We start from the raw sequence: 56,843 nt of genomic DNA, 5'->3' as shown, positions 1-56,843 counted from the left end.
GGCGACGGTCTCGAGCGCCTCGGTCACGCTGTGGCCGATCACCTGCTGGGTGAGCACCGACGTGGCCGCCTGGCTGATCGAGCAGCCCTGCCCGTCGTACGAGACGTCGGCGACGCGCTCGCCGTCGTCGGAGAGCGCGACCCGCAGGGTGACCTCATCGCCGCAGACGGGGTTGACGTGATGCACCTGCGCGGCGAACGGCTCCCGCAACCCGCGGTGCTGCGGATGCTTGTAGTGATCGAGGATCACGTCCTGATACATCTGTTCCAGGCGCAACGTCAGTCTCTCCCGAAGAAATCCAGCGCGCGCCGCACGCCGGCCACCAGTCGCTCCACCTCGTCGGGGGTGTTGTACACCGCGAACGACGCCCGCGCGGTGGCCGCCAGCCCGAACCTGCGGTGCAGCGGCAACGCGCAGTGATGCCCGACGCGCACCGCGACGCCGTCGTCGTCGAGCACCTGCCCGACGTCGTGCGCGTGCACGCCCTCGACCACGAACGAGACCGGCGAGCCGCGATTCTCCATCGACGTCGGGCCGAGGATGCGCACGCCTCCGATGCCGGACAGTCCCTCGAGGGCGGCCGCGGTCAGCTCGCGTTCGTGGGCGCGGACGGCGTCCATGCCGAGCGCGCCGAGGTAGCGCACAGCCGCCCCGAGCCCGACCACCTGCGAGGTCATCGGCGTGCCGGCCTCGAACCGCTGCGGCGGCGCCGCGTAGGTGGCGGCCTCCATGGTGACCGTCTCGATCATCGACCCGCCGGTGAGGAACGGCGGCAGCTCAGACAGGTGCGGGCGGCGACCGTAGAGCACGCCGATCCCGTTGGGGCCCAGCATCTTGTGCCCGGAGAACGCCGCGAAGTCCACACCCAGCGCGTGGAAGTCGACCGGCTCGTGCGGCACCGACTGGCAGGCGTCCAGCACGGTCAGCGCGCCCACCGTCCCGGCCCGCGAGACCAGCTCGTCCACCGGCGCGAGCGCGCCGGTGACGTTCGAATGATGGCTGAAGGCAACGACTTTCACGCGCTCGTCGAGTTGCAGCGAGTCGAGGTCGATGCGCCCGTCGTCGGTCACGCCGTACCATCTGAGCGTGGCGCCGGTCCGCCGGGCGAGCTCCTGCCACGGGATCAGGTTGGCGTGGTGTTCGAGCTCGGTGGTGACGATTACATCGCCGGGCCCGACGGCGCGCTCGAACCGGTTGTCGCCCAGCGCGTATGCCACCAGGTTGAGCGCCTCCGTGGCGTTCTTGGTAAAGACCAACTCGTCGGTGTCGGCACCGACGAACGCCGCGAGGTCGGCGCGGCCCTGCTCGTAGGCGTCGCTCGCCTCCTCCATCAGCTGGTGCGCACCGCGGTGCACCGCGCCGTTGGAGGTGACCAGGAACTCCCGCTCGGCGTCGAGCACCTGCCACGGCCGCTGCGACGTCGCGCCGGAATCCAGGTATGCCAACTGCTTCCCGCCGCGCATGGTGCGCTTGAGAATGGGAAAGTCAGCGCGGATGGCGTCGACGTCGACTGGTGTCGCGCTCATTGCCTACGCCCCCGCGGCGGCTTGCGTGAAGCGCTCGTAGCCGTTCTCTTCCAGCACGTCGGCCAGTTCCGGGCCGCCGGACTCGATGATGCGGCCACCGACGAACACGTGCACGAACTGCGGGCGGATGTAGCGCAGGATGCGGGTGTAGTGCGTGATCAGCAGGATGCCGCCGTGCTCGGTTTCGGCGTAACGGTTGACGCCCTCGCTGACCACGCGCAGCGCGTCCACGTCCAGGCCGGAGTCGGTCTCGTCGAGGATCGCGATCTTCGGCTTCAGCAGGTCCAGCTGCAGGATCTCGTGGCGCTTCTTCTCCCCGCCCGAAAAGCCCTCGTTGACACTGCGTTCGGCGAACGCCGGGTCGATGCCGAGGTCGGACATCGCCGCCTTGACCTCCTTGACCCACAGCCGCAGTTTCGGGGGCTCACCGCGGACGGCGGTGGCGGCGCTGCGCAGGAAGTTCGACATCGACACTCCCGGCACCTCGACCGGGTACTGCATGGCGAGGAACAGGCCGGCGCGGGCGCGCTCGTCGACGCTCATGTCCAGGACGTTCTGCCCGTCCAGCGTGATCGAGCCCGACGTCACCCGGTACTTCGGATGTCCGGCGATGGCGTAGGACAACGTCGACTTGCCGGACCCGTTGGGGCCCATCACCGCGTGGGTCTCGCCGGAATTGATCGTCAGGTTGACGCCGTTGAGGATGGGGATTTCGCGCCCGCCCTCGGGGGCGTTCACGTCCTCGACGCTGACGTGCAGGTCTTTAATTTCCAGGGTCGTCATGACGCTGTTGCTCTCGATTCTGTCTTCGCCAACTCGTTTTCGATGGCCGCGGTGAGGCGTTCCCGGATGTCCGGCACCGCGATCTTGGAGATGATCTCACCGAAGAAGCCGCGCACCACCAGCCGGCGGGCCTGGTCTTCGGGAATGCCGCGGGAACGCAGGTAGAACAATTGCTCGTCGTCGAAACGTCCCGTGGCGCTGGCGTGCCCGGCCCCGGCGATCTCGCCGGTCTCGATCTCGAGGTTGGGCACCGAGTCGGCCCGCGCGCCGTCGGTCAGCACGAGGTTGCGGTTGACCTCGAAGGTGTCGGTACCGGTGGCGGCGGCGCGGATCAGCACGTCGCCCACCCAGACGGTGTGCGCGTCGGGGGCATGCGATGCCGGATCCCCTTGCAGCGCACCCTTGTAGAGCACGTTGGACCGGCAGTTCGGTTGCGCGTGGTCGACCAGCAGCCGTGACTCGAGGTGCTGGCCGGCGTCGGCGAAGTACAGCCCCAACAGCTCGGCATCCCCACCCGGGGCGGCGAAGCGCACGGTGGCCGACATCCGCACTATTTCACCGCCCAGCGTCACGGTGACGTGGCGCAGCACCGCGTCCTTGCCGAGCTTGGCGTGCTGGGCCGACAGGTGGACCATGTCGTCGGCCCAGTCCGCGATCCACACGACGGTGAGCCGGGCGGCGTCGCCGACGACGAATTCGAGGTTGTCGGCGTACGTTCCGCTGCCGCGGTGGTCGATGACGACGACGACCTCGCCGAGCTCCTCGACCCGGATCTGCAGGTGGCCGTAGGCCACCGCACCCTCGCCGGGCCCCGCCACGGTGATGCCGACCGGCTCGACGACCCGCGTGTCACGGCCGACGGTGACCACGGTCGCGGAGTTGAACGACGAAAACGCTTGCGCCGCAACACGGTCGGTCGGAACGCCGGCCTCTCCCAGCCGCTCGTCGCCACGCCGCACCGTCTCGACCCGCACGCCCTCCCGTTCGGCGACCTCGATGCGCGCGCTGCCGGTGGCGTGTGCGGAACCGTCGTGCAGGCCGCGCAGCCGCCGCAGCGGGGTGAACCGCCAGATCTCGTCGCGGCCGCTGGGGACCTCGAAGGCATCCACGTCGAACGACGCGAACAACTCCCCCTTGTTCAGGGCTGCCGCAGCCGTCATCCGACCGAGCCCTCCATCTGCAGCTCGATCAGCCGGTTGAGCTCCAGGGCGTACTCCATGGGCAGCTCCTTGGCGATCGGCTCGACGAAGCCGCGGACCACCATGGCCATCGCCTCCTCCTCGGTGAGCCCGCGGCTCATCAGGTAGAACAGCTGGTTCTCGCTGACCTTGGACACCGTGGCCTCGTGGCCCATGGTGACGTCGTCCTCGCGGATGTCGACGTACGGATAGGTATCGCTGCGGCTGATCGAGTCCACCAGCAGCGCATCGCATTTCACGCTGGAACGCGACCCGTGCGCACCCTTGTTCACCTGCACGAGGCCGCGGTAGGAGGTGCGGCCGCCGCCGCGGGCCACCGACTTCGAGACGATGTTGCTCGACGTGTTCGGCGCCAGGTGCAGCATCTTGGCGCCGGCGTCCTGGTGCTGGCCCTCGCCCGCGAACGCCACCGACAGCACCTCGCCCTTGGCGTGCTCGCCGGTCATCCAGACGGCGGGGTATTTCATGGTGACCTTGGAGCCGATGTTGCCGTCGACCCACTCCATGGTGGCGCCGGCCTCGGCGCGGGCCCGCTTGGTCACCAGGTTGTAGACGTTGTTCGACCAGTTCTGGATGGTCGTGTAACGACAACGGCCGCCGGGCTTGACGATGATCTCCACCACGGCCGAGTGCAGCGAGTCCGACGTGTAGATGGGCGCGGTGCAGCCCTCGACGTAGTGGACGTACGCGTTTTCGTCGACGACGATCAGCGTCCGCTCGAACTGGCCCATGTTCTCGGTGTTGATCCGGAAGTAAGCCTGCAGCGGGATGTCGACGCGCACGCCAGGCGGAACGTAGATGAACGAGCCGCCGCTCCACACCGCGGTGTTGAGCGCGGAGAACTTGTTGTCCCCGGCCGGGATCACGGTGCCGAAGTACTGCCGGAACAGCTCCTCGTGCTCGCGCAGGCCCGTGTCGGTGTCGACGAAGATGACGCCCTGGGACTCCAGGTCCTCGCGGATCTGGTGGTACACCACCTCGGACTCGTACTGGGCCGCGACGCCCGCCACCAGGCGCTGCTTCTCGGCCTCGGGGATCCCCAGCCGGTCGTAGGTGTTGCGGATGTCCTCCGGCAGGTCGTCCCACGACGCCGCCTGCTTCTCGGTCGAGCGCACGAAGTACTTGATGTTGTCGAAGTCGATGCCGGACAGGTCCGAGCCCCAGTTCGGCATCGGCTTGCGGTCGAAGATCCGCAGCGCCTTCAGCCGGGTGTGCAGCATCCACTCGGGCTCGTTCTTCTTGGCGGAGATGTCGCGGACCACCGCCTCGGACAGCCCGCGCAGCGCGCTGGCGCCCGCGATGTCGGAGTCCGCCCAGCCGTAGCCGTAGCGGCCCAGCGAGGCGATCGCCTGCTCCTGCGTCAACGGCTCGGTGGCCTCGATCGCGACTTTGTCGACCTCCAGGGTCATAACGACGCTCCTTCGTTGCTTGTGCTGTCTCGACGCGGGCTGGGCGCCGTGCTCGGTGTCTGGGTCAGGGGAACGTGGGTGGTGCACGCGCAGTTGCCGTTGACGATCGTCGCCAGCCGCTGCACGTGGGTGCCGAGGACCTCGGCCATCGCCTGCTTCTCGGCGTCACACAGCTCCGGGAACTCCTCGGCGACGTGCGACACCGGGCAGTGATGCTGGCAGATCTGCACGCCGTGAATCGGCCCGCCCACCCGCGCGGTGGTCGCCACGTACCCGGCCTCGGTCAACGCGGCGGCGATCCGCTCCGCAGCCTCCTCGATGTCCGCCTCGGCCGCGCCGTCGGCGGGCGCGACGTCGGCGAGGATGGCGTCGATGCGCTGCCGCGCGAACGTCTGCACCGCCGCCTCGCCGCCGATGGCCCGCAGCTGCCGCATGGCCGCCGCCGCCAGGTCGTCGTAGGCGTGGTCGAGCTTCGCCCGGCCGGCCGACGTCAGCCGGTAACGCTTCGCCGGCCGCCCGCGCCCCACCTGTTGCCACGCCGCGGCGGGGGCGGATTCGGCGTCGCCGGCCTCGATCAGCGCGTCCAGGTGGCGCCGGACACCCGCGGCCGACAGGCCCAGCCGGTCACCGATCTCGCCAGCGGTGATCGATCCGGACTCCACCAGCAGCCGCACGATCGCCCGACGGGTCTGCTTGTCGGGGACCGGGCCGGCGGCCAGCGCCGATGCCGCGGGGATTTTCACAACACCAGTGTGACGCAATTCCGGGGATCGGTCTAGCGAGGGTCCCCTCTGTCGCGGTTGCGCTGGTCACACCCGGACCCGGTCGTGTGCCTGCCGCTACGCTGCTCTGATGGCAGCCCGCCACCACTCGCTGAGCTCGTCGATCGCCAGCCTGCACGGCGACGAGCAGGCGGTCGGCTCGCCGCTGAACGCTACCGAGCTCACCGCGCTGCGCCGCACCCGCCTGTTCGGCGCCACCGGCACGGTGCTGATGGGGATCGGCGCGCTGGGGGCCGGGGCCCGGCCCGTCGTGCAGGACCCCACGTTCGGGGTGCGGCTGCTGAACCTGCCCTCCCGGATCCAGACCGTGTCGCTGACGATGACGACCACCGGCGCGGTCATGATGGCGCTCGGCTGGCTGATGCTCGGGCGGTTCGCGCTCGGCAGCAGGCGGATGTCGCGCGGCGATCTCGACCGCACGCTGCTGCTGTGGGTGCTGCCGCTGCTGATTGCACCGCCGATGTACAGCAAGGACGTCTACTCCTACCTGGCGCAGAGCCAGATCTCGCTCGAGGGGCTCGACCCGTACCGGGTGGGCCCGGCGTCCGGGCTCGGCCTGTCGCACGTGTTCACGCTGTCCGTGCCGACGCTCTGGCGGGAGACGCCGGCGCCGTATGGCCCGCTCTTCCTGTGGATCGGGCGGGGCATCTCGGCGCTGACAGGCGAAAACATCGTCGCCGCGGTGCTATGTCACCGGCTGGTGGAGCTCGCCGGCGTGGGGCTGATCGTATGGGCCACCCCGCGGCTGGCGCGGCGCTGCGGCGTCGCCGAGGTCAGCGCGTTGTGGCTGGGCGCGGCCAATCCGCTGCTGATCATGCACCTGGTGGCCGGTGTGCACAACGAGGCACTGATGCTCGGCCTCATGCTGGCCGGGGCCGAGTACGCGCTGCGCGGGATCGACTCGCCGAAGCTTCTGCCGGCCTCCTGGCGGCCCGGACCCGACTGGGAACCGCTGGGCCTGCTGCTGGCCGGCGCCGTACTGATCATCCTGTCGTCGCAGGTGAAGCTGCCGTCGCTGCTGGCACTCGGGTTCGTCACGATGGCGCTGGCCCACCGCTGCGGGGGGAACCTGCGGGCGCTGCTGGCGGCGGGCGGCGCCATGACCGCGCTGTCGCTGGCCGTCATGGCGGTCGTCGGATGGGCGAGCGGGCTCGGTTTCGGCTGGATCTACACCCTGGGCACCGCCAACGTCGTGCGCAGTTGGATGTCGCCGCCGACGCTGCTCGCGCTCGGCACCGGACAGGTGGGCATCCTGCTGGGCCTCGGCGACCACACCACCGCGGTGCTGGGCCTGACGCGTGGCATCGGCGTGCTGATCATCACCGTGATGGTGACGTGGTTGCTGGTGGCCGTCTTCCGCGGCCGGCTGCACCCGATCGGCGGCCTGGGCGTGGCCCTGGGCGTCACCGTGCTGCTCTTCCCCGTGGTGCAGCCCTGGTACCTGCTGTGGGCCATCATCCCGCTGGCCGCCTGGGCGACCCGCCCGGGTTTCCGCGTGGCGGCGATCGTCGTCACCCTCGTCGTCGGCATCTTCGGCCCCACGGCCAACGGCGACCGCTTCGCGCTGTTCCAGATCGTCGACGCGACCCTGGCCAGCACCCTCATCGTGGTGGTGCTCATCGCGCTGACGTACACCCGCCTGCCGTGGCGGCGGCTCCCCGGCGAGGGCCGGGACGCCGATCTCCCGCCCGCCGCCGCTGCGGGATCGCCCGCCGTGGCCGCCGCGACCGCCGAGGCCCCGCGAGCGACGGCCGCGCCGGACGACGCCTACGCTGATTCCACGTGACCTCGAAGATCACCGAAACGGTCGTGCGCCTGCGCGGGGTGAGCAAGCGCTACGGTTCCGGCGCGACCGCCGTCGAGGCCGTCCGCAACCTCGACCTGGAGGTGCACGCGGCCGAGGTCCTTGCCCTGCTCGGGCCCAACGGCGCCGGCAAGACCACCACCGTCGAGATGTGCGAGGGCTTCGCGCGCCCGGACGAGGGCACCATCGAGGTGCTCGGACTGAACCCGGTCACCGACAACGCCCGGCTGCGCGCCCGCATCGGCGTGATGTTGCAGGGCGGCGGCGGCTACCCGGCGGCGCGGGCCGGGGAGATGCTCAACCTGGTGGCGTCCTACGCCGCCGATCCCCTGGATCCGGCATGGCTGCTGGACACCCTGGGCCTGACCGACGCCGCCCGCACGACCTACCGGCGGCTGTCCGGCGGCCAGCAACAGCGGCTAGCGCTGGCGTGCGCGCTGGTCGGCCGCCCGGAGCTGGTGTTCCTCGACGAACCCACCGCCGGCATGGACGCGCACGCGCGGCTGCTGGTGTGGGAGCTCATCGACGCGCTGCGGCGCGACGGGGTGACGGTGCTGCTCACCACCCACCAGCTCAAGGAGGCCGAAGAACTCGCCGACCGGCTGGTCATCATCGACCACGGGGAAACGGTCGCGGCGGGCACGCCGACGGAGCTGATGCGCGCCGGCGCGAAGGATCAGCTGCGGTTCAGCGCGCCGCCGCGGCTCGACCTGTCGCTGCTGTCGTCGGCCCTGCCGGAGGACTACAAGGCGACCGAGGTGACGCCCGGCGAGTACCTGGTCGAGGGCCCGGTCGACCCGCAGGTGCTGGCGACCGTCACCGCGTGGTGCGCCCAGATCGACGTCCTCGCCACCGACATGCGCGTCGAACAACGCAGCCTCGAGGATGTGTTCCTCGACCTCACCGGCAGGAAGTTGCGGCAGTGACCGAATCGAATGTCTTCCCGCCGGGCACCTTCTCCCCCGACCCGCGACCGAACGCGGTGTCGAAGATGCTGGCCGCCCAGTTCGGGCTGGAGCTCAAGCTCCTGCTGCGCAACGGCGAGCAGCTGCTGCTCACCATGTTCATCCCGATCACGCTGCTGGTCGGGCTCACGCTCCTACCGTTCGGCGAGTTCGGCCACAACCGTGCCGCCACATTCGTGCCCGTCATCATGGCGCTGGCGGTGATCTCCACCGCGTTCACCGGGCAGGCGATCGCCGTGGCGTTCGATCGCAGGTATGGGGCGCTGAAACGGCTCGGGGCCACCCCGCTGCCGGTGTGGGGCATCATCGCCGGCAAGTCCCTGGCCGTGATCACGACGGTGTTCCTGCAGTCGATCATCCTGGGCGCCATCGGGTTTGCGCTCGGCTGGCGGCCCGCCCCGGCCGCGCTGGCATTGGGCGCGGCGGTGATCGCGCTGGGCACCGCGGGCTTCGCGGCGCTGGGGCTGTTGCTCGGCGGCACGCTGCGCGCCGAGATCGTGCTGGCCGTCGCCAACCTGATGTGGTTCGTGTTCGCCGGGCTCGGCGCACTGACCGTCGAAACGCGGATGATCCCGGCCTCGGTGAAATGGCTGTCCCGGCTCACCCCGTCCGGGGCGCTGACCGAGGCCCTCTCGCGGGCGATGGCGTTGTCGGTGGACTGGTTCGGCGTCGTGGTGCTGGCGGTGTGGGGCGCGCTGGCGGCGCTGGCCGCGCTGCGGTGGTTCCGGTTCACCTGACGCGCGTGGGAGTTCGCGACACATGAACCGCGCACACGAAACGCCGGCGCGGATGTGCGTCGTTTATGTCTCGCCGACTTGGGCCGACGCCAGGGCTTACTACAGACCGTAGTTTTCGGTGGCCTACGATCGGGCCGTGGGACGAGCGCTGATGCGGTTGGTGGATCTGCTGCCCGACCCCGGCCTGCGCGCCCAGCGGCTGATCGCCGCGCTCGTCATCCTCACCCAGGGCGGCATCGCCGTCACCGGCGCGATCGTCCGCGTCACCGCATCGGGGCTGGGCTGCCCCACCTGGCCGCAGTGCTTCCCCGGCAGCTTCACCCCCGTCGCGCACGCCGAGGTGCCGCGCGTGCACCAGGCGGTCGAGTTCGGCAACCGGGTGTTCAGCATCGGGGTGGTGATCGCCGCGGCGCTGGCGGTGCTGGCCGTGACGCGGGCGCGGCGGCGCAGTGAGGTGCTGCTGTATGCGTGGCTGATGCCGGCGTCGACGGTCGTGCAGGCGGTGATCGGCGGCATCACCGTGCGCACCGGCCTGCTCTGGTGGACGGTGGCCATCCACCTGCTGACGTCGATGGCAATGGTGTGGCTCTCGGTGCTGCTCTACGTCAAGGTCGGCGAGCCTGACGGCGACGGTGCCGGCGCGGTCCGCCCGCTGGTGGCCCGGCCACTGCGCGCGCTGACGGCATTGACCGGCGTGAACCTTGCCGCGGTCCTCGTGACGGGCACGCTGGTGACGGCCGCCGGCCCGCACGCGGGCGACCGCAGCGCCAGCCGGACGGTCCCGCGACTCAGGATCGAGATCGAGACGCTGGTGCACGCGCATTCGTCGCTGCTGGTCGCCTACCTGGCGCTGCTGGTGGGACTGGGCTTCGGGCTGCTGGCCGTGCACGCCGCCCGGCCCATCCTGCTGCGCCTCGGCGTGCTCGTCGCCCTGGTGTGCGCGCAGGCCGCCGTCGGCACCGCGCAGTACTTCACGGGGGTGCCCGCCGCCCTGGTCACGCTCCACGTGGCGGGAGCCGCCGCCTGCACGGCGGCCACCGCCGCGCTATGGGCCTCGATGCGGGAGCGGACCCAGCCCCAGCCGCTCGAGGGCTGACTCGACGGCCAGCGCAAAGCCCCGCTGGGCCCGGTCGCGGGCCGCGGCGTCCAATCGCCGCCAACCCAGCGACGGCGCGACAAGATCGAGGCTCACCAGCCGTCCCCCGCTGACGTCGGCCCGCGCGTAAAGCAGCTCGGCCGCATCGACTCCGGCCCGTTCGGCGGCCGCCGCCGTGGCCGCCGAACCCAGATCCCACAGCTCGAAGTCGGGCTGGACCGGCCCCGTGCCGTCGAACGCGTGCGAGGGGGCGCCGCCGAAGAAGATCAACGCCGTCCGGCTTCCCGGCTCACCTCGCCCCGTCGGCACACCGGCACTCTCGAGGTCGCGCAGGTACCGCTCGTCCAGATTCCACGCGACGACGGCGGGCGGGTTCAGCAGGTTCCGCACGCGAGTGGTCCACGCCAGGAACCCGGCGCAGTCGCGGGCGGCGCGCAGGATCACCAGATCCGCTTCGGTGGTGCGAGGATCGTCCCAGGGCAGCCAGCGGGCGTGCAGGCCATGGCGCCGAAGCGCACCCACCAGTCCGGCGTCGTCCGCGTCGGCGGTCCCCGCCAGCACGATGCGGGGATGGAAGACGTCCGGGCGGGCGAGCTTCATGCCCGGGCATGATATCCACATGCATGCAATCGAAGTCGGTGAAACCGGCGGTCCAGAGGTCCTGAGCTACGTCGACGCCCCCGAACCCGCACCCGGGCCGGGCGAGGTGCTGATCAAGGCCGAGGCGATCGGCGTCAACTACATCGACACCTACTTCCGGTCCGGGCAGTACCCGCGGGAGCTGCCGTTCATCCTCGGCTCGGAACTGTGCGGCACCGTCGCCGCCACGGGCGAGGGCGTCGACGGCTTCCGGGAGGGCGACCGCGTCGTCAGCGCCGCCGCGACCGGCGGATACGCCGAATACGCCAACGCCCCAGCCACTTTGACCGCGCACGTGCCGGAGGATGTGACGTCGGAGGTGGCGGCGTCGGTGCTGCTGAAGGGCCTCACCGCGCACTACCTGCTGAAGTCGGTTTATCCGGTGCAGGCCGGCGACACCGTGCTGGTGCACGCCGGCGCCGGCGGCGTGGGACTGATCCTCACGCAGTGGGCCACGCTGCTGGGCGCCCGGGTGATCACGACGGTCTCCACGCCGGAGAAGGCGCGCGCGTCGCGAAAGGCGGGCGCCGCCGAGGTGCTCGACTACCCGGAGGACGCCGAGGAGTTCGGCAAGCGGATCCGCGAGCTCACCGGCGGCGACGGCGTGGCGGCCGTGTACGACGGCGTCGGCGCCACCACCTTCGACGCCAGCCTGGCCAGCCTCGCCGTCCGCGGCACCCTGGCGCTGTTCGGCGCGGCCAGCGGCCCCGTTCCGCCGTTCGATCCGCAACGCCTCAACGCGGCGGGATCGGTGTACCTGACCCGGCCGTCGCTGGCCTACTTCGTCCGCAGCGGCCAGGAGTTCGGCTGGCGCTCGGAGGAATTGTTCGACGCGATCCGCGGCGGGGACATCACGATCGAGGTCGGCGGCCGGTACCCGCTCGCCGAGGCGGCCCGGGCCCACCGGGACCTGGAGGGCCGTAAGACCACCGGCTCGATCGTGCTGCTGCCTTAGCCGTCGGGAGGTGGGTCGGGCTGCCAGGTGCCCGGCACCATCGGCACCGTCGGCCCGCCCCCGAACGCGTCACCCGAAAGCACGGTCAGGCCGGCCGCCCGCGCGGTGCCCTGGTCGACCGTTCCGGTGAACCCCAGCGGTCCCCCGCCGTGGTCGGAGGCCTCCGACGGGGAGTCGTCGGGGTCCACATCCGCGAATTCATCCGCGAAGCCCCGCATGGGCTCGTCCTGCTGCCGTCTTTTCCGACGCCTCCGCCGTTCCGCCGCCGCGGCGGTGACCGCGACGCTGTCCTGCTCACGCGCCCGCGCCCGCGCGCTCACGGCGGCGGACGTGGTGTGCCCCGTATCGAAGCCGGTGCCCGGGCCGCCGCCGACCGCGTACGGGAAGAACCCCGGGGTGGCGGGCGCCGCCGGTGACGGCGGCGCCGAACCGGCGACGGTGCCCGCCGCGGTCGCCGGTGTCGCCGGGGTGCCGGTGCCGACGGCGCCGGCGAGCGTCGGGGCCGGCGCGATCGCCGGGACCACATGGGACACCGCCGCGACGGGTGCCAGCACCGGCGCGACCGCGGGCACGGATGCCACCGGCAGCGCCGCCAGGGCGGCGACCGCCGCCACGCTGGCCGCCGCGGCGGCGGGCAGCGTCGAGAGCGTGGACAGCAGCGGCGACAGGGCGATCGCGATGGCCGTCAGCGGGTGCAGCGCCAGGTACGCCGCCACCTGGAGCGGCGTGAGGCCGCCGAGGTACTGGAGCAGCAGCACCGGATTGGTCAGCAGCAGCTGGACGAACGAGTGCAGGTCCTGGGCGTAGGACAGGTACCGCGTCACCCAGTAGACGGGCGTCAACGGGTTGGTGTAGCTCAGGTAGGGAATCCCGTTGATGGTGCCGCTGCCCGGGTCCCAGTTCAGCCCGAATGCGGCGAGAATCTGCTGCTGAATGTCCTGCAGCGGATTGGTGGCGGACGCGGCCTGCGCTGCCGACTTCAGGATCTGCGGCGCCGGGGGCGACTTCGGGGTGGCGGCCACCGCCGCGTCCGAAACCGCTTGGTAGGTCGCCATCGAGGTCGCGGCCTGGATCCACATCCGGGCATAGTCCGCCTCGTTGAGGGCCAGCGGAATGGTGTTGACGCCGAAGAAGTTGGTCGCCGTCAGCACCGCGTGGACGGCGTGGTTGGCGGCCAGCTCGGCGAGCGTCGGCATGGCGGCAAGCGCCGCCGCGTACGCCGTGCCCGCCGCCTCGTGTTGGGTTGCCGCGGCGGCGCTGTCGGCCCCGGCCCGGGCCAGCCAGGCCAGGTACGGCAGGTGCGCCGCGACGTACGACGAGGCGCTGGGCCCCTCCCAGGAGCCCGCCTGCACCGACGCCAGCAGGGCGCCGAGTTCGTCGGCGGCCGAGGCGTATTCGGCGCTGAGTGAGCTCCAGGCGCCGGCCGCCGCGAACAACGACGCCGGTCCCGGACCGCTACTCAACAATGCCGAATGCACCTCTGGCGGCGAAGCCATCCAGATGGGTGCGGCCATCGTCAGCCCGGCGCAGATGGATGGCCGACACCCGGTAGGGAGCAACAGGAGCGGCCCGGTCCTTGGGTAACGACATGCAACGTCATGCCAGACAACTCCTTCCCCGCCGCGAATGGCCAGCTATTACAGGGAAGATCCGATCTCAGGACGCGGGATGCCGCAACCGGGCCTTCCCGGGGCGCGGAACCCCCGCCGGAGGCGACGTGAGCCTTGTTGTGTTGCGGTACTTGAGGATTCGGCGGCCAAACGAGAGCCGCCGGGCCCGCGCCGGCTTTTACTCGCGCTAATTCAGAACAGGTGGGGCAGCGCGATGGCCGAGTCGACCGCCAGCGCGCAGAACACCACCGCCAGGTAGTTGTTCGACTGCAGGAACAGGCGCAGCGGCTTGACCGGCTCGCCGGCGCGCACCCCGGCGTACAGCTGGTGGGCCATCGCCAGGAACCACACCCCGGCCACCACCGCGACCGCCGCGTACAGCCAGCCGGTGGCCAGCGCCAGCGCCAGCGTCGCCAGCACGGTCAGCCAGGTGTAGATCAGGATCTGCTTGGTGACCTGCCGTTCGGTCGCCACGGCCGGCAGCATCGGCACGCCCGCCGCCTTGTAGTCGTCCTTGTAGCGCATCGCGAGCGCCCAGGTGTGCGGCGGCGTCCAGAAGAAGATGACCGCGAACATCACCAGCGCCGGCCAACCGATGGTGCCGGTGACGGCCGACCAGCCGATCATCACCGGCATGCAGCCGGCCGCGCCGCCCCACACCACGTTCTGCGACGTGCGGCGCTTGAGGAGCAGCGTGTAGACGAACACGTAGAAGGCGACGGTCGCCATGGCCAGCAGCCCCGACAACAGGTTCGTCGTCCGCCAGAGCCAGAAGAACGACGCCGCCGTCAGCAGCAGGCCGAACACGAGGGCGTTGCGCGTCGGGACGGCCGCGCGCGCCAGCGGCCGGCGCGCGGTCCGCTTCATCACCTTGTCGATGTCGGCGTCGGCCACACAGTTCAGCGTGTTGGCGCCGCCGGCGGCCAGCATCCCGCCGATCAACGTGTTGACGATCAGCAGCGGATGCACGGCGCCGCGCTGCGCGAGCAGCATGGCGGGGATGGCGGTAACGAGCAGCAGTTCGATGACCCGTGGCTTGGTCAGCGCCAGGTAGGCCAGCAGCGTGCCCTGAACACGACCCGGCAGCCGGGTCGGTGATCCGCTCGGCGCGACGCGCCCGCGAACGCTCACGCAATAACTCCTCGGGGTCGCAGCGGGGCGCAGCACTACTACGCACGATGGTAGACCGCGCGCCGACGGCCGCCCGCCCGCAGGGTCCTCAACGACGATTCTTCCGAGAAATCCGAACGGAATGCAAAACGCCGGCAACGAACGCGTTACGTCGGTCATTTTCACAACCGCCCGGCGCGGGTACCCGAAAACCTGCACTGCATTAGCCGGCACTCCCGCACTAGGGTGGGATTCGATCACCTCGATGACCCAAGGAACTGAGTCTGTGACGACACTCGACGAGATCTCCACGCTGACCCAACCGCACCACCCGGACGACTGGACCGAGATCGACTCCGCGGCCGTCGACACCATCCGGGTGCTGGCCGCCGACGCGGTGCAGAAGGTGGGCAACGGCCACCCCGGCACGGCGATGAGCCTGGCGCCGCTGGCCTACACCCTGTTCCAGCGCACGATGCGCCACGATCCCGGCGACACCCACTGGCTGGGCCGCGACCGATTCGTCCTGTCCTGCGGCCACAGCAGCCTGACGCTGTACCTGCAGCTCTACCTCGGCGGCTTCGGCCTGGAGCTGTCCGACATCGAGTCGCTGCGCACCTGGGGATCCAAGACGCCGGGCCACCCGGAGTTCCGGCACACCACGGGCGTCGAGATCACCACCGGCCCGCTCGGCCAGGGTCTGGCCTCGGCCGTGGGAATGGCGATGGCCTCGCGCTACGAGCGCGGCCTTTTCGACCCGGATGCCGCGCCGGGCACCAGCCCGTTCGACCACTTCATCTACGTCATCGCCTCCGACGGCGACATCGAAGAGGGCGTGACCTCCGAGGCATCGTCGCTGGCCGCGGTGCAGCAGTTGGGCAACCTCATCGTGTTCTACGACCACAACGAGATCTCGATCGAGGACGACACCAACATCGCCCTCTGCGAGGACACCGCCGCGCGCTACGAGGCCTACGGCTGGCACGTCCAGCGGGTCGAGGGCGGCGAGAACGTCGTCGGCATCGAGGAGGCGATCGCCAACGCCAAGGCCGTCACCGACCGGCCGTCGTTCATCGAGTTGCGCACCATCATCGGCTACCCCGCGCCCAAGCTGATGAACACCGGCAAGGCGCACGGCGCGGCGCTCGGCGACGAGGAAGTGGCCGCCGTCAAGCGCGAGCTGGGCTTCGACCCGGACAAGAAGTTCGAGGTCCGCGACGACGTCATCGCCCACACCCGCAAGCTGGTGGACCGCGGCAAGGAAGCGCACGAGAAGTGGCAGGCCGACTTCGACGCCTGGGTGCAGCGCGAACCCGACCGCAAGGCATTGCTCGACCGCCTGACCGCAGAGAAGCTGCCCGAGGGCTGGGACGCCGACGTCCCGACCTGGGAGCCCGGCTCCGACGCGGTGGCCACCCGCAAGGCGTCCAACGAGGTGCTCAACGCGGTGGGACCGAAGCTGCCGGAGCTGTGGGGCGGTTCGGCCGACCTGGCCGGCAGCACCAACACCACCATCAAGGGCGCCGACTCCTTCGGCCCGCCGTCGATTTCGACCAAGGAGTACACCGCCCACTGGTACGGCCGCACCCTCCACTTCGGCATCCGCGAACACGCGATGGGCGCGATCCTGTCCGGCATCGTGCTGCACGGGCCGACCCGGGCCTACGGTGCCACCTTCTTGCAGTTCTCCGACTACATGCGCCCCGCCGTGCGGCTCGCCGCGCTGATGGACATCGACACGATCTACGTGTGGACGCACGACTCGATCGGCCTCGGCGAGGACGGCCCCACCCACCAGCCGATCGAGCACCTCGCGGCGCTGCGCGCGATCCCCAGGCTGTCGGTGGTGCGCCCGGCCGACGCCAACGAGACGGCCTACGCCTGGCGCACCGTACTGGCCCGCGGCAACGGCAGCGGCCCGGTTGGCCTGATCCTGACCCGCCAGGGGGTGCCGATCCTCGAGGGCACCAGCTTCGAGGGTGTCGAGCGCGGCGGGTACATCCTGGGCGACGACGGCGGACCGGAGCCCGACGTGGTGCTGATCGCGACCGGCTCGGAGGTACAGCTCGCGGTCGGGGCCCAGAAGTTGTTGGCGGACAAGGACATTGTCGCGCGAGTGGTGTCGATGCCGTGCGTGGAGTGGTTCGAGTCCCAGCCGGAGGAGTACCGCGACAGCGTGCTGCCCCCGTCCGTGTCGGCGAGGGTGGCCGTCGAGGCCGGCGTCGCGCAGAGCTGGCACAAACTGGTCGGTGACACCGGCAGGATCGTCTCGATCGAGCACTACGGAGAGTCCGCGGACTACAAGACCTTGTTCCGCGAGTTCGGCTTCACCGCCGAAGCCGTCGCTGCGGCCGCGGAGCAGGTCGTGGATAACTGAGAAAGGGTGGTTCACATGGCCGGTCAGAACCCTAACCTGGCGGCGCTGAGCGCCGCGGGCGTATCCGTGTGGCTGGATGACCTGTCGCGAGAACGGTTGCGGTCGGGCAATTTACAGGAGCTCATCGACACCAAGAGTGTCGTCGGCGTTACCACCAACCCGTCGATCTTCCAGAAGGCGCTCGCCGACAGCGACACCTACAACGACCAGATCGCCGAGCTGGCCGAGCGGGGCGCCGACGTGGACGCGACCATCCGCACCGTCACCACCGACGACGTCCGCAATGCGTGCGACGTGCTGAGGCCGCAGTGGGAGTCCTCCGACGGCGTCGACGGCCGGGTATCCATCGAGGTCGACCCGCGCCTGGCCGCCGAGACCGAGAAGACCACCGCGCAGGCCATCGAGCTGTGGAAGATCGTCGACCGCCCAAACCTGTTCATCAAGATCCCGGCGACAAAGGCCGGTATTCCGGCGATCACTTCGGTTCTGGCGGAAGGGATTTCGGTCAATGTCACATTGATCTTCTCCGTGGAGCGACACCGCCAGGTGATGGACGCCTACCTCGAGGGCCTGGAGAAGGCGCGTGAGGCCGGGCACGACCTGTCCAAGATCCATTCCGTGGCGTCGTTCTTCGTCTCCCGGGTGGACACCGAGGTGGACAAGCGACTCGAGAAGATCGGCTCCGAGGAGGCACTCGGGCTGCGCGGCCAGGCCGGTGTGGCCAACGCGCGCCTGGCCTACGCGGCCTACCAGGAGGTGTTCGAGGGCGGGAGCCGCTTCGAGGCGCTCAAGGGCGACGGGGCGCGCGTGCAGCGCCCGCTGTGGGCGTCCACCGGCGTCAAGAACCCCGACTACTCCGACACGCTCTACGTGACCGAGCTGGTCGCGCCCAACACGGTCAACACCATGCCCGAGAAGACGATCGACGCCGTCGCCGACCACGGTGAGGTCAAGGGCGACACCGTCACCGGCACCGCCGGCGCGGCCCAGGAGCTCTTCGACAAACTGGACGCGGTCGGCATCGACCTCACCGACGTCTTCAAGGTGCTGGAGAACGAGGGCGTCGACAAGTTCGTGGAGTCCTGGACCGAGCTGTTGGAGGAGACACAGAAGCAGCTGGATTCCGCCGACAAATGAGCCAGGGCAGAACCAAAACCTGGCACAACCCCCTCCGGGACAAGCGCGACAAGCGGCTACCCAGGATCGCGGGCCCGTGCGGCATGGTGATCTTCGGCGTCACCGGCGACCTCGCCCGCAAGAAGGTGATGCCGGCGATCTACGACCTGGCCAACCGGGGGCTGCTGCCGCCGACCTTCTCGCTCGTGGGATTCGCCCGGCGGGACTGGGACACCGAGGATTTCGGCGAGGTCGTCTACCAGGCCGTCAAGGAGCACTGCCGGACGCCGTTCCGGCAGGAGAACTGGGACCGGCTGGTCGAGGGATTCCGGTTCGTGAACGGGTCTTTCGATGACGACGACTCGTTCGGCCGGCTCGCCGAGACCCTGGACAAGCTGGACGCCGAGCGTGGAACCGGCGGCAACCACGCGTTCTACCTGGCGATCCCGCCCAAGTCGTTCCCCGTGGTGTGCGACCAGCTCGCGAAGTCGGGGCTGGCCCGCCCGCAGGGCGACAGGTGGAGCCGGGTGGTCATCGAGAAGCCGTTCGGCCACGACCTGCAGAGCGCGCAGGACCTCAACCGGGCCGTCAACGCCGTCTTCCCCGAGGAGGCCGTCTTCCGGATCGACCACTACCTCGGCAAGGAGACGGTCCGCAACATCCTGGCGCTGCGCTTCGCCAACCAGCTGTTCGACCCGGTCTGGAACGCCCACTACGTCGACCACGTCCAGATCACCATGGCCGAGGACATCGGGCTCGGCGGCCGGGCCGGCTACTACGACGGCATCGGCGCCGCCCGCGACGTCATTCAGAACCATCTGATGCAGCTGCTGGCGCTCACCGCGATGGAGGAGCCGGTCAGCTTCAACCCGCAATCGCTGCAGACCGAGAAGATCAAGGTGCTCTCGGCGACGCAGCTCGCCGAGCCGCTCGACGAGACCACCAGCCGCGGCCAGTACGCCGGCGGGTGGCAGGGCGGCCAGAAGGTGGTCGGCCTGCTCGACGAGGAGGGGTTCGCCAAGGACTCCAAGACCGAGACGTTCGCGGCCATCACGCTCGAGGTCGACACCCGGCGCTGGGCCGGGGTGCCGTTCTATCTGCGCACCGGAAAACGCCTGGGCCGCAGGGTGACCGAGATCGCGCTGGTGTTCAAGCGGGCGCCGCACCTGCCGTTCGACGCCACCATGACCGACGAGCTGGGCGCCAACGCGATGGTCATCCGGGTGCAGCCCGACGAGGGCGTCACCCTGCGGTTCGGCTCCAAGGTGCCGGGCACCGCGATGGAGGTCCGTGACGTCAACATGGACTTCTCCTACGGCTCGGCGTTCGCCGAGGAATCGCCCGAGGCCTACGAGCAGCTGATCCTGGACGTGCTGCTCGGTGAGCCGTCCCTGTTCCCGGTCAACGCGGAAGTCGAATTGGCTTGGCGGATCCTGGATCCCGTCCTCGACAACTGGGCGGCAGACGGCAAGCCCGAGCCGTACGAGGCCGGCACCTGGGGTCCGGAGTCGTCGTTCGAGATGTTGCGCCGCACCGGCCGGGAATGGCGGAGGCCCTAGATGATCGTCGATATGGAGGACACCACCACCACGGCCGTCAACAAGAAGCTCGAGGAGCTTCGGGAGAAGGCCGGTGCCGTCACGATGGGCCGGGTGCTGACCCTGCTCATCGCGCCGGAAAGCGAGGACGTGCTCGAGGATTCGCTCGAGGCGGCCAACAACGCCAGCCACGAACACCCCAGCCGGATCATCGTGACGATGCGGGGCAACCCGTACGCCGACGAGGCGCGCCTGGACGCTCAGCTGCGCGCCGGCGGTGACACCGGAGCCAGCGAGGTGGTGATCCTGAAGCTGTCCGGACTGCTCTCGAATCACGCCGCCAGCGTGGTCATCCCGTTCCTGCTGCCCGACATCCCGGTGGTGGCCTGGTGGCCGGACATCGCCCCCAAGAAGCCCGCGCAGGATCCGTTGGGCAAGTTGGCGATTCGCCGCATCACCGATGCCACCAACGGCATCGACCCGCTGACCGCGATCCGGAGCCGGCTCGACGGTTACACCGCCGGCGACACCGACCTGTGCTGGGCACGCATCACCTACTGGCGGGCGTTGCTCACCTCGGCCGTCGATCAGCAACCCCACGAACCGATCGAGTCGGCGCTGGTCTCGGGCCTGAAGAGCGAACCCGCGCTCGACGTCCTGGCGGGCTGGCTGGCCAGCCGGCTGGACTGCCCGGTCCGCCGCGCCGTCGGCGACCTGAAGGTCGAGCTGGCGCGCCAGAGCGAGACCATCACGCTCAGCCGGCCGCAGGACGGCAGGACGGCCACGCTCAGCCGGACCGCGAAGCCCGACGCGCTGGTTCCCTTGGCGCGCAGGGAAACCGGTGAATGTCTTGCCGAGGATCTGCGGCGACTGGACGCCGACGAGATCTATCTCTCGGCGCTGGAAGGAATTGAGAAGGTGCAGTACGTGTGAGCAGGGTCGTCGAGATATTTCCGGACAGTGAATCCTTGGTGGAGGCGGCGGCCCGTCGGCTCGTCGACACGATCCGGGCGGCCGTCGCGGCCCGTGACCGTGCGCTGATCGTCCTCACCGGCGGCAGCAATGGCATCGGGCTGCTGCGCTCCCTCGCGGGACACGACGTCGACTGGCCGAAGGTGCATCTGTTCTGGGGCGACGAACGCTACGTGCCCGAGGACGACGACGAGCGCAACGAGAAGCAGGCCCGTGAGGCGCTGCTCGACCGGGTCGACATCCCGTCGAGCCAGGTGCACCCGATGCCGGCCAGTGACGGCGAGTTCGGCACCGATCTCGTGGCCGCGGCCCTGGCGTACGAGCAGCTGCTGGCGGCCAACGCCGGGCCGGGTCACCCGGTGCCGAATTTCGACGTCCACCTGCTGGGGATGGGCCCGGAGGGCCACATCAACTCGCTCTTCCCCGATACCCCGGCCGTGCTGGAAACCACCCGGATGGTCGTCGCTGTCGAGGACTCCCCCAAGCCGCCGCCGCGGCGAATCACGTTGACGCTGCCGGCCGTTCAGCGGTCCCGCGAGGTGTGGTTGATGGTATCCGGTTCCGGCAAGGCGGAGGCGGCCGCCGCCGCCATCGGGGGCGCCCCGCCGGTCTCCATCCCCGCGGCCGGCGCCGTCGGGCTCGACACCACACTCTGGCTGCTCGACGAGGAGGCTGCGGCTAAACTTCCCGCCCGCCCGGGGTCATAATTGCGGTCATGGCAGACAGACCCGTGCGCGGCGGTCACGAGCGGAGTCGCATCAAGACCCTCACCCAGGCGGCGCTGAACGCCGACAAGACGGTCGAGCAGGTCGAGGACGTCCTCGACGGTCTGAGCCGGACGATGACCGAGCTGAACAGCTCGCTGTCGGCCCTCAACGCCACGGTCGAGCGCATGGAGAAGGGCCTGGACCACCTGGACGGCACGCTGTCCAGTCTTGATGATCTGGCGAGGCGGCTCGTCGGGCTGATCGAGCCGATGGAGGCGATCGTCCACCGCATCGACGACATGATGAGGATGGGCGAAACGATGATGACGCCGCTGTCGGCCACCGAACACGCGGTGCGCGGCATCCTCGACCGGTTGCGCAACCGCACCGTGCAGTGACGTCCGCCCGGCCCGATACGAGGAGCCCCGTCCGGGTTGGTACGCCTGGCGTACTGGACCGGCGCCGTGATGGTGGTGCCGCTGCTGGCGCCGAGCGTTGCCGGTGCGATGTTCGGCATCAACCACTTTTCGCCCGCCCGCCGATTACCGCTGCGCCGCCGGGTGGTGCGCGGCGCTGATGGCCGGCTGGACGGCGCCGCCGCACTGGCCCGTCACACGGTGGTCGTCGACGGGCCGGGCAACGGCTGACAGTCACATCCGGGTCGAGCGCGCCATCACGAAGCTGTACAGGCCGTAGGTGATGAGCCCCACGCCCGAGGCAATCAACAGCGACGCCCCGAATGGCTGCGCCCCAAGCGTTTTCAGCGCCCCGTCGAGCCCGGTGGCCTTCTTCGGTTCCGACCGGCAGGCAGCGACGACGACGAGCGCCCCCGTGGCGGCGATCACCACACCTTTGGCGACGTAGCCGGCCACGCCGAGCCGTCGCACCAGGTCACTCGACTTGCCCTCGAGGTCGTCGACGAAGCTCCGGCTGGCGCCTTTGTAGATGTGGTAGCCCCCGACCGCGACGATGACCAGGCCGGCGGCGATCAGCGCGGCGGTGCCCGCGGTGGTTTGCATCAGGCGCGCGCTGACGGTCGAGTTCTGCTGGTCGGCCGACCGCCCGGCGCCCCGCGCAAACCCGAAGGCGGAGTACGCGAATGCCAGGTACACCGCTGCCAGGCCGAAGGCTTTCGCCCGGTCCGACGCCGTCCACGTCGCGCCCTCCTTGCCGCGGTCGCTCGACCGGCCGAGCACCGTCTCGACGAGCCGCCAGAGGCTCATCGTCAGCAGGGCGCCGGCGGCGACCCAGAGCATAACCGGCCCGCCGGGCTTCCCCGCCAACGTGGCCAGCGCCCCGGTCTGGTCGGCGGTGCCACCGGCACCGAAGGCGATCCGGATGGCGAGGTAGCCCACGATCAGGTGCAGCAGCCCGTTCACGACGTAACCGGCGCGGGCCATCCGTTCGAAGACGCCGTTCTGGGCCAACTGTGCGGGGCCGACCGACGGCGCGTTGTCCGACATGGCCTACGAATGCCCGTCAGCCGCTGTTGCGTAACGCGCTCGCAAGCCCGTTCATGGTCAGCAGGATGCCCCGCTGCACCAGCTCGTCGTCGTCGCCCGAGCGGTAGCGCCGCAGCAGCTCGACCTGCAGGTGGTTGAGCGGCTCCAGATACGGGAAACGGTTGAACACCGAGCGCGCCAGCGCCGGGTTGTCGGCGAGCAGGTCGTCCTGACCGGTGATCAGCTTGTGCATCTCAATGGTGCGCCGGTGCTCGTCGACGATCTTGTCGAAAACCCGGTGCCGCAGCTCCTCGTCGGCCACCAGCTCGGCGTAGCGGGCCGCCAGTCCCAGATCGCTCTTGGCCAGCACCTGCGCCAGGTTGGACAGCACGCTGCGGAAGAAAGGCCACCGCTCGTAGAGCTCGTGCAGGGTCTTCACCCGCTCGGCCTCGCTCTCGGGTCCCTCCTTGATCCACTGCTCGAACGCGGACCCGGTGCCGTACCAGCCGGGCAGCATCACCCGCGACTGGCTCCAGGCCAGCACCCAGGGGATGGCGCGCAGGTCCGAGATCGACTCGGTGGGCTTGCGTGACGTCGGCCGGCTGCCGATGTTCAGCGAACCAATCTCGCTGACCGGCGTGGACTGCTTGAAGTACTCGACGAAACCCGGTGTGTCGTGCACTAATTCGGCGTAGGCGCGCTGCGCCAGCGTGGCCACCTCGTTGAGCACCGCGTAGGCCGGCTCCGCGGCGTCGCCCAGGCCCTCGACGTCCAGCAGCGTGGATTCCAGCGTCGCCGCGAGCAGACTCTCCAGGTTCCGCCGCGCCGTCTGCGGTTCGGCGTATTTGGCTGCGATCACCTCGCCCTGCTCGGTGAGCCGCAGCGAGCCACCCACCGCGCCCGGCGGCTGCGCCAGGATGGCCTGGTAGCTCGGGCCGCCGCCGCGACCGACGGTGCCGCCGCGACCGTGGAAGAGCCGCAACCGGATTCCCGTCTTGCGGGCAACATCGACCAGGGCCAGCTCGGCCCGGTAGACCGCCCAGCTGGAGGCCAGGTACCCGCCGTCCTTGTTCGAGTCGGAGTAGCCGAGCATCACCTCCTGGCAGCCGCCGCGGGCGTCGACCAGCGCCCGGTAGATGGGCAGCTCCAGCATCGCGTGCAGGATCTCCGCACCGTTGTGCAGATCGTCGATGGTCTCGAACAGCGGCGAAATGCCAACCGGTGCATACGGTTCGGGGCCGGCCGCGTCCAGCAGGCCCGCCTCTTTGAGCAGGATCGCGGTCTCCAGGACGTCCGAGACCGAGCGGCACATCGAGATCACGTAGTTGGGCACCGCGGCCGGCCCGTAGAGCTCGACGGCGCGCGTCGCGGCCTCCACGACGCCGAGCTCCGTGCGCGCCAGGTCGGACAGCGCCCCGCGGTCACCGACGAGTGGACGGCGGGTGCCGAGTTCGGCGGCCAGCAGCGCGACCCGCTCGTCCTCGGGCAGCGACCCGTAGTCGTCGTGCACGCCCGCCCAGGCCAGCAGCTCGCCGACCACCTCCTCGTGCACGTCGGAGTTCTGCCGCATGTCCAGGCCGCTGAGGTGAAACCCGAAGACACGGACGCCTTCTCGCAGCAGCGCCAGGCGATCGTCGGCGAGCAGCGCGCTGCCGTGGCGGCGCAGGGAGGCGTCGATCGTGTCCAGGTCGGCCTGCAGCTCCGACGGCGCGGCGTACGGGGGCAGGCCCAGGTCGAGCTCGTGCTGGGGCTGCCGGTCCAAGATCTCGGCGGCGGTCGCGGTGAGCCGGCCGCGGATCACCCGCAATGCCCGCCGATAGGGCTCGTCGGCGCGGGCCTTCTCCTGGCAACCGCCGGCCAGCTCGGCCAGCTCGTCGGTGACGGACACCAGCCGCGCCGACATCGTCAGCTCCTGCTCGAGCGCGGTGAGCTCGAGCAGGTAGTGCGACAGGGCGGTGTGGGCCGCCCTCTCGGTGGCCTGGCGGACCACATCGGCCGTCACGTTCGGATTCCCGTCGCGGTCACCGCCGATCCAGGAGCCCGGCTGCAGGATCGGCCCGGGCAGCAGGTCGGCGTCGGGCCAGCGGGTGCGCAGCGCGTCGCGCACCTCGGCGTTCACCTGCGGGATGACCTTGAAGAACGCGGCGGGGTAATACCGCAGGCCGACCTCGATCTCGTCGGTGATCTGCAGCCGAGACAGCCGGATCAGCGCGGTCTGCCACAGCGTGAGCACCTGGCGGCGCAACTCGGACTCGATGTTGCGGCCGTGGTCGGTCTCGGTGTGGCCCTCGGCGTGCAGCCGCATCAACTGGGTGATCCGATGCTGGGTGACGAAGACGGTGCGCCGGCGGGTCTCGGTGGGGTGGGCGGTGATCACCGGCGACACCAGGGCGCCCCTCAGCGCGTCGGCGACCGTGGCCGAATCCAGCTCCGCGCTGTCGAGTTTCGCGTACGTCGCGGCCAGGCTGCTGTCCTGCGGCGGGTCGCCGGCCTCGACGTGGATGGCGCGCCGGCGCTCCCGGTGGATGTCCTCGGCCACGTTGGCCAGCAGCGCGAAGTGGCTGAACGCCCGGATGACGGGGATCGCCCGGTGGATGTCGATGCCGTCGAACATCCGCGCCAGCTCGGACCGGTCGATCTCGGAGCGGCGCACCCGGAAGGACTCCACCCGGGCCCGCTCCACGAGGTGGAACACCTCGTCGCCGTTCTGCTCGCGGACGGTGTCCCCCAAAATGGCGCCCAGCAGCCTGATGTCGGCCCGCATCGGCTCGGTGGCCTCGCGGCCCACCTGGGTCCGTTGAACGGCGCCAATCGGTTCCAGCGCGGTGTCAGAAACCTCAACCATGGGTTCCAGTATCGGGGCGCGGCGCCCGGCGCGCCCGTTGGCCGGTCAGCGGTACTTGATCAGCAGGGCTACGCCGATGATGGATACCAGCCAGATGCCGGTGATGAACAGCGTGAGCCGGTCGAGGTTCTTCTCCACCACGGTTGACCCGGACAGGCTGGACTGGACGCCGCCGCCGAACAGGGTCGACAGGCCGCCGCCCTTGGCGCGGTGCAGCAGCACCAGCAGCACCACGAGGATGCTGGTGACCACCAGGGTGATCTGCAGGGCCAATTCCATGAGCGAGAGCCTACCGGTGCAATAGCGCCGTCACGGCAGCGGCCCGCCGGCCGCGATCGCCGCGAGGGTCGCGAACTGCTCCCCGTCCAGGGAGGCTCCGCCGACCAGAGCGCCGTCGATGTCGTCGCGCGCGACGATCTCCCCGACGTTCTTGGCGTTGACCGAGCCGCCGTAGAGCACCCGCACGCTGTCGGCGACCTGCGGCGAGGCCAGCTCGCCCAGCCCCTTGCGGATGGCCGCGCAGACCTCCTGGGCGTCGGCCGCGCTGGCGACCCGCCCGGTGCCGATGGCCCAGACGGGCTCGTAGGCGATGACGACCTTGCCGATCTGCTCGCCCGACAGGCCGGCCAGCGAGCCGCGCAGCTGCTCCTCGCAGTGGGCGACGTGGTCGCCCGCCTCGCGGACGTCCAGGTGCTCGCCGATGCAGACGATGGGGGTCAGTTCGTGCTTGAGGGCGGCGGCGGCCTTGGCGGCCACCAGCGCGTCGTCCTCGTTGTGATAGGTGCGCCGCTCGGAGTGGCCGACCACGACGAAGCTGCAGCCCAGCTTGGCCAGGAAGAGCCCGCTGATGTCACCGGTGTAGGCGCCCGAGTCGTGCTGGGACAGGTCCTGGGCGCCGTAGGTCAGCCGCAGCTTGTCGCCGTCGACCAGGGTCTGCACGCTGCGCAGGTCGGTGAACGGCGGCAGCACCGTGACGTCGACCTTGTCGTAGTACTTGTCCGGCAGCGCGAACGCGATCTTCTGCACCAGCGCGATCGCCTCGAAGTGATTGAGGTTCATCTTCCAGTTGCCGGCGATCAGTGGCTTGCGGCTCACGCGTTCCCTCCGTCTGGCTGGGGCTCACCGAGGACCTCGATGCCGGGCAGCGTCTTGCCCTCGAGGTATTCGAGCGACGCCCCCCCGCCGGTGGAGATGTGCGAGAAGTCACCCTCGGGGATGCCGAGGGCGCGCACCGCGGCCGCGGAGTCGCCGCCGCCTACCACGCTGAAGGCACCCTTGCCGGTGGCCGCGGCGACCGCCTCGGCGACGCCCTTGGTGCCGGTGGCGAACGCCGGGAATTCGAACACGCCCATGGGGCCGTTCCAGAAGATGGTCTTGGCGTTGGCCAGCAGCGCGGCGAACCGCTTGACCGATCCCGGGCCGATGTCGAGGCCCATCCGGTCCTCCGGGATGGCGTCGGCGGCGACGATCTCCGGCGGGGAGTCGGCGGCGAACTCCTGGGCCACCACGATGTCCACCGGGAGGCGCAGGACGTCGTGATAGGTGTCCAGCAGCCGGCGGCAGGTGTCGATCATCTCGGTTTCCAGCAGCGACTTGCCGACCGATAAGCCTTGCGCGGCAAGGAATGTGAAGCACATGCCGCCACCGATGACGATGCTGTCGGCCTTGGTCGCCAGCTGCTCGATGACACCCAGCTTGTCGGACACCTTCGAGCCACCCAGGACCACCGCGTACGGCCGCTCCGTCGAACTGGTCAACTGCTGGAGCACCCGCACCTCGGCGCCGACCAATTTCCCGGCGTAGTGCGGCAGCAGGGTGGCCACGTCATACACCGAGGCCTGCTTGCGATGCACCACCCCGAAGCCGTCGGAGACGAAAGCGCCGCCGGGCGAGACCAGTTCGGCGAGCTGGCGGGCCAGCGCCAGGCGCTCGCCGTCGTCCTTGCTGGTCTCGCGCGCGTCGAAGCGGATGTTCTCCAGCAGCAGGATGTCGCCGTCGGTGAGCCCCTCGGCGCGGGCCAGGGCGTCGGTCCCGACGACGTCACCGGCCAACTGGACATGTTGGCCGAGCCGCTCGCCGAGCGCGGCGGCGACCGGGGCCAGCGACAGCCTCGGGTCGGGCCCGTTCTTCGGCCGGCCCAGGTGCGCCGTGACCACCACCTTGGCGCCAGCGTCGAGCAGCGCCTTCAGCGTCGGCACCGAGGCGGTGATGCGCCCGGGGTCGGTGATCTTCCCGTCGTCGAGCGGCACGTTGAGGTCCGAGCGCACCAGCACGCCGCGACCCGAAACGCCTTCGGCCAGAAGGTCGTCGAGAGTGTGGATCGACACGGCTCTACAGCGACTTGCCGACCAGCGCGACCAGGTCGATGAGGCGGTTGGAGTAGCCCCACTCGTTGTCGTACCAGGAGACGACCTTGGTCTGGTTGTCGATCACCTTGGTCAGGCCGGAATCGAAGATCGAGCTGTGCGGGTCGGTGACGATGTCGCTGGAGACGATCGGCGCGTCGTAGTACTTGAGGATGCCCTTGAGTCGACCCTCGGCGGCGGCCTTGAACGCCGCGTTGATCTCGTCGACCCCGGCGGCCTTGGACAATTCGGCGGTGAGGTCGGTCACCGAGCCCGTCGGGATCGGCACCCGCAGCGCATACCCGTCGAGCTTGCCCTTCAACTCGGGCATCACCAGCCCGATCGCCTTGGCCGCGCCGGTAGAGGTCGGAACGATGTTCAGCGCCGCCGCCCGCGCGCGCCGGAGGTCCTTATGCGGCCCGTCCTGCAGGTTCTGGTCCTGGGTGTAGGCGTGGATCGTGGTCATCAGGCCCCGCACGATGCCGAACTCGTCGTGCAGCACCTTCGCCAGCGGCGCAAGGCAGTTCGTCGTGCACGACGCGTTGGAGATGATGTTCTGGCTGCCGTCGTACTTGTCCTCGTTGACGCCCAGCACGATGGTGATGTCCGGGTCGGTGGCCGGCGCGGAGATGATGACCTTCTTGGCCCCGGCGTCCAGGTGCCCCTTGGCCTTCGCGGCGTTGGTGAACAGACCCGTGGACTCCACCACCACGTCGACGCCGAGGTCGCTCCATGGCATCGCCGCCGGGCCCTCCCGGACCTCCAGCGCCTTGATCCTGCGGTCGCCGACCACGATGGTGTCCTCGCCGTCGAGGCTCACGTCGAAGGGCAGCCGGCCCAGGATCGAGTCGAATTTCAGCAGATGCGCCAGCGTGTGGTTGTCGGTGATGTCGTTGACCGCGACCACCTCGACGTCGGCCCCGGCACTGCCGGGACCCTCCTCCTGTTGAGCCAACAGGGCCCGGTAAAAGTTGCGGCCGATTCGACCGAAGCCGTTGATGCCTACCCGGACCGTCACTTTGCTCTCCCTGTCTTCCATTGTTAGCTGATAAGCGCTTGCTTTCAGCCTAGATCAGTGACCGGCACCACTGCTCCGCTGGTTCCGGGCCCGGCCACGGCGCCCCGGGTCACCGGAGCGTGACTCCTTTGTATCGGTTGCATAAGTGCCCCAACTGTCGCGCGTCCAATAGCGGGAACCGGCCCTACATTCGACACGAAGCGCGGTACGGCTGTGCGGAAACTGCTGCACCGATTGATCGCCCACATACGAAAGTGCTGAAGGAGTCGACGTTCATGACCGTCTTTGATCGGTTGAACATCAAAGTAGGTGCCATCGCCGGATTGTGCGGGGCCGCTGCTGTGGCGTTGAGCCCCGACGCGGCCGCCGCCCCGCTGAAAACCGGCGGTTACGCGTGCATGCAAGGGCAGGCGGGCGACATCGCGGCGCCGGTGGCCGGCGGACCCGGGTTGGCCGGCGGAGCAGCGGCTGCCGGCGCTGCGGGAGCGGCCGCGCCGGTGTGCACGGCCGGCGCTCCGGTCACCGACATGGCCGGTGTTCCCCTCGCCGTTCCCGGCCCGATCCCCGTGGTCCCGGCGGGTGTCCCCCTGATTCCGCTCGGGCCGCCCATACCGCCCGTGCCGGTGCCACTGGCCGCGCCCCCACTCCCGATCGTGCCGGCCGGCGCCCCCCTGGTCGCGCTGGCAGGCGGCCCCCTGGACGGCGTGCCGGCCGGCGCCCCGATCATCGACATGGCCGGCACGGCCAAGGACGCGCCGACCGGTCCGCCGCCCGCGGGCGGCCCCGTTCCCGGTCAGCCGTTGCCCGCCGGGCCCGGTCACTGACGGACCGATCCGCTTCCGAACGAATCGGACCCGCTGGGCAAATCCCAGCGGGTCCTTTTCGTATCCGTTTCGTCGTAGGCCCGGCTATTCGTGGGCTATTCCTCCACGATCACGGGGTCGCCGATGTTGACCGTGTTGAAGTACCACTCCGCGTCGGCGGGGCTGAGGCTGATGCAGCCGTGGCTGACGTTCTCCAGCCCGAGCGAATTGATGGCCCACGGGGCCGAATGAACGAAAAGGCCGTGGCCGGTGATCCGTACGGCGTAATCCACCGGGATCCGGTAGCCGTCGGGATCATCGACGGGGATCCCGACGCTGCTCGAGTCCATGATTATCGTGCGTTCCTTGGACAGCACCGTGTAAGAGCCGACCGGCGTCGGGTATTCGGGCCTACCCATCGAGGCGGGCAGCACGCCCTCTTCTCCCCAGTGCGGGCGGTGGTGCGGCGCCGGGAGTGAAGGCGGCGGCCCCGCGTCGACCCCGTCCACGCTCACCCGGAACGTGTGCTCCGAGATGCTGGCCACGCCCACCACGGCCGGGCCCGTCTCGAAGCTGGTGGCCAGGCCACCCACCGAAAGGGCTACCGTCCCGTGCGCGGGCCAGAACCGGTCGGGAACCCACTGCACCACGTCGTTGGCGAGCCATTCGAACTTGCCCGTCATCGCGGGCACCGATCGGACGTCAAGGGCGCGTTCGGCGGCGTGCCGGCTGGCCGCATTGGCCATGGGCTCCCCGAACTTCACGACCACGGGGTGCGCCACACCCACGACCGCGCCCGACGCCGGTAGCACCGACGAGATCGCCGACCCATACGACTGGTTCGCCGCCGCCAGGTTCACCCCGGCCGGCTTTGCCACCACGCTGGCACCGATCACGCTCACCGCAAGAAGACACCGCACAACCGCACGCATGGCCCCAATTCCTGTTTACTGACGTCGTTAACTGACATCGTTGCAATAGTGATGGTATGGGGGCGTGACCTGCGGAACTCAAAGGGCGCGTTAGCAATTCGGTCAAGGGTGCGTCACGGTTCGGCCACGGCCGTTTGGACCGGCGGTACGGTGACGTCAGCGGTCGCCGCGCTTGCGCAGCCACCGTAACGCGGACTCGGCGGCGTAGTAGCCACACAACCCGTGAATGCCCGCGCCGGGCGGTGCGGACTGCGAACACAGATAGACACCCGGCACGCCGAGCGTGTACGGGTTGACGGCGATCCGGGGGCGGAAGAGGACCTGCAACCGGTCGTTGGCGCCGCCGATGATGTCCCCGCCGATGAAGTTGGGGTTGTACGCCTCCAGGTCGGCGGTGCCCCTGCTGACGGTCGCCACCACGCGGTCGCGGAAACCCGGCGCAAACCGCTCGATCTGGTCCACGACGGCGACGGTGGCATCTCCGGTGTAGCCGAACGGCACGTGCGCGTACGCCCAGATCGGGTTGATGTTCCCCGCCGAGCGCGACGGGTCGGCCAGGTACTGCTGCCCGACGAGCACGAACGGCCGCTCGGCCATCTTGCCTTGGGCCCGTTGACGTTCCGTACCGGCGACCTCGGCGAACCTGCCGCCGAGGTGCACGGTGCCGGCACGGCCGCAGTCCGGGTTCGTCCAGGGAATATGGCCCTCGATGGCGAAGTCGACCTTGAAGGCCGACGACCCTTCGCGGTAGCGGCGGTAGGACCGCTTGATGAGGGCGGGCATCGCGTCGCCGTAGATCCGCAGCGCCGCGGCGGGACTGAGATCGAGCATGACGAGGTCGGCGTCGGGGATGTCCTTGCGCCCGGTGACGGTGACTCCCGTGGTCACCGTGCCGCCGTGTTCCTCGAGGGCCTTGCCGAGGGCACCGGTGATTGATCCCGATCCCCCCTCGGCGACGGCCCACCCGTAGCGGTGCCCGCCACCCAGGAACATCAGGCCGAGCGACGCCGTCAGCGGCCGGTCCAACCTCGTGAAGATATGCGCCGCAGCGCCTCCGAACACCGCGCGCGCCTGCTCGGTGCGAAACCAGCGGGCCATCACGGTGGCCGGCAGCACCGCCCGCGGCCCCAACGCGGCGAGCCGGATCGGGTGCCGCGGAACGTGCAGGACCGGCCGAAGCAGGTCTTCGGCCAGAGCGTCGAATCCCGCCGCCAGGTCCCCCACGGCGGCCCGCCACCGCGCGCCGTCCGGCCCCATCCGGGCCGCGGTCTCCTCCACGGACCGATACAGCACGCCGGCGGACCCATCGTCGAGCGGGTGCGCACAGTCGATCTCGGGCCACTTCCACACCAGCCCGTAGCGCTGGAGGTCGATCTCCTTCCAGAACGGCGAACCCACGCCCATCGGGTGCGCCGCCGAGCAGTGGTCGTGGATGACGCCGGGGACGGTGAGCTCGCCCGAGCGCGCTCCCCCGCCGATCGTGTCGCGCGCCTCGAGCACCTGGACGTCGACGCCCTGCCGGGCGAGGTGAATGGCCGCGGCCAGGCCGTTGGGCCCGGCGCCGACGACGACCGCGGTAGTCAACGCGGGCTACGTTGCGCCCGCGGCGATCGCGGGTGCGCGTCGCCGGTGGCCGTGGCGTGGACCGGTAACTCGTCGCCCGGTTCGGGCCACGGTTGCCGGGTCAGCATGTCCTTGACGTCGATGTATCCCCTCTCGATGACGCCGGCCTCGGCGTCGAGGATGCGGTACCACTGGCGCTGGATGTGGATCGGCTGGCCCTCGAGGACGATGACGCGGACGTCGCCGTCCTCGAAGTGGCACCGCCGTTGCACCGCTTCGAGGAGTTGCTCATTGTGCAGATGGCCCTCACCGAAGTTCCAGCCGACCAGGGGCCCGGCGACGATCTCGCCCTCCCGGATCTTGTAGTCCGCCTCGTCGTCGACCGCGCGGGGCAGCAGGGCGTTGAGCGCCCGGCCGTGCGCGTGCATCGCGCGGAACGCGGCCGTCTTGTCGGCCATGATCTCCGCGGTCTGCGGGTCGTAGAGCCGGGCCAGCTGGTTGACGACCAGCGCGGAGCTCTTGACGACGTCGGCGTCGATCTTCTCTTCGGCCCCCGCGCGGAAGCACCACACGCTGGTGGCCCAGTTGCCGGCGTAGTAGCGCATGGCGGGAAGAAACGAAATCTTCTCGGGGAACATGTTTCCCGCGATGACAATGGCGACCGCGACGATCACCAGCGCGAGCAGCAGGGGCGAGTGCAGGTCCGTCGCGCGGATCGAGCCGTAGTGCCCGAACAGATAGAACAGCGAGAAGATGAAGAAGACGTTCCACTCCAATGGGACACCCATCGGCAGGTTGGAAATGATGTTGAGGTGGAAGACCACCATGAACGCGATGAGGAACCACCGCCACGGGTGATCGCCGGCGAAGAAGACCAGCACCGTCGGCACCACGAATTCGGCGGTGGTGCCGCCGACGTGCGCCATCAGCTTCGGCAACCAGGAGGGGCGCAGGTCGTTGACGTGGTCCCGGTAGAGCATGCGCTTGATCGGGTTGAACAGCCGGGGTCGCAGCAGCGCGTTGTTGCTCGTCATCACCGCGACGACGTACGGGAAGTGGTGGTTGAGCTTGGACGTCGCCGCCCCCCACCACAGGCACAACATGATGATCTTGTAGGCCGCGATCTGGTCGGTGAACGGGAAGAAGAACACGAACAGCTTCAACCAGTAGTGTTCGCCGCGCGCGGCCAGGAAGATCGTCTTGTCGCGCAGGCCCAGCAGCGCGAGGGCGACGATCGTCGGGATGACCCGGACGGGGTCGATCAGGCCGACGTCCCCCGCCGCCGTGACGGGCCCGCCCCGACCAGGCGACAGCAGCGCCCACACCCCGCCGGCCAGCACGATCGCGTACAGCGCGACGTCCACAACGGTGCGGGTGTCCCCGGCGGTGAACGGAACCTTCCCGGGCCAGGCGGGCAGCCGAATCGTGTTGGGCCGCAACCAGTACAGGACGCCGCCGATCGGGGGCATGAACCGCCCCGTCAGGGGTCCGGAGCCGCAGCCCAACCCGAGGACCTCGAACAGCAGCGTGAAGACGATGACCTTCTGGTACACGATCGGCTGCGTCCACCAGTCGGCGATGTGGGCCAGCCCGCCGAGGCCGGGGGTCAGCGAGATGATCGCCGCGGGCACCGCGACATAGAGGCCGATCTTGAGCAGATAGAGGAGGTACACCGCATACGGTGTCCCGAAGCCGTGCTCGGCCCAGTGCCGCGTCACCACCCGCAGCCGCGTGGCCCGCGGCAGGGTGGGCCAGGTGTCAGGGTCGACGTCCGGTAGCTCCGGTGACATGAATCCCATGGTGGCCTCGCTCCAGTGAGAAACCAGTTCGCCAGTCCAACTTAGCCGCACCGCAACGGCGGCGGCCCGGGACGGTCACCGAACCGCGGACACCGCCCGGCGCGCGAGCGGGCCGCCGTCCCCGCGGGGAAATCGCCGGCGCAGCCGGTCGATCAGGCCGTCGACGGTCTGCCGGTCCCGCTCCTCGCCCAGCGCCAGGCGGCGGAACGTGCGGGCGCCCTCGGCGTCGCCCTTGATGTCGGCCGCGGCGATCGCCTTGCGGTATTCGTCGATCCGGTGGTCGATGAGGCGGCGATTCTGGGCGAGCAGCCGCAGGAAATAGTCGGCCTGCAAACGATCGGCCGCGTCGGCCGCGGCGGCATCGTCCGATGACAAGTCCGCGGGAGACGCGGTGTGGCCGGGCTCCGGGCGGACGATGACGGGGTGGGGCCCGAGCGCGGGCCGCTCGCAACCGGCATTGGCCCTGCGTGCGACACCCGATCGGGCGCTGTGCTCGTGAGTCAAACCTGCGAGTTCCATCGGTTCTCCTCACTCCAGCCGCGCGTCGGGCTTGGTAACAATAACGCTCGGGCCGGACCGGCACCATATGGTTCGCCGAGACGGGGTCAACCGTCTCGGCGACGGTGTTGCTGGCTAACATCGAGTGACTCGGCGCGGCAATGCGGCGGCGCCGGAGCCTCAAGGGGAGGACCGTGAGCGACACGCCAGACACCGGAGACATCGACAAATTCGACCCCGGCCTGACCCAACGCCTGATGGCCGTGATGCGCCCGGTCTTGAAGACCTACTTCCGTTCGGAGGTGCGTGGGCTGGAATCGTTTCCGCCCGGGGGGGCGCTGGTCGTCGGCAACCATTCGGGCGGCATGTTCCCGATGGACGTGCCGATCTTCAGCGCCCACTTCTACGAGAAGTTCGGCTACGGCCGGCCGGTGTACACGCTGAGTCACGACATCCTGATGACGGGCCCCACCGCGCAGCTCTTCCGGCGCACTGGGTACATCCGCGCCAACCGGGAGAACGCGGCCCGGGCGCTCCGGTCCGGCGGCGTGGTCATCGTCTTTCCCGGCGGCGACTACGACGCCTATCGGCCCACCCTCGCCGAGAACGTCATCGACTTCAATGGCCGCAAGGGATACGTCAAGACCGCGATCGAGGCCGGCGTGCCGATCGTGCCCGCGGTGTCGATCGGCGGGCAGGAGACCCAGCTCTACCTGTCCCGCGGCACCTGGCTCGCCGAGCGGCTCGGGGTGAAGCGCCTGCTGCGCAGCGCGATCCTGCCGCTCTCGTTCGGCTTCCCCTTCGGCTTCAGCGCCGTGATCCCGCCCAACGTGCCGTTGCCCACCAAGATCGTGACGCAGGTGCTGGAACCGATCGACATCGCGCGCTTCGGTGACGAACCGGACGTCGACGAGGTCGACGCGCATGTGCGGTCGGTGATGCAGCAGGCCCTCAACGAGCTGGCCGCCAAGCGCCGCTTCCCGATCCTGGGCTGACACATGGCATCCCGTATCAGTGAGGCCGTCGGGCTCATCACCACCTTGAGGCGCGCGGGCGTGCTGGCGCCGATGCGGCCCGACCGCTATCTCAAGATCGCCGCGGCCATGCGCCGCGAGGGGCTGGGCATGACCGTCGGCTTCGCCAGCGCGGCGCAGCGCTGCCCCGACCGGCCGGCCCTGGTCGACGAACTCGGCACGCTCACCTGGCGCGAGCTGGACGAGCGCATCGACGCGCTGGCCGCCGCGCTGCAGAAATCGCCTGCGGGCCAACCGAACGCGGTCGGCGTCATGTGCCGCAACCACCGCGGTTTCGTGGAGGCGGTGGTGGCCGCCAACCGGATCGGTTCCGACGTCGTCCTGCTCAACACGTCGTTCGCCGGGCCGGCGCTGGCCGACGTGGTGAATCGCGAGGGCGTGGACACGGTCATCTACGACGAGGAGTTCACCGAGACGGTGGAGCGCGCACTCGCCGACAAGCCCGACGCCACCCGCATCGTGGCCTGGGCCAACGATCAGCACGAAGTGACGGTGGAGCGGCTCATCAAGGAGCACCTCGGGCAACGGCCGGAACGCGCCGGCCGCAAGGGCAAGATGATCCTGCTCACCTCCGGTACGACAGGAAGCCCCAAGGGGGCCAACCAGTCTGGCGGCAATGCCGGGGTGGGCACGCTCAAGGCGATCCTGGACCGCACGCCGTGGCGCACCGAGGAGCCCGTCGTGATCGTGGCCCCGATGTTCCACGCCTGGGGCTTTTCGCAGCTGATCTTCGCCGCGTCCATGGCCTGCACGGTGATCACCCGGCGCAAGTTCGACCCGGAGGCGACCCTGGACCTCGTCGACCGGCACCGGGCGACGGGCCTCGCCGTCGTCCCGGTGATGTTCGACCGCATCATGGAACTGCCCGACGAGGTCCGAAAGCGGTACAGCTGCAAGTCATTGCGGTTCGCCGCCGCCTCCGGGTCACGGATGCGTCCCGATGTCGTCATCAAGTTCATGGACGAGTTCGGCGACGTCATCTACAACAACTACAACGCCACCGAGGCGGGCATGATCGCCACCGCCACCCCGGAGGACCTGCGTGCCGCGCCCGACACCGCGGGCCGGCCGGCCGGCGGAACCGAGATCCGCATCCTGGACAAGGACTTTCACGAGTTGCCGACCGGCGAGGTCGGCACCATCTACGTGCGCAACGACACCCAGTTCGACGGCTACACCTCGGGCGCCACCAAAGACTTCCACGCCGGCTTCATGTCGTCGGGCGACGTCGGTTACCTCGACGAAGACGGCCGCTTGTTCGTCGTCGGCCGCGACGACGAGATGATCGTCTCCGGCGGCGAGAACGTCTACCCCATCGAGGTGGAGAAGACCCTGGCCGCGCACCCCGACGTGGCGGAGGCCGCGGTGATCGGCGTGGACGACGAGCAGTACGGCCAGCGGCTGGCGGCGTTCGTGGTGTTGAGCCCGGGCGCTTCGGCGACCGTCGACTCCCTCAAACAACACGTGCGCGAGAACCTGGCCAACTACAAGGTGCCGCGCGAGATCGCCATCCTCGACGAACTCCCCCGCGGCAGCACCGGCAAGATCCTGCGCAACGAGCTGCAGGCCAATGTGAGCGGCTCGTGACCCCGAGGCCACTGCTCCGCGCCGCGGTCGAACTCGCCAACGCCGCCAACGGGTTACGACCGCTGGCGCGGAAGGGCTACACCACCGTCCTGGTGTTCTGGTTCGGTTGGCCGACGTCGGAGGTGCCGGGGGTCTACTTCTCCGTCTCGCTGCTGGACGCGCTGCGGCGCGCGCGGCGGGGGCACTTCGCCGGGCGGCGGGGCAAGGCCGCGCTGGGCATGACCGTGGCGTCGTGGGCGATCCTCGGGCTGATCCGCTACCGCGGCGTCACCACGCCGGGGCCCGTGCTGGAAGCGGGGCTGCGCGAGCAGCTGGGCCCGGACTACGCGAACGAGATCGCCGACCTGCCCACGCAACCGACCCGCAGCGGGCGGCGCAGCCTGCCGCTGAGCAACACCGTGGCGCGCCGCCGCTACGTCGAGAAAACCAACGTCGTGTCCTACGGGCCGCACGGCCGCGCCAACCTCGCCGACATCTGGCGCCGCCGCGACCTGCCGCGCGACGCCAAGGCCCCGGTGCTGCTGCAGGTGCCCGGCGGCGCCTGGATGATCGGGATGCGCCGCCCGCAGGCCTATCCGCTGATGAGCCACCTGGCCGCCCGCGGCTGGGTGTGCGTGTCGATCGGCTACCGCGTCTCCCCCGTGCACACCTGGCCCGACCACATCGTCGACGTCAAGCGGGCGCTGGCCTGGGTGAAGGAGAACATCTCCCGCTACGGCGGTGATCCCGAATTCGTCGCGATCACCGGCGGCTCGGCCGGCGGTCACCTGTCCGCGCTGGCGGCCCTGACCCCGGGCGACCCCAAGTTCCAGCCGGGCTTCGAGGATGCCGACACCTCCGTGGTCGCCGCGGTCCCGGTTTACGGGCGTTACGACTGGTTCTCCACGCGCGGCGAGGGCCGCCCGGAATTCATCGGCCTGCTCGAAAGACTCGTCGTGAAAAGGAAATACGCCACCCACCGGCACGTCTACATCGACGCCTCGCCGATCCGCCAGCTGCACGCCGACGCGCCGCCCTTCTTCGTGCTGCACGGCCGCGACGACTCGCTGATCCCGGTCGGCGAGGCCCAAGAGTTCGTCGACGAACTGCGCGCAGTGTCGAAGTCCCCCGTCGCCTACGCCGAATTGCCCAATGCGCAACACGCTTTCGACATCTTCAGTTCCCCGCGGGCGCATCGGTCGGCGGAGGCCGTCGCGCGCTTCCTGTCGTGGGTGTACGCGACGAACCCGCCCGCGCGCGACTAGGGCCTGTGTGTGGCAAACATCGGATCTGGTGCGTCGCGCTGATACCCGGCGTCGGGGGTCTGCTGGCATCTCGGATGCATGACGGCGGCGCTGCGGCCGTCGGATCTCCGTAATCCATGTGTCACTTGTACTTCAATGGTCAAATTCCGGCTGTTTTTGTCGGGGGTGTTCGTAGATTCCGAGGCATGGGCGCGAATAGCCGTGAGGACGTCGTCGAGGTCTTCGACGCGCTCGATGACGACGTAAACCGCCTGTGCGAGCTGTCTTTCGACGTGCTCACCACCCCGGAGCGGTTGCGCGCTCTGGAGCGCCTGGAACGCGTGGCCCGCCGGCTGCGCGCGCCCCAGCACGCGTTGATCAATCAGCCCGGGGCGCAGGCCAGCGCCGAGGAGCAGGGCGGCTCGTGGCGCTCGGGGCTGGCCGACCGGCTGCGCATCACCAAGGCGGAGGCCGGGCGGCGCATCGAGGAAGCCCAGGATCTCGGGGAGCGCCGGGCGTTGACCGGCGAGCCGTTGGCGCCGCGGCTGAGCGCGACCGCCGCCGGGCAACGCGAGGGACTCGTCGGCGATGGGCACGTACCCGGCAGGCCGCCGAAGCCGATCTGGCCGGCAAGGCCGCCGGATACCGACCCGACGAGCTGGCCAAGTACGCCCGGCGGATCATGGATTGGCTGCACCCCGACGGCCAATTCGGCGACGCCGAGCGGGTCCGCAAACGCGGAATGACGCTGGGCAAACAGGACTTCGACGGCATGTCACCCATCAGCGGCCTGGTCACCCCGGAGTTGCGGGCCGCCATCGAGGCCGTACTGGCCAGGCTCGCTGCGCCCGGGGCGTGCAACCCCGACGACGAAACCCCGGTGGTCGACGCGACACCCGACGAGGACGCCGTGCGGCGCGACACCCGATCCGCGGCCCAGCGCAACCACGACGCGTTCCTCGCCGGGTTGCGCGGCCTGCTTGCCTCCGGGGAACTGGGCTCACACAACGGCCAAACCGAATGGCTACCGCCACCACACCTCGACCACGGACAACCCAGAACCAACAGCTACCACCACCCGGAAAGGTTCGTACACGGCGAAGGAGACGATGACTCCGGCTGAGCTGAGCTGACCTGCATTAAGCGCATTAACTAGGGCCATAAGTCACAAAAGTAGTGGCCTTAGCCTGCATGTATGCCCGCGCCATAAGCGCAAAACTATAACGTGTTCTAGTTCGACCCGGTGAGCGACTGGAGGCGCGAAGTGACCATCGATACCGCTGGGATCGGCGTCCGCGAGATCGACGTCGGAACGCTGCCTACCCGGTATGCCCGCGGCTGGCACTGCCTGGGCGTCGTCAAGGATTTCCTCGACGGCGAGCCGCATCCGGTCAACGTCTTCGGCACCAAGCTCGTCGTCTTCGCCGACACCGAAGGCAACCTGCACGTGCTCGACGCGTACTGCAGGCACATGGGCGGGGACCTGTCGCAGGGCGTGGTCAAGGGCGATACCGTTGCCTGCCCGTTTCACGACTGGCGATGGGGCGGCGACGGCAGGTGCAAACAGGTGCCGTACGCCAGGCGCACACCCCGAATGGCACGCACCCGCTCGTGGCCCGTCGAGGTGCACAACGGTCTGTTGTTCGTCTGGCACGACCACGAGGGCAAACCGCCGGCACCGGAGTTACAGATCCCCGACATCCCCGAGGCGGCGAGCGACGCCTGGACCGAATGGCGCTGGCGCAGCCAGCTGATCGAGGGTTCCAACTGTCGCGAGATCATCGACAACATCGTCGACATGGCGCACTTCTTCTACATCCACTACGGCTTCCCGACCTACTTCAAGAACGTCTTCGAGGGCCATATCGCGTCCCAGTACCTGCGCACCGTCGGCCGGCCCGACGTGCTGCTCGGCGGTTCGCACTACACCGGTGAACAAACCCTGGATTCCGAGGCCTCCTATTTCGGCCCTTCATTCATGATCAACTGGCTGCACAACAGCTACGGCGGGTACAAAGTCGAATCGATCCTCGTCAACTGTCACTATCCCGTCACGCAGAACTCCTTCATGCTCCAGTGGGGCATCATCGTGAAAAAGCCCGAGGGCATGGACGAGGCCGCCACCGAGAACCTGTCCAAAGCGTTCACCGAGGGCGTCAGCATGGGGTTCCTGCAGGACGTCGAGATCTGGAAGAGCAAGACCCGAATCGAGAACCCGCTGCTGGTGGAAGAGGATGGCCCGGTGTATCAGCTGCGTCGCTGGTATCAACAGTTCTATCTGGACGCCGCCGACGTCACGCCACAGATGACCGACCGCTTCGAGTATGAGGTCGACACCACCACGGCGAACAAGCAATGGCAGACCGAGGTGAAAGACAATCTGCGACCCAAAGTGGCGCAGCCCCAATAAGATTCATCAGCCCACTCAGTGCACGACGGGGCACTTACCGGCGAGTCAGACCAGCGTGCCGCCGGCCGCCGTCGGCACTGGGGCGCAGGGTCCCCATTTCGCGACCGCGAATGCGAGCGGTCCCTGGCTCAGCCCCGCGCGACCGCCTTCTCCAGTTCGGTGAGCGCGGGCTCGATGCCGTCAGCCATGTCGTCGATGTCGTTGGCCACCTCGGGGGTGGTGACGAACCCGAAGTCCAGGGAGTCCTGATAGGAGAAGCAGGTGATGTTCAGCGCGACGTCCATGACCGGGGGGCCGAGCGGCACCAGGGACTCGAGCTTGGCGCCGGCCATGTACAGCGGAAACGGCGGGCCGGGCACGTTGGACACCACCAGGTTGATGGGGGCCAGGTTTCGCGACAACCCGCTGGCCGTGTACGCGCGGGCCGCCAACTGCAGCAGCCCCGGCGGCGTTGTCTCCGTGAGCCCCATGATCTGATGCGCCGACAACGCCTTGGCCATCTCCTTGGCGCTCTTCGTGCTGTCGTGGATGGCGCGCAGCCGCTCGGCCGCGTCGTCGATGTGGGTCGCCAGGGTCACCGTCATGGAGCTGACGTTGTTGCCGACGTCGCTCTGGCTGTCGTCGGTCCGGGTCGAGACGGGTATCTGCGCGATGAGCGGCTTGCTCGGCAATTCGCCTCGCCTGTCCAGGTATTCGCGCGCGGCACCGGCCACCAGGGCGAGCACGACGTCGTTGAGCTTGACCCCGAAGTGGTCCTTGACCGCCTTCACGCGCGCCAGCTCCACCCGGCAACCGCAGACGCGGCGGTGCGGCGACACCGGCGCGTTGAATCGGGTGACCGGCGCCTCGAAGTAGCCCGGCGGCCTGCTGCGGATCCCGAGCGTGGCGATCTGCTGGCGCAGCGTCTGCTCGACGAGCCGCGCGACGCGAAACGGTGTCTTGATGCCGATGTTGATGAGCGCCCCGATCGCGCGCCGCTCCAGGCCCGGCAATTGGAGGCCGGCGAGCGATCCGACCGCCTCCTCGGTCGAGGGCGGGCGGGGTTGCGGGTCGACGTCGAACAGGATTTCGGCCAGCCCGGCGCCGGAGACGCCGTCGACGATGGCGTGATGCATCTTCGTCAACGAGGCGATCCGGCCCCCCTCGACACCCTCGATGACCCACATCTCCCAGAGCGGCCGGGAGCGGTCCAGCTTGTAGGACATCAGCCGCCCGACGAGCTCCTCGAGTTCGCGCCGCCCGCCCGGCGCGGGCACCCCGATGCGGCGGATGTGGAAGTCGATGTCCAGTTCTTCGTCCTCGACGAACCAGGGCCGGTCCAGCCCGAGCGGCGCCCCGGTGACCCGCCACCGCAGCTGCGGCAGTTCGGGAAGCCGCTCCTCGATCAGTTCCCGGACGCGCTGAAAGCTGTAGTCGGGCGCGTCGCTCGGATCGCAGATCGCCAGTGCGCCCACGTGCATGTGCCAGCCCGCGGTCTCGGCCGACCAGAACGCCGCATCAACACTCGATAGCCGCTTCATCCCCCGACCGTAGCCCCCGTCAGGCATCCTCCAACAGGTCTGGGGTGACCGCCGATTCGGTGTCCGGGATGCCGTCGACCTTGGCCTTTCGGTCCGCCATCGACAGCAGGCGCCGGATCCGGCCCGCCACAGCGTCTTTCGTCATCGGTGGGTCGGCGAGCCGGCCCAGCTCCTCCAGCGACGCCTGCCGGTGCTCGACGCGCAGCTTGCCGGCCGTCGCCAGATGATCCGGCACGGTATCGCCGAGGATCTCCAGCGCACGCTCCACCCGGGCGGCCGCGGCGACGGCTGCGCGCGCCGAGCGGCGCAGGTTCGCGTCGTCGAAGTTGGCGAGCCGGTTGGCCGTCGCGCGGACCTCGCGCCGCATGCGGCGCTCCTCCCAGACCAGCCGGGTGTCCTGGGCACCCATCCGGGTCAGCAGGGCCCCGATCGCCTCCCCGTCGCGCACCACCACCCGGTCGGCGCCGCGCACCTCGCGGGCCTTCGCGCTCACCCCGAGGCGCCGCGCCGCGCCCACCAATGCCAGCGCCGCCTCGGGTCCCGGGCAGCTGACCTCCAGGGCCGACGACCGCCCCGGCTCGGTCAGCGAGCCGTGCGCCAAAAAGGCTCCGCGCCAAGCGGCTTCGGCGTCGGCGACGCTGCCGCCGACGACCTGGGCCGGCAGGCCCCGCACAGGGCGACCCCGGTTGTCCAGCAGGCCGGTCTGCCGCGCCAGCGCCTCCCCGTCGTTGGCCACCCGCAGCACGTAACGGGTCGTCTTACGAATTCCGCTGGCCGACAACACGTGCACGACGGCGTTGTACCCGTAGAGCTCGAAGATGTCCTTGCGCAGGCGCCGCGCGATGTTGCCCAGGTCGACCTCCGCCTCGACGACCACCCGGCCCCCGACGATGTGCAGCCCGCCCGCGAACCGCAGCAGGGACGTGACCTCCGCCCGACGCGCGCTGACCGACTTCACCACCAGGCGGCTCAGTTCGTCCTTGACCTCGGTCGTCATCGCCACGCGTCGTCACCCCTTACTTTCACCGTCGACCCGAATCTCCGCGGTGGCGGTGACCGGGGGCGCCCCCGCGCCCTGATGGCCCGCCAGCACCCCGTCCAGGGCCGCCGCGAGCTTGCCCGGATCATGTAAAGGTGTACCAGGTCGGGACACGTCGGCGAAGTGGACTTCGGCTTGTAGCACCGTCGCGGTGCGGCGCAGTTGCTCGCGCTCCCGTTCGCCCGGCACCCGTTCGGCGTCGATGATGATGTCGTGCACGGTGAATCCCGGGGCGTGCTGCGCCAGCACGTGCAGGTGACGCTCCACCGAGAAGCCGGCCGTCTCCCCCGGCTCGGCCACCAGGTTGAGCACCAGCGCGCGCCGGGCGGTGGTGGCCCGCAGCGCCGCCGCCAGCCCCGGCACCATGACGTGCGGGATGACGCTGGTGAACCACGAGCCCGGCCCGAGCACCACCAGGTCGGCGGCCATGATGGCATCGACGGCCTGTCGGGTCGCCGGCGGGTTGGGCGGGAGCAGGCGCACCCGCCGCACCTTGCCCGGCGTCGTGGCGACGGCCACCTGGCCGCGGATCAGCCGGAAGATCCGCGGGTCGGCCTCCAGGCCCGACACGTCGGCCTCGATCTCCAGGGCGACCGGGCACATCGGCAGCACCCGGCCCTTGACGCCGAGGATCCGACCGAGTTCGTCCAGTGCGGCGACCGGGTCGGCCAGCACCTCGGACAGGCCGGCCAGCATCAGGTTGCCGATCGGGTGACCGGCCAGGGCGCCGTTGCCGCCGAACCGGTGTTGCAGGATGGTCGCCCACAGCCGCCCGTGCGGACTGTCGGATGCCAACGCCGCCAACGCCATTCGCAGGTCGCCCGGCGGCACCACGTCCAGCTCGCTGCGCAGCCGGCCCGACGAGCCGCCGTCGTCGGCGACCGTGACCACGGCCGTGACATGGGGCGTCAGCCGGCGCGCCGCGGACAGCGTCGCGTACAGGCCGTGCCCACCACCGAGCGCGACGATGCCCGTCATTCGCGGCCCAGGTCCCGGTGCAGCACCCGCACCCCCAGCCGCGGATTGCCCTGCAGCAGCCGCATCAACGCCTCGGCGATGGCGACGCTGCGGTGCTTGCCGCCGGTGCAGCCGATGGCGACCGTCATGTAGCGCTTGCCCTCCCGGCGGTATCCGTCGACGACCAGAGACAGCAGTCGATGGTAGGCGTCGAGGAACTCCGCCGCGCCGGGCTGGCCCAGAACGTAGTCGCGCACCGCCGGGTGCTGACCGGTGAGGGGGCGCAACTCGTCCACCCAGTGCGGGTTAGGCAGGAACCGCACGTCCATCACCATGTCGGCGTCCATCGGCAGGCCGTACTTGAACCCGAAGGACTCCACCGTGACGCTGGTGGTCGCGCCGGCTTCGCCCCCGAACGCGCGCTCGATGCTCTCCCGCAGCCCGCGCACCGACAGCGTCGAGGTGTCGATGATCAGGTCGGCGGTCGCCCGGACCGGGGCCAGCATCCTGCGCTCGGCGGCGATGCCCTCGGCGAGGGTCTGCTCCCCCTGCAGCGGGTGGCTGCGCCGGTTCTGCTCGTACCGGCGCACCAGCATGTCGTCGGAGGCCTCCATGAACACCACGCGCGGGGTGATGTTGCGGGTGGCGAGCTCGGTGCGCACCGAGTCCAGGTCACCGGTGAAGCCGCGCGACCGCACGTCCATCACCACCGCCAGCTGCGTGATCCGCGATCCGGCCGCCAGGCCGAAGTCCACCATGCGGGTGATGAGCTGGGGCGGCAGGTTGTCGGCCACGTACCAGCCCAGGTCCTCGAGGACCTTGGCCGCCGTACCCCGCCCGGCCCCCGACAACCCCGTCACCAGCACGACGTCGATGTCGGCCGCGGTGTCAGCCGGACGGTCCTCGGCCACGTCGCCCCGACCCGTCATTCGGAGCCTCCGGCGGCCGCGGGTTGCTCGGGGCGCAGCGCCTCGAGGACCGCCGCGGCGGTTGCCACGCCGATCCCCGGGACGGCGGTGATTTGCTCGACGGTGGCCTCCTTGAGGCGGGCTATCGATCCGAAATGCGTTACCAACGCCTTGCGGCGATGTTCTCCCAATCCTGGCACCGAATCGAGCACCGATGCGGTCATTCGCTTGGATCGCTTGCTGCGATGGTAGGCGATCGCGAACCGGTGCGCCTCGTCACGCACCCGCTGCAGCAGGTACAGGCCCTCGCTGTTGCGCGGCATGATGATGGGGTCCGGCTCGGACGGCACCCATACTTCCTCCAGCCGCTTGGCCAGGCCGATGACCGCGACGTCGGTGATGCCCAGCTCCTCGAGGACCGCGCTGGCCGCGTTGACCTGTGGCGCGCCGCCGTCGACTACGTACAGGTTGGGCGGGTAGGCGAACCGGCGGGACTTCCCTTCCGGGGAAAGCATTTTGGGGTCGTTGTGATCGCTCAAGTGGCGCTGGAAGCGCCGGCGGGTCACCTCGGCGATGGAGGCGACGTCGTCCGAGCGCCCCTGACCGGCGGCTTCCCGGATGCCGAAGTGCCGATAGTCGGACTTGCGCGGCAGGCCGTCCTCGAACACCACCAACGAGCCCACCACGTCGGTGCCCTGCACGTGGCTGATGTCGACGCACTCGATGCGCAGCGGAGCCTCGGCCAGCCCCAGGGCGTCCTGGATGTTCTGCAGCGCAGCCGATCTGGCGTTGAAGTCGCCGGCGCGCTTCAGCTTGTGTTGCTGCAGCGCCTCTTTCGCGTTGCGCTGCACGGTTTCGGCCAGCGCGCGCTTGTCGCCGCGCCGCGGCACCCGTAATGCCACCCGTGAGCCGCGCAGGCCCGACAACCAGGCGGTGAGCTCCTCGGAGTTCGAGGGCAGGCACGGCACCAGGACCTCCCGGGGCACCGGGTTGGCGGATTCGTCGGCAGCGCCACCGTCGGCAGCGCCCCCCAATTCGGCCTGCTCGCCGTAGAACTGGGTCAGGAACTGCTCGACCAGCCGCTCCTCCCCCGACTCCCCCGGGTCGCCGGACTTCTCGACGATCCAGCCGCGCTGACCTCGCACCCGGCCCCCGCGGACGTGGAACACCTGTACCGCCGCCTCCAGGTCGTCGTCGGCGAAGGCCACCACGTCGGCGTCGGTGCCGTCGCCGAGCACCACGGCCTGCTTCTCCATCGCTCGCTTCAGGGCGCCGAGGTCGTCGCGCAGTCGGGCGGCCCGTTCGAAGTCCAGGCGTTCGGCGGCGGCGTTCATCTGCTGTTCCAGCTCGCGGGCAAACCTGTCGGTCTTGCCCGACAAGAAGTCGCAGAAGTCATCCACGATCTGCCGGTGCTGTTCGGCGCTGACCCGGCCCACGCAGGGCGCCGAGCACTTGTCGATGTAGCCGAGCAGGCACGGCCGGTCGATCTGCTTGTGGCGCTTGAACACTCCGTTCGAGCACGTCCGCGCCGGGAAGACCCGCGTCAGCAGGTCCAGCGTCTCGCGGATGGCCCACGCGTGCGAGTACGGCCCGAAGTAGCGCACCCCCTTGCGCCTCGGGCCCCGATAGACCATCAGCCGGGGAAACTCCTCGTTGAGGGTCACGGCCAGCACCGGATACGACTTGTCGTCGCGGTATCGGACGTTGAAACGCGGATCGAATTCCTTGATCCAGTTGTACTCGAGCTGCAACGCCTCGACTTCGGTGTTGACCACCGTCCACTCGACCTTGGCCGCGGTGGTCACCATCTGCCGGGTCCGCGGGTGCAGGCCCGCGATGTCGGCGAAGTACGACGTCAGCCGGCTGCGCAGGCTCTTGGCCTTGCCGACGTAGATGACGCGCCCGTGCGAGTCCCGGAACCGGTAGACGCCCGGCTCGACCGGGATGGACCCGGGCGCAGGGCGATACGTGGCGGGATCTGGCACGTACCCAGGTTAGTAGTTGCTCAACGACGGCGAACCGGCGCTGGAAGGGTGGCGGTCCGGTTACCCGCTGCGCATTGCCGTCGACACTGATATGAATTGGCCATCAGGTCGTACCGAACGAACGCGATGAATGTGCCTGTCGATGTCTGCGGCGGGGCAAAGCGCCATCGCCTTGGAGAGAAGGACTGGACATGAAGCCGAGAGTATTGATGGCCGCGGTCGGCGTTGCAGCGGCGACCTTGACCGCCGGCGTGGTGTGGACGGCGCCGTCGGCCTCGGCCGGCACCCCTTACTGCGATTCGCTCCCTCCCCGCGACGCCCGTGAGTGCAACTGCGGCTTCGACTTCGCCCCGGGCAGTCAGGAACTTCACGATTGCTTGTATGGAGCTGCGGTTGCGCCCCAAAAGCCTTGACGGCGTCTGCTAGCAGGCGGCCTGCGGGTTACCCCGCGATCTGCGAGCGCCGTTTGGCCGCCCAATCCGCCATCGGGAAGCCGGGTTGGGCGTCGCAGGCCGACAGCAACACAACCACCCGCGGAAGCACGGCCAGGCCGTAGTCGCAGGTCCAGTCGGGTCGGGTCATGGTCCAGGTCGGCACGCCGTCGCCGGTGCTGAACAGACTGAGCCGAAAGGGCGGCGACTGCCCGGTCGGGGACACCCCCACGGCGTCGCCGACGCATTTCGAGACGGCGCCGAATCCGTCCCACACCACGCCGTGCACATTCAGGTTCTTGTCGTAAACGTCGACCCCCTCGGCGTACAGCGCCGGGGTGCCGAACCGATACGACGACTCGGCGTGGTCGGTGGCGCCGGCCGGGAGCAGCGGCGAATTCTCGAACAGCAGCGCCGGCGCGCATTCGGGGGGCTGCGCGCCGGTGAAGTAGCTCTCGCCCACCGGGGCCGACACCGCCGTGCCGAGCGGGGTGGTCTCCCCGTCGTGAAGCAGGAGGTCGTGCGCCGACACTGGCGGGCGCGCGGGCGACGAGGGGGCCCCGGACTGACCCGGTGCACGGATCGCCTGGCCCGCCACCGACGTGGTGCACGCGGCCACCGCCACCGCGACGGCCACCGAGACGCCGACCGCCGAGACAGCCCGCCCCGCGACGCGTGCCATCGGGCGATGGTACCCGGCTCAGCGCGCGTGCAGGTCCGGCCGGTAGCGCGCCATGAGCGACCGCACCGTGTCCATCGCCTCCACCGCGCGGTCCCGATCGACCGCCTGGATGGCCATCACCGGGATGTACTCGTCGTCGGGCAGATCGATCCGGGCCCACCGGCTGCCGGCCGGGAAGGACACGCCGACAATCTCCGACCAGCGGATCAGCCGGTAGCCCAGGAGGTTTCGCACCGCCAGCCCCGCCGAGCCGACCCGCAGCCGGGGACGCGCGAACAGCAACACGACGCCGGCGATCACCAGGCCCAGCACGGCTATCGCCACCTGGTCGGCGGTCTGGAACACCACGCCGCTGGACCGGATCTTGAGCAAAGCGCCCACCACGATGTGCGCCGCCGCGATCACGAAGGCCGCGGCGTAGACGAAGGGCGGCATGCGGTGGGGACGCAGCTGGACGTCCCAGCCGTTCTCCGGTGTCACGACCCGGCGCGCAGGTCGCGCAGGGTCAGCGCGGCGGTCAACGCCGCCCCCGCCGCCTGGGCCCCCTTGTCTTCGACCGACGACGGGAGGCCGGCCCGTTCCAGCGCCTGTTCCTCGGTGTTGGTGGTCAACACCCCGTTGGCGACCGGTGTCGACTCGTCCAGCGCGACCCGCGTCAAGCCCTGCGTCACCGCGTCGCAGACATACTCGAAATGTGGTGTGGCGCCCCGTATCACGACGCCCAGGGCGATGACGGCATCGTGGCTGCGGGCGAGCTCCTGCGCCACCACCGGCAGCTCGATGGCGCCCAGCACGCGGACCACCGTCGGTTCGTCGATCCCCGACTCGGAAGCCGCTTTGCGCGCGCCCTCGAGCAGCGCCTCGCAGATCTCCGCGTGCCAGGTGCTGGCGACGATCCCGAGCCGCAGACCCGACGCGTCAAGCGCCGGCACCTCCGGCACACCGGCGGCTGGGCTCACAGGGCACCACCGAATTCTCCCGGCAGATGCACGGATTCGTGAAATTCGTCCAGGCCGGCCAGGTCGTGGCCCATCTTGTCCCGCTTCGTCATCAGGTAACGGATGTTTTCGGCGTTGGCACGCACCGGAAGTGGCACCCGCTCGATGATGTGCAGCCCATATCCGTCCAGCCCCACCCGCTTGGCGGGGTTGTTGGTCAGCAACCGCATCGAGCGCACCCCGAGGTCGACGAGAATTTGCGCACCGATCCCGTAATCCCTTGCATCCGCAGGCAATCCGAGCTTGAGGTTGGCGTCGACGGTGTCGTCGCCCGCGTCCTGCAGCTGGTAGGCCTGCAATTTGTGCATCAGGCCGATGCCGCGGCCCTCGTGACCGCGCATGTACAGCACGATCCCGCGGCCCTCCCGGGCGACCATCGCCATCGCGGCGTCCAGCTGCGGTCCGCAGTCGCACCGGCGGGATCCGAACACGTCGCCGGTCAGGCACTCGGAGTGCACACGGACCAACACGTCGTCACCGTCGGCATTCGGCCCGGAAATCTCGCCCCGCACCAGCGCCACGTGCTCGACGTCCTCGTAGAGGCTGGAGTACCCGATGGCGCGAAACTCGCCGTGCCGGGTCGGGATCCGAGCCTCGGCGATCCGCTCGATGTGCTTCTCGTGCTTGCGCCGCCACTCGATCAGGTCGGCGATGGTGATCAGGGCCAGGTCGTGCTCGTCGGCGAACACCCGCAGCTCGTCGGTCTGGGCCATCGCGCCCTCGTCCTTCTGGCTGACGATCTCGCAGATCGCGCCCGCGGGCCGCAAGCCGGCCAGCCGGGCCAGGTCGACGGCGGCCTCGGTGTGGCCGGGGCGGCGCAGGACGCCTCCGTCCTTGGCACGCAACGGGACAACGTGACCGGGGCGGGTGAAATCGTTGGCGACGCTGGCGGGGTCGGCCAGCAACCGCATGGTGGTGGCCCGATCGGACGCGGAAATTCCGGTGCCGACACCGAGTCGCGCGTCGACGGTGACGGTGTAGGCCGTGCCGTGCTTGTCCTGGTTCACCGCGTACATCGGCAGCAGGCCCAGCCGGTCGCAGATCGCGCCGTCCAGCGGAACGCACAGATATCCCGACGTGTAGCGGACCATGAAGGCCACCAACTCCGGGGTGGCTTTCTCGGCGGCGAAGATCAGGTCGCCCTCGTTCTCGCGGTCCTCGTCGTCGATGACGATGACGGCCTTCCCGGCCGCAATGTCGGCCACCGCCCTCTCGACGGAGTCCAACCTCGTCATCTCGCTACCTCGCTGTCGGCACGGCTCACGTGAGGAGCGCGTGTGTTGATTTCAGTATGAACCAACGCGCCGCCGCGGTTATTGCCCGCCGCTGGTGGAAGGCTTTCGGTGTGGTCCGCGACACAACGCGGGCGCCAGATAGGTCCCGCATGGGTCGGGGCTAAGGGCCAAATACGAGCTCGACGCGGTTGGCGAAACGGCGTTTAGCAACCCTTTCCACGCGGGCATTTCCCCGGCATGACTACCGCAACCAAAACAGCGCTGTGGCGTCGCCTGTCCGCCGGCGCGCTCGCGGCCGGCGGCCTGGCCGCGGGCGCCCTCGGCCTGGCCGCGGGGTCCGCGGAGGCGGCGCCACCCGCGCCCACGTATCACTACCACTGGTGCCCGGGCGACCAGTGGAATCCCGGCTGGGGCAACAACTGGGACTGGAACAGCTGCCACGACTGGGATGACAACGCCGGACCGGCCGGGTGGGGGCCTCCCCCACCGTGGGCACCGCCGCCGCCACCGCCGCCGCCGTGGGCGCCGTGGGCCCACCCCGTGTGGAACCCCGGCACGAACGGTTGGGGATTCTGGAACAACGGAGTGTGGATCGTGCTCTGATCACACCCGGACATCCCGAGGCACGGCGCCGCGGCGCCGGGCATCTACGCCCGCGACATCAGCCGCTCAACGTATTTGGCGATGACGTCCACCTCGAGATTGACCTGCGTGCCGACGGGTGCGCTGCCGAGCGTGGTCAGCTCGCGAGTGGTCGGGATCAGGGAGACCTCGAACCAGTCGGTTGGGTCCCCACCCAGCGCCGACACGGTCAGGGAGATCCCGTCGACGGTGATGGATCCCTTCTCGACGACGTAGCGGGCGACCTCGGGGGGCACCTCGATCCGCACCACCTCCCAGTGTTCGGAGGGTTCCCGGGCCACCACCCGACCGGTGCCGTCGACGTGCCCCTGCACGATGTGCCCGCCCAGCCTGCTGTTGACGGCGGCGGCGCGCTCCAGGTTCACGCGGCTGCCGGCCTCCAATTCGCCCAGGTTGGACCGGCTCAACGTCTCGGCCATCACGTCGGCGGTGAATTCGCCGCCGGGCAACAGTTCGACGACCGTCAGGCAGACACCGTTGACGGCGATCGAGTCGCCATGGCCGGCGTCGGCGGTCACGACGGGCCCGCGGATGCTCAGGCGCGCGGCGTCGGCGAGGACCTCCCGGCCCGTCACCTCTCCGAGTTCCTCGACAATTCCGGTGAACATTCGACCAGGTTAATCGGGCCGCCGGCCGTCCGGGACCCCGCCGTCCCGCCGCCGCGTTTCCCGGGTCCGTCATCGACACCCTCTACGATGCTGGGTATGCAGACCCGCCGCCGACTATCGGCCGTCCTTGCGTCCGTAAGCCTCGCCGCCGCCCCGATCGCCGCCTGCTCGTTCAGCTCCTCCCCCGGTGGCGGCCCGCTCCCCGACGGCAAGACGTTGGTGCAGGAGTCGGCGGACAGCACCAAGAATTTGAAGAGTGCGCACCTGGTGCTGACGGTGACCGGCAAGATCCCCGGCCTGCCCGTCAGGAACCTGACCGGAGACCTCACCACCTCCCCGGAAACGGCCGCGAAGGGCAACGCCCAGATCACCTACCTGGGATCGGACATCAGCGCCGACTTCGTGGTGGTGGGCGGTGACCTCTACACGAACGCCCTCAACCCGGGCGACCCGTCGATGACCGATGTCGGTCCGGCGTCCCAGGTCTACGACCCGTCGGCCCTGCTGAGCCCCGACACGGGCGTGGCCAACGTGCTGGCCAACTTCACCGACGCCAAGTCCGAGGGTCGCGACCAGATCAGCGGCCAGACCACCGTGCGCGTCAGCGGGAACGTCTCCGCCGACGCCGTGAACAAGATCGCGTCCCCGTTCAAGGCGACGAAGCCGGTGCCAGCTACCGCCTGGATCGTGGAGAGCGGAGACCACCAGCTGGCCCAGATCAGCCTGCAACAGAGCCAGGGCAACAGCGTGCAGATGACCTTGTCCAACTGGGGCCAGCCGGTCCAGGTCTCCAAGCCCGCGGCGAGCTGATGAGCAGGTTGGCAGGGCGCCGGGTCGCGATCGGTGCGGGCAGTCTCGCGGTGCTGTTGGGCGCCCTCGACGCCTACGTCGTGGTCACCATCATGCGCGACATCATGCACGACGTCGGCATCCCGATTAATCAGCTGCAGCGGATCACCCCGATCGTCACGATGTACCTCCTTGGCTACATCGCGGCCATGCCGCTGCTGGGCAAGGCCTCGGACCGGTTCGGCCGCAAGCGGCTCCTCCAGGTCAGCCTGGCCGCCTTCATGGTCGGCTCGGTGGTCACGGCCCTGTCGGTGGCCATCGGCAACTTCAACATCGCCGACCTGAACGTCCAGCTCATGGGCCACCCGCTGGCGGATCTGCAGATCCTCGGCTACCCGGTTGCCAAGCTGCACGTGCCGAGCCTTCAGGTGCTGGTCGTCGGCCGGACCATCCAGGGCGTCGCCAGCGGCGCGTTGCTGCCGGTCACCCTGGCCCTGGGCGCCGACCTGTGGGCGCAGCGCAACCGCGCGGCCGTGCTCGGCGGCATCGGCGCCGCGCAGGAGCTGGGCAGCGTGCTGGGCCCGCTGTACGGCATCTTCATCGTCTGGCTGTTCCGGGACTGGCGCGACGTGTTCTGGATCAACATCCCGCTGACCCTGGTCGCGATGGCGCTGATCCAGATCAGCCTGCCGTCGCACGACCGCAGCGAGGCGCCGGAGAAGATCGACGTGGTCGGCGGCGTGCTGCTGGCGATCACCCTGGGCCTCGCGGTCATCGGGCTCTACAACCCCAATCCCAACGGCCAGCAGCCGCTGCCCAGCTACGGGTTGCCGTTGGTGATCGCCGCGGCCGTCGCCGGGGTGGCCTTCCTGGTCTGGGAGCGGTTCGCCAAGACCCGGCTGATCGACCCGGCCGGCGTGCAGTTCCGGCCGTTCCTCGCCGCGCTGGGCGCGTCGTTCGCCGCCGGCGCCGCGTTGATGGTGACGCTGGTCGACGTGGAGCTCTTCGGCCAGGGCGTGATGGGACTGGACCAGAACAAGGCGGCCGCGATGCTGACGTCGTTCCTGATCGCGCTGCCGGTGGGGGCCTTGCTCGGCGGCTTCATCGCGACCAGGGTGGGCGACCGCGCGGTCGCGTGCGTCGGGTTGCTCATCGCCGCCGGCGGCTACCTGCTGATCTCGCACTGGCCGGTCGACCTGCCGCATTACCGGCACAGCGTCTTCGGGCTGTTCTCGGTGCCCGCGATGAACAGCGACCTGATGCTCGGCGGCGTCGCGGTCAACAACGACCTGCTGATCGCGGGAGTGGGGCTTGGATTGGTGATCGGGCCGCTGACGTCGGCCGCCCTGCGCATCGTGCCCTCCGCCGAGCACGGCATCGCTTCGGCGGCGGTGGTGGTGGCCCGCATGACGGGCATGCTGATCGGCGTGGCCGGGCTGAGCGCGTGGGGGCTGTACCGCTTCTACCAGATCCTCAACGAGAAGAACGCCGCGGTGTCGACCAGCCTGAGCAAGACCGAGCAGGCGATCGCCAAGGCGGAGAATTCCATCCCGTCGTTCGCGGCGATGTACGGCGAGATCTTCACCATCACCGCAGGCGTCTGCGTGGTCGGAGCGCTGCTGGGCCTGCTGATCAGCGGCCGCAAGGACCACGCCGAGGAGCCCGTGGTGCCCGAGCAGGAGCCGGTCGGCGCGCCGACGCCCTAGGCGTCTCTGCCACGTGGGCGTTACTGCGGCACCAGGCTGAGCACCACGTCGGGACCGGCCCGGTCGATGCCGTCGAAGCGCCAGCGCAGGGCCCGCGCGATCGTCGGCACCCCCACGTCGTCGACCGCGGTGATCGGGCCGCCCAGCAGCATCGGCGCCACGTACGCCAGGATGCGGTTGACCGCCCCCGCCCTCAGGAAGGCGCCGGCGAGGGTGGGCCCGCCCTCCAGCAGCACGTCGGTGCGGTCTGAGACCGCCTTGATCACTTCCATGGGGTCGTGCGTGCGGATCACCATGGTTCGCGAGTCGTCGTTGAGCACCTTCGCGTCGGTCGGGAGGTCACGCATACCCACCACGATGCGCAGCGGCTGGCGGGGCGCCAGCGAGCCGTCGGGCAACCGGGCGGTCAGCGCCGGGTCGTCGGCCAGCACCGTCCCGGTGCCCACCACGATCGCGTCGGCGATGGCCCGGCGGCGGTGCAGGTCCATCCGCGCGGCCTCGCTGGAGATCCACCGGCTCGAGCCGTCAGCAGCGGCGCTGCGGCCGTCGACGCTGCTCGCGTACTTCCAGGTCACGTGCGGCAGCCCGGTTCGCACCTTGTGCAGCCACTCCCGCAGCGGTCCGCCGGCCACCTGTTCGGCCAGCACGCCGGACCTCACCTGAACGCCCGCCGCCTGCAGCCGGCCCGCGCCGCCGCCCGCGATGCCGTTGGGGTCGGGCACGCCGTAGATCACCGTGCCCACCCTGGCCTCGATGAGGGCGTTCACGCACGGCGGCGTCTTGCCGTAGTGGTTGCACGGTTCGAGGGTGACGACGGCGATGCCGCCCGCCGCCAGGCCGCCGGCCCGGCGCAGCGCCAGCACCTCCGCGTGGTCGCCCCCCGCGGGTTCGGTGGCGCCGACGCCGACCACGCGGCCCTGCGGGTCCACGATGACGGCCCCGACCGGCGGGTTCGGATAGGTCGTCCCCTTGACCTGGTAGGACTGCTCGATGGCCAGACGCATCGCGGCGTCGACGCTGTCGACCGACTGGGGCTGGTTCATTGGCGCAGGCGCGCCGATGCGGAAGCGGCTTGCCGCCGCAGCCGTTCGACCGCCGCCGACGGGTCGTCGGCGTGGTAGACGGCAGTTCCCGCGACGAAGCAGTCCACCCCGGCTTCGGCGGCCTGCTCGACGGTGTCGTTGTTGATGCCTCCGTCGATCTCCACGAGGATGGTCAACTCGTTGGAATCGATGAACCGGCGGGCGGCCCGCACCTTGGACAGCACCGCGGGGATGAACGACTGCCCGCCGAAGCCCGGATCCACCGACATCACCAGCAGCGTGTCGAGTTCGTGCAGGATCTCGAAGTACTGCTCGATCGGTGTCTGCGGCTTGATGCCGAGGCCCGCTTTGGCGCCCGCGGCCCGGATGTCGCGGGCCACCCCCACCGGGTCCTCCGTGGCCTCGGCATGAAACGTGACGTTGTAGGCGCCCGCCTCGGCGTACCGGTGCGCCCAGCGGTCGGGGTTCTCGATCATCAGGTGACAGTCCATCGGCAGGTCGGTGTGCGCCTTGAGACTCTCCACCACGGGCAACCCGATGGTCAGGTTCGGCACGAAATGGGCGTCCATCACATCGACGTGCAGCCAGTCCGCGTCGTCTACGGCGGCGGCCGCGTCGGCCAGCCGGGCAAAATCCGCCGACAGGATCGAGGGTGCGATGAGCGGCCTTCCGTTGTTGCCGGGCATGTGGATCAGACTATCCGAGCAGGCTTATGGCAAGCGGCGCAGCGCCGCCGCGAACATCGCATCGGTGCCCTGCCGGTGCGGCCAAAGCTGGACGTGGGGGCCGTCGCCCAGACCCTCGACCGGCTCGAACAACGGCCGGGTGTCCAGCGCGCACACCGGATGGCGGCGCAGCGCGTCCGCGAGGACGCCAACCGTTTCGGCCAGGTGCGGCGAGCACGTCGCGTACAGCACCACCCCGCCGGGGCGGGTCAATGCGATGGCCGCGGCCAGCAGTTCGCGTTGCAGCTTGGCCAGCGCCGGCACGTCGGCCGGTCGGCGCCGCCACCGGGCCTCCGGCCGCCGGCGCAACGCGCCCAGCCCGGTGCAGGGCGCGTCGACGAGCACGCGGTCGAAGCCGGGCTCGAGCCCGGACTCCCGCCCGTCCACTCGAAGGACCTCGACCGGAAGCCCGCGGGTGTTGTCGGCCACCATGTCGGCGCGTCGCGGGGCGGGTTCCACCGCCGTGACCCGCGCCCCGGACTCGGCGCCGAGCGCGGCCAGCAGCGCGGTCTTGCCGCCCGGACCGGCGCACAGGTCCAGCCATCGCCCGGTGTCCCCGTCAACCGGCGCCAGCGTCAGCGCGCGGGCGACCAGCTGGCTGCCCTCGTCCTGCACGAGCGCGGCGCCGTCGCGCACCGGCGCGAGCCGGCCGGGATCGCCGCCGGGCAGGTACACGGCGAAGGGCGAATATCGGCCGACCGTGCCACCCACCGCGTCGGCCAGTTCGGCGGCGCTCAGTACGCCCGGGCGG

Annotated in this window: 51 protein-coding genes and 2 pseudogenes (2 of these 53 cut by a window edge); 21 read left to right on the top strand and 32 right to left on the bottom strand. The window is 69.8% G+C overall.

Translation table 11 applies throughout. The features are described 5' to 3' along the window. The 6 genes in view from sufU to G6N56_RS01095 are tightly spaced (at most 3 nt apart) and all read right to left on the bottom strand, a layout consistent with a single transcriptional unit that may run on beyond the window. Positions 1 to 282, bottom strand: the 5' portion of a protein-coding gene (gene sufU / locus G6N56_RS01120; protein WP_085257067.1) for a Fe-S cluster assembly sulfur transfer protein SufU. Its footprint begins 237 nt before the window's first position; only the first 282 of its 519 coding nucleotides appear in the window; its start codon is at positions 280 to 282; its stop codon lies beyond the left edge, outside the window. Then, the gene (locus G6N56_RS01115) at positions 279 to 1,526 is read right to left on the bottom strand and encodes a cysteine desulfurase (RefSeq protein ID WP_085257066.1); all 1,248 of its coding nucleotides are present in this window, start codon (positions 1,524 to 1,526) and stop codon (positions 279 to 281) included. The genes sufU and G6N56_RS01115 overlap by 4 nt, the downstream gene beginning before the upstream one ends. 3 nt (positions 1,527 to 1,529) lie before the next feature. Beyond that, positions 1,530 to 2,309 (bottom strand): Fe-S cluster assembly ATPase SufC, encoded by a 780-nt coding sequence (gene sufC, locus G6N56_RS01110; RefSeq protein ID WP_085257065.1) that lies wholly within the window; start codon positions 2,307 to 2,309, stop codon positions 1,530 to 1,532. Next, entirely contained in the window at positions 2,306 to 3,469 is a 1,164-nt protein-coding gene (sufD, locus tag G6N56_RS01105; protein WP_085257064.1) for a Fe-S cluster assembly protein SufD, read from the bottom strand. The genes sufC and sufD overlap by 4 nt, the downstream gene beginning before the upstream one ends. Further along, entirely contained in the window at positions 3,466 to 4,917 is a 1,452-nt protein-coding gene (gene sufB / locus G6N56_RS01100) for a Fe-S cluster assembly protein SufB (RefSeq protein ID WP_085257063.1), read from the bottom strand. The genes sufD and sufB overlap by 4 nt, the downstream gene beginning before the upstream one ends. Beyond that, positions 4,914 to 5,678, bottom strand: a complete 765-nt coding sequence (locus tag G6N56_RS01095; RefSeq protein ID WP_142280725.1) for a helix-turn-helix transcriptional regulator — start codon at positions 5,676 to 5,678, stop codon at positions 4,914 to 4,916. Before G6N56_RS01095 ends, sufB begins: the two co-directional genes overlap by 4 nt. A gap of 91 nt (positions 5,679 to 5,769) precedes the next feature. Between G6N56_RS01095 and mptB the strand changes: the two genes are divergently transcribed. The 4 genes from mptB (at position 5,770) to G6N56_RS01075 (ending at position 10,301) form a co-directional block, all read left to right on the top strand. Next, positions 5,770 to 7,485 (top strand): polyprenol phosphomannose-dependent alpha 1,6 mannosyltransferase MptB, encoded by a 1,716-nt coding sequence (gene mptB / locus G6N56_RS01090; RefSeq protein ID WP_085257061.1) that lies wholly within the window; start codon positions 5,770 to 5,772, stop codon positions 7,483 to 7,485. Beyond that, complete coding sequence (locus tag G6N56_RS01085; protein WP_142280724.1) at positions 7,482 to 8,429, top strand: ABC transporter ATP-binding protein; 948 nt, start codon at positions 7,482 to 7,484, stop codon at positions 8,427 to 8,429. Before mptB ends, G6N56_RS01085 begins: the two co-directional genes overlap by 4 nt. Positions 8,430 to 8,494: 65 nt before the next feature. Next, positions 8,495 to 9,205 carry an ABC transporter permease gene (locus tag G6N56_RS01080; RefSeq protein ID WP_408632722.1) on the top strand — a complete coding sequence of 237 codons (711 nt, stop codon included), beginning with the start codon at positions 8,495 to 8,497 and terminating at the stop codon, positions 9,203 to 9,205. A 118-nt stretch (positions 9,206 to 9,323) separates the two neighbouring features. After that, positions 9,324 to 10,301, top strand: a complete 978-nt coding sequence (locus tag G6N56_RS01075; protein WP_408632654.1) for a COX15/CtaA family protein — start codon at positions 9,324 to 9,326, stop codon at positions 10,299 to 10,301. Here G6N56_RS01075 and G6N56_RS01070 read toward each other — a convergent pair. Next, positions 10,251 to 10,901, bottom strand: a complete 651-nt coding sequence (locus G6N56_RS01070) for a DcsG N-terminal domain-containing protein (protein ID WP_085257059.1) — start codon at positions 10,899 to 10,901, stop codon at positions 10,251 to 10,253. The genes G6N56_RS01075 and G6N56_RS01070 overlap by 51 nt on opposite strands. Positions 10,902 to 10,920: 19 nt before the next feature. On the opposite strand from G6N56_RS01070, the gene G6N56_RS01065 reads away from it, so the two are divergent. Continuing rightward, a complete protein-coding gene (locus G6N56_RS01065; RefSeq protein ID WP_085257102.1) occupies positions 10,921 to 11,895 on the top strand; it encodes a quinone oxidoreductase family protein in 975 nt (324 codons plus the stop codon). Here G6N56_RS01065 and G6N56_RS01060 read toward each other — a convergent pair. Both G6N56_RS01060 and G6N56_RS01055 read right to left on the bottom strand, forming a co-directional pair. After that, entirely contained in the window at positions 11,892 to 13,409 is a 1,518-nt protein-coding gene (locus G6N56_RS01060) for a PPE family protein (protein WP_085257058.1), read from the bottom strand. The two genes, G6N56_RS01065 and G6N56_RS01060, sit on opposite strands and share 4 nt — an antisense overlap. A gap of 288 nt (positions 13,410 to 13,697) precedes the next feature. Beyond that, positions 13,698 to 14,636, bottom strand: coding sequence for a heme o synthase (locus G6N56_RS01055; RefSeq protein WP_085257057.1), 939 nt, complete (start codon positions 14,634 to 14,636; stop codon positions 13,698 to 13,700). Between the two features lie 265 nt (positions 14,637 to 14,901). On the opposite strand from G6N56_RS01055, the gene tkt reads away from it, so the two are divergent. From tkt to G6N56_RS01020, 7 genes are read left to right on the top strand one after another with little or no spacing between them, the layout of a single operon-like run. Next, positions 14,902 to 16,992, top strand: a complete 2,091-nt coding sequence (gene tkt / locus G6N56_RS01050; protein WP_085257056.1) for a transketolase — start codon at positions 14,902 to 14,904, stop codon at positions 16,990 to 16,992. A gap of 15 nt (positions 16,993 to 17,007) precedes the next feature. Next, positions 17,008 to 18,129 (top strand): transaldolase, encoded by a 1,122-nt coding sequence (tal, locus tag G6N56_RS01045; RefSeq protein WP_085257055.1) that lies wholly within the window; start codon positions 17,008 to 17,010, stop codon positions 18,127 to 18,129. After that, positions 18,126 to 19,667, top strand: coding sequence for a glucose-6-phosphate dehydrogenase (gene zwf, locus G6N56_RS01040; RefSeq protein ID WP_085257054.1), 1,542 nt, complete (start codon positions 18,126 to 18,128; stop codon positions 19,665 to 19,667). The genes tal and zwf overlap by 4 nt, the downstream gene beginning before the upstream one ends. Then, entirely contained in the window at positions 19,668 to 20,579 is a 912-nt protein-coding gene (gene opcA / locus G6N56_RS01035) for a glucose-6-phosphate dehydrogenase assembly protein OpcA (RefSeq protein ID WP_085257053.1), read from the top strand. It abuts the gene before it with no gap. After that, positions 20,576 to 21,325: a 6-phosphogluconolactonase gene (gene pgl, locus G6N56_RS01030; RefSeq protein ID WP_085257052.1), complete on the top strand. Its 750-nt coding sequence runs from the start codon at positions 20,576 to 20,578 to the stop codon at positions 21,323 to 21,325. The genes opcA and pgl overlap by 4 nt, the downstream gene beginning before the upstream one ends. Then, positions 21,325 to 21,723: an ATPase gene (locus G6N56_RS01025; protein WP_085257051.1), complete on the top strand. Its 399-nt coding sequence runs from the start codon at positions 21,325 to 21,327 to the stop codon at positions 21,721 to 21,723. Before pgl ends, G6N56_RS01025 begins: the two co-directional genes overlap by 1 nt. 36 nt (positions 21,724 to 21,759) lie before the next feature. After that, positions 21,760 to 21,972, top strand: coding sequence for a hypothetical protein (locus G6N56_RS01020; RefSeq protein WP_085257050.1), 213 nt, complete (start codon positions 21,760 to 21,762; stop codon positions 21,970 to 21,972). Between the two features lie 3 nt (positions 21,973 to 21,975). Here the strand turns inward: G6N56_RS01020 and G6N56_RS01015 are convergent, their stop codons facing one another. From G6N56_RS01015 to gap, 6 genes are read right to left on the bottom strand one after another with little or no spacing between them, the layout of a single operon-like run. Next, positions 21,976 to 22,788, bottom strand: a complete 813-nt coding sequence (locus G6N56_RS01015) for a DUF1206 domain-containing protein (protein ID WP_085257049.1) — start codon at positions 22,786 to 22,788, stop codon at positions 21,976 to 21,978. A gap of 16 nt (positions 22,789 to 22,804) precedes the next feature. Beyond that, the gene (gene ppc, locus G6N56_RS01010) at positions 22,805 to 25,612 is read right to left on the bottom strand and encodes a phosphoenolpyruvate carboxylase (protein WP_085257048.1); all 2,808 of its coding nucleotides are present in this window, start codon (positions 25,610 to 25,612) and stop codon (positions 22,805 to 22,807) included. Positions 25,613 to 25,657: 45 nt separating this feature from the next. Continuing rightward, positions 25,658 to 25,891 carry a preprotein translocase subunit SecG gene (gene secG, locus G6N56_RS01005; RefSeq protein WP_047313827.1) on the bottom strand — a complete coding sequence of 78 codons (234 nt, stop codon included), beginning with the start codon at positions 25,889 to 25,891 and terminating at the stop codon, positions 25,658 to 25,660. A 30-nt stretch (positions 25,892 to 25,921) separates the two neighbouring features. Then, the gene (gene tpiA / locus G6N56_RS01000) at positions 25,922 to 26,707 is read right to left on the bottom strand and encodes a triose-phosphate isomerase (RefSeq protein ID WP_085257047.1); all 786 of its coding nucleotides are present in this window, start codon (positions 26,705 to 26,707) and stop codon (positions 25,922 to 25,924) included. After that, entirely contained in the window at positions 26,704 to 27,939 is a 1,236-nt protein-coding gene (locus tag G6N56_RS00995) for a phosphoglycerate kinase (RefSeq protein WP_085257046.1), read from the bottom strand. The genes tpiA and G6N56_RS00995 overlap by 4 nt, the downstream gene beginning before the upstream one ends. A gap of 4 nt (positions 27,940 to 27,943) precedes the next feature. After that, the gene (gene gap, locus G6N56_RS00990; protein ID WP_085257101.1) at positions 27,944 to 28,975 is read right to left on the bottom strand and encodes a type I glyceraldehyde-3-phosphate dehydrogenase; all 1,032 of its coding nucleotides are present in this window, start codon (positions 28,973 to 28,975) and stop codon (positions 27,944 to 27,946) included. Between the two features lie 275 nt (positions 28,976 to 29,250). On the opposite strand from gap, the gene G6N56_RS00985 reads away from it, so the two are divergent. Next, positions 29,251 to 29,799, top strand: a complete 549-nt coding sequence (locus tag G6N56_RS00985) for a hypothetical protein (RefSeq protein WP_085257100.1) — start codon at positions 29,251 to 29,253, stop codon at positions 29,797 to 29,799. A gap of 95 nt (positions 29,800 to 29,894) precedes the next feature. On the opposite strand, the gene G6N56_RS00980 is transcribed toward G6N56_RS00985, so the two are convergent. The 4 genes from G6N56_RS00980 to G6N56_RS00965 all read right to left on the bottom strand — a co-directional run bounded on the left by G6N56_RS00980 (position 29,895) and on the right by G6N56_RS00965 (position 34,591). After that, the gene (locus G6N56_RS00980) at positions 29,895 to 30,710 is read right to left on the bottom strand and encodes a L,D-transpeptidase (RefSeq protein ID WP_085257045.1); all 816 of its coding nucleotides are present in this window, start codon (positions 30,708 to 30,710) and stop codon (positions 29,895 to 29,897) included. Positions 30,711 to 30,866: 156 nt separating this feature from the next. Then, entirely contained in the window at positions 30,867 to 32,294 is a 1,428-nt protein-coding gene (locus G6N56_RS00975) for a phytoene desaturase family protein (protein WP_085257044.1), read from the bottom strand. Then, positions 32,291 to 34,072 carry a DUF3556 domain-containing protein gene (locus G6N56_RS00970; protein ID WP_085257043.1) on the bottom strand — a complete coding sequence of 594 codons (1,782 nt, stop codon included), beginning with the start codon at positions 34,070 to 34,072 and terminating at the stop codon, positions 32,291 to 32,293. The genes G6N56_RS00975 and G6N56_RS00970 overlap by 4 nt, the downstream gene beginning before the upstream one ends. Before the next feature lie 75 nt (positions 34,073 to 34,147). Beyond that, complete coding sequence (locus G6N56_RS00965) at positions 34,148 to 34,591, bottom strand: hypothetical protein (RefSeq protein WP_085257042.1); 444 nt, start codon at positions 34,589 to 34,591, stop codon at positions 34,148 to 34,150. 140 nt (positions 34,592 to 34,731) lie between these two features. Between G6N56_RS00965 and G6N56_RS00960 the strand changes: the two genes are divergently transcribed. The 5 genes and pseudogenes from G6N56_RS00960 to G6N56_RS00940 all read left to right on the top strand — a co-directional run bounded on the left by G6N56_RS00960 (position 34,732) and on the right by G6N56_RS00940 (position 40,824). Next, positions 34,732 to 35,565, top strand: a complete 834-nt coding sequence (locus G6N56_RS00960) for a lysophospholipid acyltransferase family protein (RefSeq protein ID WP_085257041.1) — start codon at positions 34,732 to 34,734, stop codon at positions 35,563 to 35,565. A 3-nt stretch (positions 35,566 to 35,568) separates the two neighbouring features. Then, positions 35,569 to 37,191, top strand: coding sequence for an acyl-CoA ligase FadD12 (gene fadD12 / locus G6N56_RS00955; protein ID WP_085257040.1), 1,623 nt, complete (start codon positions 35,569 to 35,571; stop codon positions 37,189 to 37,191). Further along, positions 37,188 to 38,435: an alpha/beta hydrolase gene (locus tag G6N56_RS00950; protein WP_085257039.1), complete on the top strand. Its 1,248-nt coding sequence runs from the start codon at positions 37,188 to 37,190 to the stop codon at positions 38,433 to 38,435. The genes fadD12 and G6N56_RS00950 overlap by 4 nt, the downstream gene beginning before the upstream one ends. 185 nt (positions 38,436 to 38,620) lie before the next feature. After that, positions 38,621 to 39,426: pseudogene (locus G6N56_RS28510) on the top strand (DUF222 domain-containing protein); the annotation flags it as partial. A 252-nt stretch (positions 39,427 to 39,678) separates the two neighbouring features. Beyond that, positions 39,679 to 40,824 (top strand): 3-ketosteroid-9-alpha-monooxygenase, oxygenase component, encoded by a 1,146-nt coding sequence (locus G6N56_RS00940; protein WP_085257038.1) that lies wholly within the window; start codon positions 39,679 to 39,681, stop codon positions 40,822 to 40,824. 128 nt (positions 40,825 to 40,952) lie between these two features. Here G6N56_RS00940 and G6N56_RS00935 read toward each other — a convergent pair whose 3' ends face one another. From G6N56_RS00935 to G6N56_RS00895, 9 genes and pseudogenes are all read right to left on the bottom strand, one after another. Next, the gene (locus G6N56_RS00935) at positions 40,953 to 42,344 is read right to left on the bottom strand and encodes a WS/DGAT/MGAT family O-acyltransferase (protein ID WP_085257037.1); all 1,392 of its coding nucleotides are present in this window, start codon (positions 42,342 to 42,344) and stop codon (positions 40,953 to 40,955) included. Between the two features lie 19 nt (positions 42,345 to 42,363). Next, entirely contained in the window at positions 42,364 to 43,341 is a 978-nt protein-coding gene (whiA, locus tag G6N56_RS00930) for a DNA-binding protein WhiA (protein ID WP_142280729.1), read from the bottom strand. Beyond that, a pseudogene (gene yvcK, locus G6N56_RS00925) lies at positions 43,338 to 44,361 on the bottom strand (uridine diphosphate-N-acetylglucosamine-binding protein YvcK). The gene whiA and the pseudogene yvcK overlap by 4 nt, the downstream one beginning before the upstream one ends. Further along, positions 44,358 to 45,269 (bottom strand): RNase adapter RapZ, encoded by a 912-nt coding sequence (gene rapZ, locus G6N56_RS00920; protein WP_085257034.1) that lies wholly within the window; start codon positions 45,267 to 45,269, stop codon positions 44,358 to 44,360. Before rapZ ends, yvcK begins: the two are co-directional and overlap by 4 nt. Then, complete coding sequence (gene uvrC, locus G6N56_RS00915; protein ID WP_085257033.1) at positions 45,266 to 47,233, bottom strand: excinuclease ABC subunit UvrC; 1,968 nt, start codon at positions 47,231 to 47,233, stop codon at positions 45,266 to 45,268. Before uvrC ends, rapZ begins: the two co-directional genes overlap by 4 nt. A 441-nt stretch (positions 47,234 to 47,674) precedes the next feature. Beyond that, positions 47,675 to 48,346: a hypothetical protein gene (locus tag G6N56_RS00910; protein WP_085257032.1), complete on the bottom strand. Its 672-nt coding sequence runs from the start codon at positions 48,344 to 48,346 to the stop codon at positions 47,675 to 47,677. An 18-nt stretch (positions 48,347 to 48,364) separates the two neighbouring features. Then, positions 48,365 to 48,781, bottom strand: coding sequence for a PH domain-containing protein (locus G6N56_RS00905; RefSeq protein ID WP_085257099.1), 417 nt, complete (start codon positions 48,779 to 48,781; stop codon positions 48,365 to 48,367). A gap of 41 nt (positions 48,782 to 48,822) precedes the next feature. Then, the gene (gene ribH / locus G6N56_RS00900) at positions 48,823 to 49,305 is read right to left on the bottom strand and encodes a 6,7-dimethyl-8-ribityllumazine synthase (RefSeq protein ID WP_085257031.1); all 483 of its coding nucleotides are present in this window, start codon (positions 49,303 to 49,305) and stop codon (positions 48,823 to 48,825) included. Further along, positions 49,302 to 50,579, bottom strand: a complete 1,278-nt coding sequence (locus G6N56_RS00895; protein ID WP_085257030.1) for a bifunctional 3,4-dihydroxy-2-butanone-4-phosphate synthase/GTP cyclohydrolase II — start codon at positions 50,577 to 50,579, stop codon at positions 49,302 to 49,304. The genes ribH and G6N56_RS00895 overlap by 4 nt, the downstream gene beginning before the upstream one ends. Positions 50,580 to 50,816: 237 nt before the next feature. On the opposite strand from G6N56_RS00895, the gene G6N56_RS00890 reads away from it, so the two are divergent. Then, positions 50,817 to 51,182, top strand: a complete 366-nt coding sequence (locus G6N56_RS00890; protein ID WP_085257029.1) for an Mtp family mycobacterial-type pilin — start codon at positions 50,817 to 50,819, stop codon at positions 51,180 to 51,182. 44 nt (positions 51,183 to 51,226) lie between these two features. Here the strand turns inward: G6N56_RS00890 and G6N56_RS00885 are convergent, their stop codons facing one another. Next, positions 51,227 to 51,829: a riboflavin synthase gene (locus tag G6N56_RS00885; RefSeq protein WP_085257028.1), complete on the bottom strand. Its 603-nt coding sequence runs from the start codon at positions 51,827 to 51,829 to the stop codon at positions 51,227 to 51,229. Positions 51,830 to 51,925: 96 nt separating this feature from the next. Between G6N56_RS00885 and G6N56_RS00880 the strand changes: the two genes are divergently transcribed. Then, complete coding sequence (locus G6N56_RS00880; RefSeq protein WP_085257098.1) at positions 51,926 to 52,639, top strand: LppX_LprAFG lipoprotein; 714 nt, start codon at positions 51,926 to 51,928, stop codon at positions 52,637 to 52,639. Continuing rightward, entirely contained in the window at positions 52,639 to 54,324 is a 1,686-nt protein-coding gene (locus G6N56_RS00875) for an MFS transporter (protein WP_085257027.1), read from the top strand. The genes G6N56_RS00880 and G6N56_RS00875 overlap by 1 nt, the downstream gene beginning before the upstream one ends. Before the next feature lie 20 nt (positions 54,325 to 54,344). On the opposite strand, the gene ribD is transcribed toward G6N56_RS00875, so the two are convergent. The 3 genes in view from ribD to G6N56_RS00860 are tightly spaced (at most 24 nt apart) and all read right to left on the bottom strand, a layout consistent with a single transcriptional unit that may run on beyond the window. Beyond that, entirely contained in the window at positions 54,345 to 55,367 is a 1,023-nt protein-coding gene (gene ribD / locus G6N56_RS00870) for a bifunctional diaminohydroxyphosphoribosylaminopyrimidine deaminase/5-amino-6-(5-phosphoribosylamino)uracil reductase RibD (protein WP_085257026.1), read from the bottom strand. Beyond that, complete coding sequence (rpe, locus tag G6N56_RS00865; RefSeq protein WP_085257025.1) at positions 55,364 to 56,053, bottom strand: ribulose-phosphate 3-epimerase; 690 nt, start codon at positions 56,051 to 56,053, stop codon at positions 55,364 to 55,366. The genes ribD and rpe overlap by 4 nt, the downstream gene beginning before the upstream one ends. A 24-nt stretch (positions 56,054 to 56,077) precedes the next feature. Further along, positions 56,078 to 56,843 carry the 3' portion of an RsmB/NOP family class I SAM-dependent RNA methyltransferase gene (locus G6N56_RS00860; RefSeq protein ID WP_142280721.1) on the bottom strand. The gene runs 635 nt beyond the window's last position, so only the last 766 of its 1,401 coding nucleotides appear in the window; its start codon lies beyond the right edge, outside the window; it ends in the stop codon at positions 56,078 to 56,080.

It is taken from the genome of Mycobacterium saskatchewanense, assembly GCF_010729105.1.
Lineage (GTDB): Bacteria > Actinomycetota > Actinomycetes > Mycobacteriales > Mycobacteriaceae > Mycobacterium > Mycobacterium saskatchewanense.
Note: the sequence above shows the minus strand (reverse complement) of the source record. Positions and strands in the feature narration are given on the sequence as shown.

What these genes read in the sequence shown, in the direction of transcription:
- G6N56_RS01115 (WP_085257066.1), bottom strand. Translation starts at nt 1,526, where the DNA reads ATGAGCGCGACACCAGTCGACGTCGACGCCATCCGCGCTGACTTTCCC.
- sufC (WP_085257065.1), bottom strand. Translation starts at nt 2,309, where the DNA reads ATGACGACCCTGGAAATTAAAGACCTGCACGTCAGCGTCGAGGACGTG.
- sufD (WP_085257064.1), bottom strand. Translation starts at nt 3,469, where the DNA reads ATGACGGCTGCGGCAGCCCTGAACAAGGGGGAGTTGTTCGCGTCGTTC.
- sufB (WP_085257063.1), bottom strand. Translation starts at nt 4,917, where the DNA reads ATGACCCTGGAGGTCGACAAAGTCGCGATCGAGGCCACCGAGCCGTTG.
- mptB (WP_085257061.1), top strand. Translation starts at nt 5,770, where the DNA reads ATGGCAGCCCGCCACCACTCGCTGAGCTCGTCGATCGCCAGCCTGCAC.
- G6N56_RS01080 (WP_408632722.1), top strand. Translation starts at nt 8,495, where the DNA reads ATGCTGGCCGCCCAGTTCGGGCTGGAGCTCAAGCTCCTGCTGCGCAAC.
- G6N56_RS01070 (WP_085257059.1), bottom strand. Translation starts at nt 10,901, where the DNA reads ATGAAGCTCGCCCGCCCGGACGTCTTCCATCCCCGCATCGTGCTGGCG.
- G6N56_RS01065 (WP_085257102.1), top strand. Translation starts at nt 10,921, where the DNA reads ATGCATGCAATCGAAGTCGGTGAAACCGGCGGTCCAGAGGTCCTGAGC.
- G6N56_RS01060 (WP_085257058.1), bottom strand. Translation starts at nt 13,409, where the DNA reads ATGGCCGCACCCATCTGGATGGCTTCGCCGCCAGAGGTGCATTCGGCA.
- tal (WP_085257055.1), top strand. Translation starts at nt 17,008, where the DNA reads ATGGCCGGTCAGAACCCTAACCTGGCGGCGCTGAGCGCCGCGGGCGTA.
- zwf (WP_085257054.1), top strand. Translation starts at nt 18,126, where the DNA reads ATGAGCCAGGGCAGAACCAAAACCTGGCACAACCCCCTCCGGGACAAG.
- opcA (WP_085257053.1), top strand. Translation starts at nt 19,668, where the DNA reads ATGATCGTCGATATGGAGGACACCACCACCACGGCCGTCAACAAGAAG.
- G6N56_RS01015 (WP_085257049.1), bottom strand. Translation starts at nt 22,788, where the DNA reads ATGTCGGACAACGCGCCGTCGGTCGGCCCCGCACAGTTGGCCCAGAAC.
- ppc (WP_085257048.1), bottom strand. Translation starts at nt 25,612, where the DNA reads ATGGTTGAGGTTTCTGACACCGCGCTGGAACCGATTGGCGCCGTTCAA.
- secG (WP_047313827.1), bottom strand. Translation starts at nt 25,891, where the DNA reads ATGGAATTGGCCCTGCAGATCACCCTGGTGGTCACCAGCATCCTCGTG.
- G6N56_RS00985 (WP_085257100.1), top strand. Translation starts at nt 29,251, where the DNA reads ATGACCGTCTTTGATCGGTTGAACATCAAAGTAGGTGCCATCGCCGGA.
- G6N56_RS00980 (WP_085257045.1), bottom strand. Translation starts at nt 30,710, where the DNA reads ATGCGTGCGGTTGTGCGGTGTCTTCTTGCGGTGAGCGTGATCGGTGCC.
- G6N56_RS00970 (WP_085257043.1), bottom strand. Translation starts at nt 34,072, where the DNA reads ATGGGATTCATGTCACCGGAGCTACCGGACGTCGACCCTGACACCTGG.
- G6N56_RS00965 (WP_085257042.1), bottom strand. Translation starts at nt 34,591, where the DNA reads ATGGAACTCGCAGGTTTGACTCACGAGCACAGCGCCCGATCGGGTGTC.
- G6N56_RS00960 (WP_085257041.1), top strand. Translation starts at nt 34,732, where the DNA reads ATGCGGCGGCGCCGGAGCCTCAAGGGGAGGACCGTGAGCGACACGCCA.
- fadD12 (WP_085257040.1), top strand. Translation starts at nt 35,569, where the DNA reads ATGGCATCCCGTATCAGTGAGGCCGTCGGGCTCATCACCACCTTGAGG.
- G6N56_RS00935 (WP_085257037.1), bottom strand. Translation starts at nt 42,344, where the DNA reads ATGAAGCGGCTATCGAGTGTTGATGCGGCGTTCTGGTCGGCCGAGACC.
- whiA (WP_142280729.1), bottom strand. Translation starts at nt 43,341, where the DNA reads ATGACGACCGAGGTCAAGGACGAACTGAGCCGCCTGGTGGTGAAGTCG.
- rapZ (WP_085257034.1), bottom strand. Translation starts at nt 45,269, where the DNA reads ATGACGGGTCGGGGCGACGTGGCCGAGGACCGTCCGGCTGACACCGCG.
- G6N56_RS00910 (WP_085257032.1), bottom strand. Translation starts at nt 48,346, where the DNA reads ATGGCACGCGTCGCGGGGCGGGCTGTCTCGGCGGTCGGCGTCTCGGTG.
- G6N56_RS00905 (WP_085257099.1), bottom strand. Translation starts at nt 48,781, where the DNA reads ATGCCGCCCTTCGTCTACGCCGCGGCCTTCGTGATCGCGGCGGCGCAC.
- G6N56_RS00895 (WP_085257030.1), bottom strand. Translation starts at nt 50,579, where the DNA reads ATGACGAGGTTGGACTCCGTCGAGAGGGCGGTGGCCGACATTGCGGCC.
- G6N56_RS00890 (WP_085257029.1), top strand. Translation starts at nt 50,817, where the DNA reads ATGACTACCGCAACCAAAACAGCGCTGTGGCGTCGCCTGTCCGCCGGC.
- G6N56_RS00885 (WP_085257028.1), bottom strand. Translation starts at nt 51,829, where the DNA reads ATGTTCACCGGAATTGTCGAGGAACTCGGAGAGGTGACGGGCCGGGAG.
- G6N56_RS00880 (WP_085257098.1), top strand. Translation starts at nt 51,926, where the DNA reads ATGCAGACCCGCCGCCGACTATCGGCCGTCCTTGCGTCCGTAAGCCTC.
- G6N56_RS00875 (WP_085257027.1), top strand. Translation starts at nt 52,639, where the DNA reads ATGAGCAGGTTGGCAGGGCGCCGGGTCGCGATCGGTGCGGGCAGTCTC.
- ribD (WP_085257026.1), bottom strand. Translation starts at nt 55,367, where the DNA reads ATGAACCAGCCCCAGTCGGTCGACAGCGTCGACGCCGCGATGCGTCTG.
- rpe (WP_085257025.1), bottom strand. Translation starts at nt 56,053, where the DNA reads ATGCCCGGCAACAACGGAAGGCCGCTCATCGCACCCTCGATCCTGTCG.